Origin of the sequence: Rhabdobacter roseus, assembly GCF_014202275.1 — a bacterium.
Lineage (GTDB): Bacteria > Bacteroidota > Bacteroidia > Cytophagales > Spirosomataceae > Rhabdobacter > Rhabdobacter roseus.
On sequence record NZ_JACHGF010000002.1, the window covers coordinates 956,017 to 1,013,687 of the forward strand.

The 57,671-nt window shown below is 54.3% G+C and carries 50 protein-coding genes (1 of these 50 running past the window's edge); 24 read left to right on the forward strand and 26 right to left on the reverse strand.

Annotation, left to right across the window (positions count from 1 at the left end):
* Positions 1–51: 51 nt before the first annotated feature.
* From HNQ92_RS09145 to kduI, 7 genes are all read right to left on the reverse strand, one after another.
* The gene (locus HNQ92_RS09145) at positions 52–1,137 is read right to left on the reverse strand and encodes a Gfo/Idh/MocA family protein (protein ID WP_184173372.1); all 1,086 of its coding nucleotides are present in this window, start codon (positions 1,135–1,137) and stop codon (positions 52–54) included.
* Positions 1,138–1,375: 238 nt separating this feature from the next.
* Positions 1,376–1,561, reverse strand: coding sequence for a hypothetical protein (locus HNQ92_RS09150; protein ID WP_184173374.1), 186 nt, complete (start codon positions 1,559–1,561; stop codon positions 1,376–1,378).
* Positions 1,562–1,755: 194 nt separating this feature from the next.
* Positions 1,756–3,651, reverse strand: a complete 1,896-nt coding sequence (locus HNQ92_RS09155; protein ID WP_246439929.1) for a glycoside hydrolase family 88 protein — start codon at positions 3,649–3,651, stop codon at positions 1,756–1,758.
* Between the two features lie 107 nt (positions 3,652–3,758).
* Entirely contained in the window at positions 3,759–6,098 is a 2,340-nt protein-coding gene (locus tag HNQ92_RS09160) for a glycosyl hydrolase family 28 protein (RefSeq protein WP_184173376.1), read from the reverse strand.
* A 268-nt stretch (positions 6,099–6,366) separates the two neighbouring features.
* Entirely contained in the window at positions 6,367–8,016 is a 1,650-nt protein-coding gene (locus HNQ92_RS09165; RefSeq protein ID WP_184173378.1) for a RagB/SusD family nutrient uptake outer membrane protein, read from the reverse strand.
* Between the two features lie 19 nt (positions 8,017–8,035).
* Positions 8,036–11,056, reverse strand: coding sequence for a SusC/RagA family TonB-linked outer membrane protein (locus HNQ92_RS09170; RefSeq protein WP_184173380.1), 3,021 nt, complete (start codon positions 11,054–11,056; stop codon positions 8,036–8,038).
* Positions 11,057–11,111: 55 nt separating this feature from the next.
* A complete protein-coding gene (gene kduI / locus HNQ92_RS09175; protein WP_184173382.1) occupies positions 11,112–11,951 on the reverse strand; it encodes a 5-dehydro-4-deoxy-D-glucuronate isomerase in 840 nt (279 codons plus the stop codon).
* 323 nt (positions 11,952–12,274) lie between these two features.
* Here kduI and HNQ92_RS09180 point away from each other — a divergent pair, with 323 nt between their 5' ends.
* From HNQ92_RS09180 to nfi, 6 genes are all read left to right on the forward strand, one after another.
* Positions 12,275–13,318, forward strand: a complete 1,044-nt coding sequence (locus HNQ92_RS09180) for a LacI family DNA-binding transcriptional regulator (protein ID WP_184173384.1) — start codon at positions 12,275–12,277, stop codon at positions 13,316–13,318.
* A 116-nt stretch (positions 13,319–13,434) separates the two neighbouring features.
* On the forward strand, positions 13,435–14,277 hold the full coding sequence (locus HNQ92_RS09185) for a sugar phosphate isomerase/epimerase family protein (RefSeq protein ID WP_184173386.1): 843 nt from the start codon (positions 13,435–13,437) through the stop codon (positions 14,275–14,277).
* Between the two features lie 103 nt (positions 14,278–14,380).
* Entirely contained in the window at positions 14,381–14,629 is a 249-nt protein-coding gene (locus HNQ92_RS09190) for a hypothetical protein (protein WP_184173388.1), read from the forward strand.
* Positions 14,630–14,714: 85 nt separating this feature from the next.
* On the forward strand, positions 14,715–15,674 hold the full coding sequence (locus HNQ92_RS09195) for an MBL fold metallo-hydrolase (protein WP_184173390.1): 960 nt from the start codon (positions 14,715–14,717) through the stop codon (positions 15,672–15,674).
* Between the two features lie 67 nt (positions 15,675–15,741).
* Entirely contained in the window at positions 15,742–16,404 is a 663-nt protein-coding gene (locus HNQ92_RS09200; RefSeq protein ID WP_184173392.1) for an endonuclease III domain-containing protein, read from the forward strand.
* A gap of 27 nt (positions 16,405–16,431) precedes the next feature.
* Positions 16,432–17,121, forward strand: coding sequence for a deoxyribonuclease V (gene nfi / locus HNQ92_RS09205; protein WP_184173394.1), 690 nt, complete (start codon positions 16,432–16,434; stop codon positions 17,119–17,121).
* 220 nt (positions 17,122–17,341) lie between these two features.
* Here the strand turns inward: nfi and HNQ92_RS09210 are convergent, their stop codons facing one another.
* Positions 17,342–17,845 (reverse strand): DinB family protein, encoded by a 504-nt coding sequence (locus HNQ92_RS09210; protein ID WP_184173396.1) that lies wholly within the window; start codon positions 17,843–17,845, stop codon positions 17,342–17,344.
* A 190-nt stretch (positions 17,846–18,035) separates the two neighbouring features.
* Here HNQ92_RS09210 and HNQ92_RS09215 point away from each other — a divergent pair, with 190 nt between their 5' ends.
* Positions 18,036–18,260: a VF530 family protein gene (locus tag HNQ92_RS09215; RefSeq protein ID WP_184173398.1), complete on the forward strand. Its 225-nt coding sequence runs from the start codon at positions 18,036–18,038 to the stop codon at positions 18,258–18,260.
* 49 nt (positions 18,261–18,309) lie between these two features.
* Here the strand turns inward: HNQ92_RS09215 and HNQ92_RS09220 are convergent, their stop codons facing one another.
* The 9 genes from HNQ92_RS09220 to HNQ92_RS09260 form a co-directional block, all read right to left on the reverse strand.
* Complete coding sequence (locus HNQ92_RS09220) at positions 18,310–19,536, reverse strand: M20/M25/M40 family metallo-hydrolase (RefSeq protein ID WP_184173400.1); 1,227 nt, start codon at positions 19,534–19,536, stop codon at positions 18,310–18,312.
* A 187-nt stretch (positions 19,537–19,723) separates the two neighbouring features.
* Positions 19,724–20,092, reverse strand: coding sequence for a DUF1016 N-terminal domain-containing protein (locus HNQ92_RS09225; protein WP_246439830.1), 369 nt, complete (start codon positions 20,090–20,092; stop codon positions 19,724–19,726).
* Positions 20,093–20,166: 74 nt separating this feature from the next.
* Positions 20,167–20,340, reverse strand: coding sequence for a hypothetical protein (locus HNQ92_RS09230; protein WP_184173402.1), 174 nt, complete (start codon positions 20,338–20,340; stop codon positions 20,167–20,169).
* Between the two features lie 34 nt (positions 20,341–20,374).
* On the reverse strand, positions 20,375–20,788 hold the full coding sequence (locus HNQ92_RS09235; protein ID WP_184173404.1) for an SRPBCC family protein: 414 nt from the start codon (positions 20,786–20,788) through the stop codon (positions 20,375–20,377).
* Between the two features lie 32 nt (positions 20,789–20,820).
* Entirely contained in the window at positions 20,821–21,486 is a 666-nt protein-coding gene (locus HNQ92_RS09240) for a DUF3885 domain-containing protein (protein WP_184173406.1), read from the reverse strand.
* A gap of 167 nt (positions 21,487–21,653) precedes the next feature.
* Positions 21,654–22,448, reverse strand: coding sequence for an acetolactate decarboxylase (locus HNQ92_RS09245; RefSeq protein ID WP_221307409.1), 795 nt, complete (start codon positions 22,446–22,448; stop codon positions 21,654–21,656).
* A 214-nt stretch (positions 22,449–22,662) separates the two neighbouring features.
* Entirely contained in the window at positions 22,663–23,577 is a 915-nt protein-coding gene (locus tag HNQ92_RS09250; RefSeq protein ID WP_184173408.1) for a DUF4435 domain-containing protein, read from the reverse strand.
* Positions 23,574–24,968, reverse strand: coding sequence for an AAA family ATPase (locus HNQ92_RS09255; RefSeq protein ID WP_184173410.1), 1,395 nt, complete (start codon positions 24,966–24,968; stop codon positions 23,574–23,576). Before HNQ92_RS09255 ends, HNQ92_RS09250 begins: the two co-directional genes overlap by 4 nt.
* 295 nt (positions 24,969–25,263) lie before the next feature.
* A complete protein-coding gene (locus HNQ92_RS09260; protein ID WP_184173411.1) occupies positions 25,264–25,575 on the reverse strand; it encodes a MerR family transcriptional regulator in 312 nt (103 codons plus the stop codon).
* Positions 25,576–25,758: 183 nt separating this feature from the next.
* Here HNQ92_RS09260 and HNQ92_RS09265 point away from each other — a divergent pair, with 183 nt between their 5' ends.
* The 4 genes from HNQ92_RS09265 (at position 25,759) to HNQ92_RS09280 (ending at position 31,830) form a co-directional block, all read left to right on the forward strand.
* Complete coding sequence (locus HNQ92_RS09265) at positions 25,759–26,151, forward strand: MarR family transcriptional regulator (protein ID WP_221307410.1); 393 nt, start codon at positions 25,759–25,761, stop codon at positions 26,149–26,151.
* A gap of 95 nt (positions 26,152–26,246) precedes the next feature.
* Entirely contained in the window at positions 26,247–27,587 is a 1,341-nt protein-coding gene (locus tag HNQ92_RS09270) for a TolC family protein (RefSeq protein ID WP_184173415.1), read from the forward strand.
* A 31-nt stretch (positions 27,588–27,618) separates the two neighbouring features.
* A complete protein-coding gene (locus HNQ92_RS09275; RefSeq protein WP_184173418.1) occupies positions 27,619–28,671 on the forward strand; it encodes an efflux RND transporter periplasmic adaptor subunit in 1,053 nt (350 codons plus the stop codon).
* A gap of 30 nt (positions 28,672–28,701) precedes the next feature.
* Positions 28,702–31,830 (forward strand): efflux RND transporter permease subunit, encoded by a 3,129-nt coding sequence (locus tag HNQ92_RS09280; RefSeq protein ID WP_184173420.1) that lies wholly within the window; start codon positions 28,702–28,704, stop codon positions 31,828–31,830.
* 54 nt (positions 31,831–31,884) lie between these two features.
* On the opposite strand, the gene HNQ92_RS09285 is transcribed toward HNQ92_RS09280, so the two are convergent.
* On the reverse strand, positions 31,885–32,229 hold the full coding sequence (locus tag HNQ92_RS09285; RefSeq protein ID WP_184173422.1) for a DsrE family protein: 345 nt from the start codon (positions 32,227–32,229) through the stop codon (positions 31,885–31,887).
* Between the two features lie 172 nt (positions 32,230–32,401).
* Between HNQ92_RS09285 and HNQ92_RS09290 the strand changes: the two genes are divergently transcribed.
* The 5 genes from HNQ92_RS09290 (at position 32,402) to HNQ92_RS09310 (ending at position 40,618) form a co-directional block, all read left to right on the forward strand.
* Complete coding sequence (locus HNQ92_RS09290) at positions 32,402–33,004, forward strand: RNA polymerase sigma factor (protein ID WP_184173424.1); 603 nt, start codon at positions 32,402–32,404, stop codon at positions 33,002–33,004.
* 91 nt (positions 33,005–33,095) lie between these two features.
* A complete protein-coding gene (locus HNQ92_RS09295; protein ID WP_184173426.1) occupies positions 33,096–34,184 on the forward strand; it encodes a FecR family protein in 1,089 nt (362 codons plus the stop codon).
* Between the two features lie 248 nt (positions 34,185–34,432).
* Positions 34,433–37,801, forward strand: coding sequence for a TonB-dependent receptor (locus HNQ92_RS09300; RefSeq protein WP_184173428.1), 3,369 nt, complete (start codon positions 34,433–34,435; stop codon positions 37,799–37,801).
* Positions 37,802–37,843: 42 nt separating this feature from the next.
* Complete coding sequence (locus HNQ92_RS09305) at positions 37,844–39,226, forward strand: RagB/SusD family nutrient uptake outer membrane protein (RefSeq protein WP_184173430.1); 1,383 nt, start codon at positions 37,844–37,846, stop codon at positions 39,224–39,226.
* Positions 39,227–39,238: 12 nt separating this feature from the next.
* On the forward strand, positions 39,239–40,618 hold the full coding sequence (locus HNQ92_RS09310; RefSeq protein WP_184173432.1) for an FAD-dependent oxidoreductase: 1,380 nt from the start codon (positions 39,239–39,241) through the stop codon (positions 40,616–40,618).
* Positions 40,619–40,728: 110 nt separating this feature from the next.
* Here the strand turns inward: HNQ92_RS09310 and HNQ92_RS09315 are convergent, their stop codons facing one another.
* Entirely contained in the window at positions 40,729–41,661 is a 933-nt protein-coding gene (locus HNQ92_RS09315) for a diacylglycerol/lipid kinase family protein (protein WP_184173433.1), read from the reverse strand.
* Positions 41,662–41,705: 44 nt separating this feature from the next.
* Between HNQ92_RS09315 and HNQ92_RS09320 the strand changes: the two genes are divergently transcribed.
* The 3 genes from HNQ92_RS09320 (at position 41,706) to HNQ92_RS09330 (ending at position 45,285) form a co-directional block, all read left to right on the forward strand.
* A complete protein-coding gene (locus HNQ92_RS09320; protein ID WP_184173435.1) occupies positions 41,706–42,755 on the forward strand; it encodes an App1 family protein phosphatidate phosphatase in 1,050 nt (349 codons plus the stop codon).
* Between the two features lie 80 nt (positions 42,756–42,835).
* Positions 42,836–43,996, forward strand: a complete 1,161-nt coding sequence (locus tag HNQ92_RS09325) for a trans-sulfuration enzyme family protein (protein ID WP_184173438.1) — start codon at positions 42,836–42,838, stop codon at positions 43,994–43,996.
* Positions 43,997–44,079: 83 nt separating this feature from the next.
* On the forward strand, positions 44,080–45,285 hold the full coding sequence (locus HNQ92_RS09330) for an ATP-binding protein (protein WP_184173440.1): 1,206 nt from the start codon (positions 44,080–44,082) through the stop codon (positions 45,283–45,285).
* 42 nt (positions 45,286–45,327) lie between these two features.
* On the opposite strand, the gene HNQ92_RS09335 is transcribed toward HNQ92_RS09330, so the two are convergent.
* From HNQ92_RS09335 to HNQ92_RS09345, 3 genes are read right to left on the reverse strand one after another with little or no spacing between them, the layout of a single operon-like run.
* Positions 45,328–46,368 carry an NADP-dependent oxidoreductase gene (locus HNQ92_RS09335; RefSeq protein ID WP_246439833.1) on the reverse strand — a complete coding sequence of 347 codons (1,041 nt, stop codon included), beginning with the start codon at positions 46,366–46,368 and terminating at the stop codon, positions 45,328–45,330.
* Positions 46,369–46,417: 49 nt separating this feature from the next.
* On the reverse strand, positions 46,418–47,317 hold the full coding sequence (locus tag HNQ92_RS09340) for a sugar phosphate isomerase/epimerase family protein (protein ID WP_184173442.1): 900 nt from the start codon (positions 47,315–47,317) through the stop codon (positions 46,418–46,420).
* Positions 47,318–47,321: 4 nt separating this feature from the next.
* Complete coding sequence (locus HNQ92_RS09345) at positions 47,322–48,218, reverse strand: RpnC/YadD family protein (protein ID WP_184173445.1); 897 nt, start codon at positions 48,216–48,218, stop codon at positions 47,322–47,324.
* Positions 48,219–48,387: 169 nt separating this feature from the next.
* On the opposite strand from HNQ92_RS09345, the gene HNQ92_RS09350 reads away from it, so the two are divergent.
* Positions 48,388–49,449, forward strand: a complete 1,062-nt coding sequence (locus HNQ92_RS09350) for a CHC2 zinc finger domain-containing protein (RefSeq protein WP_184173447.1) — start codon at positions 48,388–48,390, stop codon at positions 49,447–49,449.
* A 30-nt stretch (positions 49,450–49,479) separates the two neighbouring features.
* On the opposite strand, the gene HNQ92_RS09355 is transcribed toward HNQ92_RS09350, so the two are convergent.
* The 3 genes from HNQ92_RS09355 to HNQ92_RS09365 form a co-directional block, all read right to left on the reverse strand.
* Complete coding sequence (locus HNQ92_RS09355) at positions 49,480–50,163, reverse strand: potassium channel family protein (RefSeq protein WP_184173449.1); 684 nt, start codon at positions 50,161–50,163, stop codon at positions 49,480–49,482.
* A gap of 7 nt (positions 50,164–50,170) precedes the next feature.
* Positions 50,171–51,970 (reverse strand): TrkH family potassium uptake protein, encoded by a 1,800-nt coding sequence (locus tag HNQ92_RS09360; protein ID WP_184173451.1) that lies wholly within the window; start codon positions 51,968–51,970, stop codon positions 50,171–50,173.
* A 64-nt stretch (positions 51,971–52,034) separates the two neighbouring features.
* On the reverse strand, positions 52,035–52,526 hold the full coding sequence (locus tag HNQ92_RS09365) for a GNAT family N-acetyltransferase (protein WP_184173453.1): 492 nt from the start codon (positions 52,524–52,526) through the stop codon (positions 52,035–52,037).
* Positions 52,527–52,731: 205 nt separating this feature from the next.
* On the opposite strand from HNQ92_RS09365, the gene HNQ92_RS09370 reads away from it, so the two are divergent.
* The 4 genes from HNQ92_RS09370 (at position 52,732) to HNQ92_RS09385 (ending at position 57,471) form a co-directional block, all read left to right on the forward strand.
* Positions 52,732–53,694 (forward strand): nucleoside hydrolase, encoded by a 963-nt coding sequence (locus HNQ92_RS09370; protein WP_184173455.1) that lies wholly within the window; start codon positions 52,732–52,734, stop codon positions 53,692–53,694.
* 418 nt (positions 53,695–54,112) lie between these two features.
* Positions 54,113–55,153 (forward strand): glycoside hydrolase family 43 protein, encoded by a 1,041-nt coding sequence (locus HNQ92_RS09375; protein ID WP_184173457.1) that lies wholly within the window; start codon positions 54,113–54,115, stop codon positions 55,151–55,153.
* Between the two features lie 106 nt (positions 55,154–55,259).
* Positions 55,260–56,402: a cellulase family glycosylhydrolase gene (locus HNQ92_RS09380; RefSeq protein ID WP_184173459.1), complete on the forward strand. Its 1,143-nt coding sequence runs from the start codon at positions 55,260–55,262 to the stop codon at positions 56,400–56,402.
* 148 nt (positions 56,403–56,550) lie between these two features.
* Entirely contained in the window at positions 56,551–57,471 is a 921-nt protein-coding gene (locus tag HNQ92_RS09385; RefSeq protein ID WP_184173461.1) for a TraB/GumN family protein, read from the forward strand.
* Positions 57,472–57,538: 67 nt separating this feature from the next.
* Here the strand turns inward: HNQ92_RS09385 and HNQ92_RS09390 are convergent, their stop codons facing one another.
* Positions 57,539–57,671, reverse strand: the end of a protein-coding gene (locus tag HNQ92_RS09390; protein ID WP_184173463.1) for an ATP-binding protein. It continues 1,043 nt past the right edge of the window; the window shows 133 of its 1,176 coding nt (coding positions 1,044–1,176); its start codon lies beyond the right edge, outside the window — the gene reads right to left on this strand; its stop codon occupies positions 57,539–57,541.

The window sequence follows — 57,671 nt, forward strand, 5'->3', positions numbered from 1 at the left end:
TTTCCCGACTCATGCTGAGTCGGGAAAGTAAAAGAGCACTTGAAAAAAGGATTAATCCAAAAGTACCACCTGGCCGGTACGTACGGATTCGTCGCAGGCGAAGGCAATTTGTAGACTGTTGACGGCGTCCTGGAGGTGGTCGGTGAGGTCGAGGTCTTCCTGAATGGCTTTGAGAAAGTACCTTTGCTCGCGGTTGCAGAGCTCCTGGTGGTCGGGCTCGTCGGTAAGGTTGATCCACTCGTCGGGCTTCTCAAACTGATCGTCCTTCGTGAGGTTGGCGTAATGTACCCGCAGCGACTCGGTTTTGGTGTGCGCATCCACGTTGTCGGACTTGCCGGTAGCACCCGCCTCCTTGGCCACGATCGACACGCAGCCCTTGGGACCGATCACGTCCTTCACAAAAAAGGCCGTTTCGCTCATCATGGGGCCCCAACCCGCCTCGTACCAACCCACCGAGCCGTCCTCAAACCGGATCTGCAGCTGGCCGTAGTTGTAGTTATCGGCGGGGATTTCGTCGGTGAGCCGGGCACCGATGGCGCTCACCTGCACGGGCTTGGAGCGGGTCATCTGGCACATGACGTCGATGTAGTGTACGCCGCAGTCGACGATCGGGCTCAGGCTTTTCATGAGGTTGCGGTGGACGGTCCACATGTAGCCGTGGCTCTGCTGGTTCAGGTTCATGCGCATCACCAGGGGTTTGCCCATTTCCTGCGCCAGCTCCACAAAGCGCTCCCACGACGGGTGGTGGCGCAGAATGTACCCCACCACGACTTTTTTACCGGCCCGGCGGGCGGCTTCGGCCACGCGCTTGGCACCTTCGACGGTGTCGGCCAGGGGTTTTTCAATAAATACGTGGCAGCCCTGTTCCAGCGCCATGAGGGCAAACGCCTCGTGGGTGTCGGGGTAGGTCGAGATACAAACGGCGTCGGGCTGGGTAGCGGCCAGGGCTTCGGCGTAGTTCGAAAATAACGGATAACCTCCGCCCAGGCGCTCGTTGAGCACTTCTTTACTCTTACCCGTAGACACGATGCCGCAGATTTCGAAGCCATCGAGCAGCTGGTAGGCCTGGGCGTGCGAAGCACCCATATTGCCACAACCCACCACCAACACGCGTACAGGATTTGGAGGAATTGACATACAGAAAGAATTTGCTAAGTGAATGATCTAATATACGAAGATAGGTACTTTCAGAATGAGCTCAGGTACTACTGCCGCTCGTCCGGATTCCAAAACTAGCGTATACCGCTTTGATCACCCAATTAATTTTAGGGATTCTTCGCCTTGGCTTCGCCAGCAAAAGAAAAGGTTGCCCTCCTGAACGGGGCAACCTTCGCGGGCCGATCTGGCCCAAGGTACTTTCGGGCTGGCAAGGTACCTACGCTTCGCCGTGTGCTTTGGGGTCTTCCTCGTCGTCGGCGCGCTGGAAGTTGCGGCCGGTGGTATCCTGCTGCTCGCCTTCGTCCGGAATTTCTTCGTCGAAATTATCAAACGAGCGATCCGTTTTGTCAAAACCCTGGATGGGTTTCTTTTCTGGCGATTCTTCTTCTTGCTGATTTTTCATGATGATCGCGTTGATGAAAGTGGATTTTTAAATGTCAAAAAAGCCTGTGCACCTTCACCGGGCGCGGCTTTGGTTTTTATTGTACCAAAAGTATTCCAGCGTTTTTTTACCAAAAGGTACTTGGCTGAGCAGGTCGGCGGGTCGTTTTTTTGTAAAAAGCCAATAAGGTACCTCCATACTTTCGCCAAGGTACTTTACCGCGCAGGTACCTGCGCCAGCAGCCAGGCCGACAGCTCCTGCGCCGCCCGGAAATTCTGAAAATGCGGCGGGATTTTCCGTCCGTCGACGTACTCGTTGTACAGCCAGGGGTCGCCTACAGCCAACACGGTACCTTTTCCGTATTTCGCACGGGCCAGGATGACATCGCCCTGGTCGGTCACGAGCGCCTCAGCCGGGGCCGCCAGCGCCAGCGGAGCCAGCTCCTTGATGTAGACGGCGCGCGTCTGCCCAAAAATGAGGGTACCCGCGGGGATGTCGATCCGGCCCTGCTCAAACTGGCTCCCCTGCACCCTATTCCGGTTTTTGTCGGTAAAGCGTATGCCAAAAAGTCCGGCGAGTTGGTTGAACCGCGGGATTTCGCAATTGGCGGTGTCATTGGCCATCAGCACCAGCACGCCGCCCCGCTCCACCCAGGTTCGGATCGCCGCCCGGTGCGTGGCTTCGAGGTAGTTGGGCTGGGCCGTTTCGCGGGGCGTGTCGGGGTCCACGATGATGTACACGTCGGCCCCGGCCAAGGTACCCGCCGTAGGTACCTCGGGCAAGGAGCGCGTTTGCGCACCCAGGTCGCGGAAGATCGTCCCCCACAGCCAGAAGCCCGAGTGCTGCTGGTCGTCCCAGGTATAGTGGTAGGGCTCGGGCTGGCCCGAGGTACCTGGGCGAAACTCGCGGTTGAAGTAGGTATCAAGCAGGACGCTTTTGCCCTCCCCCACTCGGCTCCCGGCGGCGATTTCCATTTCGAGACTGGCAAAAATAAACGCCCCCACGCCTTTGAGATCGTTGGTACGTAGCGGCTCGCTGAGGTAGTACTCGTAGCTACCGTCGCGGTAGGGGCTGCCGCCCAGCCCACCCACGCTGACCGTCTGGTGCAGGCTCAAAGTACCGTCGGTTTCTTCTTTGACAAAGCTCGACAAAACGCCCTCGTAGCCTTTGCGGGCGGCCGCCGCGTAGGTAGCGGGCAGGTACCCCAGGCGGGTACCTTTGGCCAGCGCGTACACAAACATGCAGGACGCCGAGGCCTCGGGGTAGTTGCCCTCGCGCCCGGCCTGATCGAGGATCTGGTACCAAAGCCCCGACGACGCGTCCTGGTACCGCAGCAGCACCGGCGCCAACCGCTGCAGGTACCCAATCAGCGTTTTGCGCTCCGGATGATCGGCCGGAAAGTAGTCCAGCACGTCGACGAGCGCCATGGCGTACCAGCCCACGGCTCGCCCCCAAAACTGCCCCGAGCGGCCCGTCTTCGGGTCGGCCCAGGGTTCCTTACGGCTGGCATCGAAGGCATGGTAAATCAGCCCCGTTTTTTCGTCAACGGCCCGCGCTTCGATCAACGCAAACTGCCGGGCGATGTCCTGAAAATGCTCCGGATGCCCAAACAGCGCGCTGTACTCCGCCGCAAAGGGCTCCGCCATGAAGAGGCCGTCCAGCCACATCTGGTGGGGGTACCTTTGCTTGTGCCAATAGCCGCCTTCGGGGGTGCGGGGTTGCTGCCCCAGCTGCGCCCAGAGCCGGTCGGCGGCTTGGCGGTAGCGTGTGCGGTCGGGCAGGCTTTTCTGGTAGAGCGTAAGCAACGTACGGCCCGAGGCAACGTGGTCCAGGTTGTAATCCGAGCGCTTGTAGGTACGTATATTTCCTTCTTTATCCAGGAAGCGGTCGGTATTTTGGCGAAGGTACTCAAAGTACCTACCGTGGCCGGTGCGCGTCCAGACGCGCTCGATCCCTTTCAGCACGAAGCCCTGCTCGTAGTTCCAGAGGGCCGTTTTTTTGCCGCCTACCACGATCGAGTCGGGGTGCCAGCGCATCACCGACTCCACCATGCGCTCCGACCAGGCCGACTGCGCCTGCACACCGACCGACAACCAGGTGCTTAGGGCCATGCCCAGCCACCAAGGGGGTACTTTACACAAGCTCATGTCTTTCAAAGGTTTAAGAATTGGGTGGAATAATTACAACTACCCCTTATAAAGATAGCTGTGGTTACTTTTTACTCCCTCCCCACGATACTTTGGTCACGCACGTTTTTACCCAACTCGATTCCCTGCTGCACCTGAGACGTATCGGTGCGCAGCAGCTGAATGCCCGCCGAATGCTCTCCGCTTACTTTCAGAAGCAACTTGCGCTGCGGCGCGTACTGAATCTGGTCCAAAACCACCCGGCGGCTATTTTCAAGCTGCATCACCGTGCCGTCCTGGGTGAGCAGGGTTACGTTTTTCAAGCGAATGTCTTCGCCTTCTATGCACACCAATCCTTTTTTGCTCTGAATCACGGCATCTTCGATGGTGATATTCCGGATGGCCATTTCGGGTAGGCCGCGGATCAGAATACCCGTTTCAGCGCCCTGTGCACGGACGTTCCGGATCGTGAAATTCCGAAACTGCGGGGTACCTTCGTCCACGGCCTTGGCCACGGCGGCGGGTGGGGCGTCGGCCTGCCCGTGCAGCGGCACGGGGTCGCGGGCCATGTAGTACATGTCGAACAGGATCGCCTCGCCGGGAATATTGGTCATGTTGATGTCCGATACGTAAATATTTTCAACAATACCGCCGCGCCCGCGGGTGGTTTTGAAGCGCAGGCCCACGTCCGTACCCAGAAAATTGCAGTGGGCTACGTACAGGTTTTTCACCCCGCCCGACATTTCACTACCAATGACAAACCCGCCGTGGCCGTGAAAAACCGTACAGTGCTGCACCACGATGTTTTCGGTAGGTACCCCACGGCGGCGTCCCTCTTCGTCGCGCCCGGACTTGATACAAATGCCGTCGTCGCCCACGTCAAAGGTACAGTGCTCCACCAGCCCGTACCGGCACGACTCGAGGTCCAGGCCGTCGCCGTTCTGGGCGTACCAGGGATTCTTCACCGTCAGGTTTCGGAGCGTAATGTGCTCGCAAAGCAGCGGGTGGAGGTTCCAGGCGGGTGAGTTTTGCAACGTAACCCCTTCCAGCAGCAGCCGTCGGCAACGCGTCAGCTGTACCATGTTGGGCCGCAAAAAGGCCTTGAAGGCTTCGGCTTTTTCGGCGGTATAGCCCGCGGCCACGTTGCCTACGCCCGCGGTGCTGGCCCCCTTCAGGGCCTGCTCGTTGGGGTACCATATCCGCCCGGCGGCATCAAGTACCCCGCCCGAAGCCACGAGCTTCCGCCACTGGGCGTCGGTCAGCTTTTCTTTTTTGACGGGCCGCCACGCCTGCCCGGCCCCGTCGATGATCCCCTCGCCCGTAATGGCCAGGTTCTCCGCGTCCGTAGCACTGATCGGCGGTTGCGCGCGGTAGGCCTCCTGGCCCTCCCAGCTGGTTTTTACGAGGGGAAAATGCTCAAACCGGTCGCTGAATTGAAGCAGCGCGCCCTTCGCTACGTGCAAGTTGACGTTACTCTTCAGCACCAGCGGCCCCGTGAGCCACAAGCCCGCGGGTACCAGCACCGTACCACCGCCTTTTTCGTGGCAAGCCTCGATGGCCCGGTTGATCGCCGCGGTATTGAGCGCCAGGCCGTCGCCGCGGGCACCGTAGGCCTCCACCCGAAAGGTGTCCCGCCGAAACGCCGGGAGCTGCGTAGTGGGTAGTTCGTGCAGGTACTTGCCGGTATGGCCAAAGGGTTTGAGGTACTTGGTCAGCTCCAGGCCTAGCGCTTGCACTTCACCCACCACCAGCTGGGCCATCCGGCTGGCCCCATAGGCCGAAAAATGCGTATCGTCGGTAGTACCTTGGGGGTACTTGGGGTAGTAGCCCCCCTCCAGGTGCAGAAAGAGCGCCTTGGATGCCTCCGCCCCTTCCTGCTCCAGCAGCGTGCGGCTGCGGGCGTGCAGGTCAATGAGGGGTACTTTAAGCTCGCTCGCCACGGCTTTCACCGCGGCTGGATAGTCGCCGTGGGTATCGAAGAATTTCCCCTGCTCGTCGAAGCGGCGGCGCATTACGGGCGTGAGCAGCACCGGGTTTCCGCCCCGCTCGCGTGTCTCGCGCACGAAGCGCGCCAGGTTGCGGGCGTAGTCGGTACGGGGCGCGGCGTAGCGGCTGGTGTCGGCGTCTTTGGCATCATTATGCCCAAACTGAATAAATACCCAGTCGCCGGGCCGGAGCTCGGCCAGTACCTTGGCCCAGCGGCCTTCGGTCAGGAAGCTTTTGGTGCTGCGGCCGTTGACGGCGTGGTTGCGTACTAGTACCTGCTGCTCGTCGAGGTAGTCCGGCAGCCTCATGCCCCAGCCCGTTTCGGGGGCGTCGGTAGGTAGTTTGGGAGCCAGCGTTGAATCGCCGATCAGGAAAATCTGCACTTTCGCGGGTGGTGGCCCAAAGGCCAGGCTCCACACCAGCAGCAGTAAAATGCGCTTTTTCATACAGTACCTTGAAATGAATAATTCTTCTCCTCCATTTTACCCATTGAAGGAAAAGAATCGTAGACAATTGGAAATAAAGCGAACCCCAAACGGGGCTCGCACACAATACCGGTTGATTAATTGAAAATAGCGAATTTTCATACATAAATTCTACGAAGTACCCTCTACCCTGCGCGGGTCACTCTCTGCTGATTAAAAGAAAAGTAACGTCTCCTTAAAAAGGAAGGTTAGCTTACAGGATCTACCCATATTGTAGACAAGGTATCTTTCAATACCCCGGATTTTGGGTAAACGATTCGTTCTGGTTCAGATCCAGGGCGTTTTGCGGAATAGGACGAAGAATTTTCAAAGTACCTCCCGTTCCCTCAAAAGGATTGATGCCGTTGTTGAAGTACTTTTCCCGAATCGGACGGTTGTGCAGCCGCGTGCGCTCCACGAGCTTCCCCGTGCGCTTGAGGTCAAACCAGCGGTGGTACTCACCGGCCAGTTCGCGGGCGCGCTCGTCCAGAATGTAGTCGATCGTCACGTCGGCGGCGGTAATCTGCATCGCCCCGGTACCTGATTTATCCGCTCGGCGTCGTACCACGTTGATCCGCTCGGCGGCGGTGGCGGGCTGGTTTAGCTTCAGGTACGCCTCGGCGGCCACGAGGTAGGTCTCGGCCAGCCGGGCCAGGAATACATCGCGCGAGCTACTTCCCCCGCTGGAAAACAGCGACGTGGGGTCGTCGAACTTCCGGATGGCGGGCGTAGCGTTGTCAAGGCCACCGGGCATGGCTTCCCATTTGGTCGAGTAAGGATGAATGATCGTAGCCGAGCGGCGGACCGGGTCTTGCGCGCGCCAGGCTTCGGGATCTACCCAGCGGGGTGCGTAGAAGTACTTCACGTTTAGGTTGGCGCGGTCGTTGCGCTTGTCGTAGTAGTCGTAGTAGCGCTCGTAGTAGGTCAGCATGAAAGTACCTTCGAATCGCGCATCCTGCTGGGTATATAGGTCAAAGAGGTACATGGTAGGGTTCAGGTTGTACGAGCGGTTGGGGTACCCGTACAGGTTTCCTTCGCCGCCCATGTAGGGCCCAAAGTAGTAGTTCTGGTTGCTGCCGTCGTTCTGAAGGTTATTCATCGAAACCCGGTCGTACTGGATCGAAAACAGGATCTCGTTGTTGCGCTCGTTGCCCGGCCAGAACACCTCCTCAAACGACAGCGTGAGCCCCTGCCCGTTGATGGCGGCGTCGGCCAGGGAGGCGGCCTGCGCAAAATCGTCGTTGGCCGCGAAGGTTTCGTAGCCCCGCGTGAGATGTACCTTGGCCAAGTAGTGCTGCACGGCCCGCTTGTTTACCCGCCCAAACGGCGTACCTGAGGCTTCGGGTACCAGGTTCAGGGCTTCGCGCATTTCGGCGATAACGAAGCTGTACACTTCTTCGGCACTATTCCGGCTAAACGAAAGTACCGGCGAGTCGATGAGCTCATCCACGATGCTAACGCCCCCAAACTGTTGCACCAGCAGGAAGTAGTAGTAGGCCCGCAGAAACTTCATCTCGCCCAGGCGGGCGGGCAGCGTGGCCGTAGACTCCGTGAGGCTGTTGTAATGGATGGCGGCGTTGCACCGCTGAATGGCCCGGTAGGTATCCGAGTAAAAGGTCGTGACGTTGCCGTCGTTGGCGGCCAGGTTGCGGTATTCGCTGATGCCCTCGGGTTGGGCACCCCGCCCCTCCACGTACATGTCGGTACCGGCCATAAATACCCAGGGCGCTTTGTAAATGCCCCGCAGGCTCGAGTAGGCGCTGTTCACCAGGTTCTCGTAGCCGGTGGCGGTGCGGTAGTATTCGTCGGCCAGAATCTCCGACTTATTTACCTCCGTGAGGTAGTCTTTGCAGTTGGTCAGGCTCAGCAGCAGTAGCCCGGCGATCAATATCTTTTTCATAAGTTCTAGTGGCGAATGGTTAGAATTTGACGTTAACCCCAAATTGATACGTCACAAAGCTGACGCCCCCGTTGGCATAGCTGGCGTCGGCCCATTCGGGATCAAAACCGGTGAATTTCGAAAAGACGAAGGGGTTCAGGACGTTGGAGTAGAGGCGCAAGCTGCTGATCCGGACTTTTTCCAACATACCCGTCGGAAAGGTGTAGCCCAGCGTGAGGTTTTTTATCTTCACGAAGCTGGCGTCCTGGTAGGAGCCTACCCCCTCGGTACCCCGCCAAAAATTCCCCATGTTGTTGGGCTGCGGGTACTGGTTGGAGTAGCGGGTCGGCGTCACGTTGTTTTCGGCCATGTACCACTCAACGTTCAGCTTGGCCCGGCCGCGGTCGCCCAGGTGCAGGAATTCTTCGTGGAAAGGACTAAATACCTGCACGCCCTGGCGGGCAAAAAGGGAGGCCGAAAAATCAAAATTCCAGAAAGTCAGGGTGGTGGAAAGCCCGCCGGTCCAGTCGGGGAACGGGTTGCCGATGATTTGCCGGTCGAGGGGCGTGATCTTCCCGTCGTTGTTGATGTCGCGCACCCGCACCTGGCCGGGTAGTTGCCCGAAGGTAGTAGCCAGTTCGCGCTGGTTTTCCTGCCAAATACCATCAAATACGTAGGTGTAGTTGACGCGTACCGGCTGGCCGATAAACCATTTGTTTCCTACGTCGTCGTTTTTATCCACTAAGGAAAGGATCTCGTTGCGGTTGCGGGAGAAGTTGAGCGACGTTTGCCAGGTAAAGTTGGGGGTACTTACGTTGAGGGTTGTCAGGGAAAATTCTACTCCGGCGTTGCGTACTTTACCAATGTTGTCGGCCAGAGAGCCCCAGCCCGTTTCGAGCGGCAGGTTGCGGTTGAGCAGAATGCCGTTCGTCACCTTGTCGTAGTAGTCGATGGTACCCGACACGCGCCCCTTGAAGAGGTCGTAGTCCAGGCCCGCGTTCACCTCGTTGGTTTTTTCCCAGGTCAGGCGGCGGTTCACTACGCCGCTCGGCGCGGTACCGCCCGCAATGGTACCTCCGAAGTCGTACAAGGTATTGGTGTTGGCCCGAATCTGCGTGTCATAGGGCCTCACGCCGGTGTTGTTGCCCGTGACCCCGTAGCTCAGACGCAGTTTGAGGGAATTGACGAAGCGCACGCCCGACATAAACTCCTCTTCGGAAATCCGCCAGGCCAGCGCCGCCGAGGGGAAGGTAGCCCACTTGTGGCCTTCGGCCAGCACGGAAGCGCCGTCCCAGCGGGTCGAGACCGTGAGCAGGTACTTGTCGCGCCAGCCGTAGTTGGCCCGCAGCGCGTACGACATGATGGTCGACTGCTGGAAGTAGCTCGTGGAGCGTTGCTTGTCGGGGGGCGCAGTACCCAGGTTATGGTAGCCGGAGTTGAACGGCAGGTCAATGGCCGACAGCCCGTTGGTTTCGTCGCGGAAGAGGTTCAGCGAGTACAGCCCCATCACGTTAAAGTTGTGCTCTTTGATGCTCTTGTTAAAAGTCACCTGGTTGTCCCAGACGTAGGAAAATGACTCCGTGTTGCTGATGCTGGCCGCCGGAAGGAGGTTGATCCGCCCCTCGGTGTTGGTACCTTGCATCTGTCCGTTTTTCTCGTACTTGAAGCGCGGCGCGAAGGTTGTTTTGAAGCTCAGGCCCTCCACGGGGGCGTACTGCAGAAACACATTTCCGATGGCGTAGTAGGTACGGGTGTCGTTCAGCGAATTTTCCATCTCAAAGAGCGGATTTACCGAGCTCGTCATGTCAATGTAGGGCAAGTCCTTGCCCGGTTGGATGATGAGCTCGCCCGTGGCCGTACCGGTGGGTTTGAGCAGCGGGGGCATCCGGAAGGCATTCAGCATGGCGTTGTTACTACCCATCTCCTGATCTACTACCGAGAGGTTGAAGGTGGTACCGGCGGTCCAGCGCTCGTTGAGGGCGTGGTTGATGCTGGCCTTGAAGTTATAGCGTTTGTACTCTTCGTGTACAATGTTCCCCTTTTCGTGCTGGTACCCCGCCCCAAAGGTGTAGCCCATTTTGTTGCTCATGCCCGAGGCCGTAATCCAGTGGTTGACCTGGGAGCCATTCTGGATAAACAGATCGGGCCAGAAGGTGTAGTCTTTTTCGGCCACGCGGCGGCGCAGCTCATCGCTGTTGGTGTTGTTCCCGATGTTCTGGTTGTACGATTGGTTTTGCAGGAGCGCGGGCGTAATGTAGGCATCCTGCCGGAAGTTCCACCAGGTGTCGCCGTCCATGAAGTCGGGCATCCGGGCGGCCTGGCGCACGCCCACGTAGCCATCGTACGACACCACGGCTTTCTGCTTCACCGAAGAGCCCTGCTTGGTGGTGACGAGCACTACCCCGTACGCCCCCCGCGACCCGTAAATGGCCGTCGATGAAGCGTCTTTCAAGATATCGATGCGCTCGATGTCCTGCGGATTCAGGAAGTCGATCCCGCCGGTGATTACGCCGTCTACTACGTAGAGCGGATTCCCTCCGCTGAGCGACTGCTGCCCGCGGATCTGGATGCGGAAACCCGCGCCGGCCCGGCCCGTGGAGTTAGAAATATCCACCCCGGCTACCTGGCCCTGCACGGCCTCCATGGGATTTAGCGCGCCCCGCTTGGTAATCTGGGCAGGGTCCAGCGTCGCGACCGAGCCCGTCAGGTCCGTTTTCTTCACGGTACCGTAGCCCACTACTACTACTTCTTCCAGGGCCTTGGTGTCGGCTTCCAGGCTTAGGTTCAGGGTACTTTGGGTACCTATTTCCAGCGTTTGGCTCACGTAGCCGACGTAACTCACCACCAGCGTGGTGGCTCCGGCGGGGAGGCTGAGGCTATACGCGCCGCTGGCGTCGGTGGAGGTACCCGTCTGGGTACCTTGTACAATCAGGGAAACTCCCGGCAATGCCTCGCCCGAGGCCGCATCGGTGATGGTTCCCCGCAGGGTTCGGGTTTGCTGCGCGTTTACGGAGGGCAGCATGATCCAGCCCAGTAACAGCATCAGGAAAAGTTTTTTCATAAGGTAAAAGGTCTATTGGGTAGAAAGTGGAATAAATACACAAAATCCTCCGGGCTTAGCGGAGGCTGCTGAGGTCAATCGGGTCTTGGTCGGTATAATCCTGGTTTTCGCCGGCCATGCCCCACACAAAGGAGTAGTGCGAAGTACCACAGCCCGTATGCACCGACCAGGGTGGCGAAATAACCGCCTGGTGGTTGGTAAGCCAGAGGTGGCGGGTTTCGTGGGGCTCGCCCATGAGGTGCAGCACGCGCTGGTGCTCCGGCAGGTCGAAGTAGCAGTACACCTCCATGCGGCGGTCGTGCACGTGGGTGGGCATGGTGTTCCAGACGCTCCCGGCCGACAGCACCGTAACGCCCATCACCAGCTGGCAACTTTGGACGCCCTCCGGGTGAATGTACTTGTAGATGGTGCGTTGGTTGGCAGTGAGCGGGTGCCCGATCGTCATCGGTCCGGCTTCGGCCTGCGTCAGACATACGGTAGGGTACGCCTGGTGGGCGGGGGCCGACAGCAGGTAAAAAAGCGCCGGGTCGCTGGCTGACTCGCTCCGAAACTGCACCCGCCGGGTACCCCGGCCCAGGTACATGCCGCCGAGCTTTTCCAGCCCAAAATCTTCCCCTTCTACCTCCACAATTCCTTTTCCGCCCAGGTTAACTACCCCCATTTCTCGTCTCTCAAGAAAGTAGGGCGTGCGAAGCACCGGTTGGGTTTCTAAATCCAGGGGCGCGGTACCGGGTGCCGCTCCGCCGATCATCATGCGGTCGTAGTGCGAATACACCCATTTAATCTGGTCTTGGGCAAACAGGTCTTCTACGAGAAAATTTTTTCGTAACTCTCCGTTGCTCATCCTGACTACCTCCGTGCGGCCACTCTCTACTCGAACTTGCGTAGTTTCCATGCATACTGTGCTTTTTATAAAGGATCGTGACCTACTCTGCGGCGACTGCCGGGTATTTATTTATCTTTTTCCCAGTTTACTTTACAAAAAGCACTTTGGGGTACCTGCTCACTCAGCTATTAAGTTTAAGAGCCATAATTAGAAATATCAACTATTTTCTTGTGTATTTTTATGCAATCGTTATCGGGAACGTTGCCAAAAAGGAATATTTAAAGACACAGAAGGAATAATTTTAGCAAGTACCTCATTTATTCAGAGAGCAGCTATCAATGAACGGGGAAGAAACACTTCTTACAAAATTGTACTTTAACAATAACATAGCCTTGAAAACCACGACCATCAAAGATATTGCCCGGGCCCTCAACATGTCGACTTCGACGGTTTCGCGGGCGCTGCGCGACAGCTACGAGATCAACCCGGCTACCAAGAAGCTCATTCTGGACTACGCCGAGAAGATGCACTACAGTCCCAACCCCATCGCGCTTAGCCTCAAAGAGAGCCGCAGCAAGTCCATCGGGGTGATCGTACCGGAAATTGCCAATAATTTTTTCTCCCAAACCATCAACGGCATCGAGGCCGTGGCGGCCGAGTACGGCTACCACGTGGTGATTTTCCAAAGCCACGAGTCGTACGAGAAGGAAGTCATTAATACCCAGCACCTGGTGTCGCGCCGGGTGGACGGCCTGCTGGTGTCGCTGTCCAGCCTGACTACCGACACCCGCCACTTCGAGGAGCTGGTCGAGCGTGGCCTACCCGTTGTGTTTTTTGACCGAATCCCCAAAAACATCCGCACCTTCAAAATTATCGCCGACAATTTTCTGGGTAGTTACCAGGCTACCGAGCATTTGCTGGAAATGGGCTGCCGCAAAATCGCCCACGTTACAAGCCCGTCCTGGCTCTCCATTACCAAGGAGCGGCTGGGCGGGTACCAGCAAGCCTTGGAAAAATTTGGGGTACCTTTTCAGGAAAACTATATCAAGTACTGCGAGCACGGTGGCATGGTGACCGACGAAATCGAAACGGCCGTGCAGCAGCTCCTGGACCTACCCGCCCCACCCGACGCCATCTTTACGGCCAGCGACCGCATCACGACCGGCTGCATGTCGTACCTGCGCCGCCAAAAGCTTCGGATTCCGGAGGACATCGCCCTGGTGGGCTTTACCAACATTGCCGTGGCCGACCTCCTGGACCCGCCCCTCACGGCCGTGACCCAGCCCGCCTTCGAGATGGGGCAACTCGCCACCGAGCTGCTGCTTTCGCTGATCCAAAACCCTGAGCAGGAGATCACAAACGAAATTCAGTGCCTCAAAACCACGCTGACGGTGCGGGCTTCGTCGGTGCAGCAGGCTACGTGGCGGCCGTCCTGAAAACGGTCGAGACCGTTTTTTTTCTTTCCTTTGCTCCCCCCAAACCGGCGGGTAGAAAAGCCCGCCCGGCTTCTTATTAGTACAATTTGTTCACTTAATTTTCTTTTGCCTACTCAATGAAAAAAGTACTTACTCCCCTGCTGTTTCTGGGCCTTGTTCTGAGCCAGCACTGGGCCACTGCCCAAAAGAACCCCGAAGAAAAACTGGGCTGGAAACTGGGCGCTCAGTCCTATACATTTCGGCTGTTTCCGTTTGACGAAGCGCTGCGCAAGATTGATAGCTGCGGCCTTAAGTACGTGGAAGCCTACCCCGGCCAGACCATCGGCGGGGGCGTTGAGGGGAAGATGGAGTTTACGATGGACGCCGCCAAACGCCAGGCCGTGAAGAAACTCCTGAAAGACCGCAAGCTGACACTCAGCGCCTTTGGGGTAGTGAGTCCCAAAACCCAGGCCGAATGGGAACAGCTCTTTGAGTTTGCCAAGGACATGGGCATCCCGAACATCAACTCTGAGCCGAGCCCGGAGCAGTTTGCGTACATCATTCCGCTGGCCGAGAAGTACAAGATCAACGTGGCCCTGCACAACCACCCCAAGCCCTCGCGCTACTGGAGCCCCGATACCGTGCTGAAGTACACCGCCAAGAGCAAGTACCTCGGTGCCTGCGCCGACATAGGCCACTGGGTACGTTCGGGTCTTGACCCGGTGGAGTGCCTGAAAAAATTAGAGGGACAGGTACTGGGTATGCACTTCAAAGATGTGAAAAAAGACACCCCCGAAGGCCGCCACCACGACGTGATCTGGGGCAACGGCGACAGCAAGGTAGACGAAGTAATCGCCGAGCTAAAGCGGCAGAAGTTCAAAGGCCCCATCTCGGCCGAGTACGAGTACCACTGGGAAAACAGCGCCCCGGAAGTAGCCGAAAGTGTGAAGTACTTTCGAAAATCGGTTGCGGGTAAATAGCCCCAAAGTACCCTATGGCCTTCGTGGCACCATTTTATAACTTGCTAAAAACAGCGCCTCCTCCACCAGGGCGCTGTTTTTTTACTTTAAAATAGAATACGCCATGAAAATAGGAGAAAAGCTGCTCAAACACCTGAGCAAAAAATACGCCCCTCTGGACCGGATTGCGTTTAGCTTTGAGCGGTACGACGGCGTCATGAAAACCGACGAGGACGGAAACCCAATCCTGCTTTTTCTGGGTCAGGCCACCGCAACGGGCGATATCCGGGGGCATCGCTTCACCCGGGTACTTCGTAAGTCAGCCGAGGGTGGCATTTTGAAGGATCACTGGGATTACAAAGGAAAAGTGTAAGGTACCTAGCATTTCTGCATGGCATACTTTTTTGCGGTTCAGGCAGGTATATTTCAATTTATTCACTTCATCAAAAGGGAAACTCATGGAGCAGACACTGGCATTGAAAAAAGAAGCCTACTTCCAGGTAGCAGAGGGCGTTTGGGGATTAAAAGACATTTTTGTCAACGTGTATATGATCCAAAATCAGCACGACAACCAATGGGTACTGGTGGATGCAGGCCTTAAAACGTCGGTTTCCAAGATAAAAAAAATGGCCCGAAAGCTCTTCGGAGAAGACAGCCGCCCGACGGCTATCGTCCTTACCCACGGGCACTTTGACCACGTAGGAGCGCTAAAAGAGCTGGCTGAGTTTTGGGACGTACCCGTATACGCTCACAAAATGGAAATGCCGTACCTGACGGGCAAGTCGGCCTACCCACCGGCCGACCCCACCGTAGGCGGCGGCATGATGGCCTGGATGGCGGATCTTTACCCCAACAAGCCCCTTAATCTCAAAGACCGGGTGCAGGAAATACCCCAAACCGGCAAAATACCGGGCTTGTCGGGCTGGAAGTGCATCCATACGCCCGGCCACGCACCAGGACACGTGAGCCTGTGGCGGCAAAACGATAAGGTACTTATTGCGGGCGATGCTTTGGTCACTACCAAACAAGAGTCGGCCATTGCCGTGATGTTTCAAACGGAATGCCTTACCGGCCCTCCTACCTACTTTACTTACGACTGGCAGGCGGCGGAGCAGTCGGTGCAAAAGCTGGCCGAACTCAAGCCCGAGATCGTAGCCACGGGCCACGGCCGCCCCATGAGTGGCGAGGCCATGCAGCAAAAGCTGGAAGAGCTTTCGACGCACTTCAAAGAGCTGGCCGTACCTAACCAGGGCCGCTACATCCACCGCCCGGCCATTGTGAATGGCAGCGGAGTGGTATCGGTACCGGCCAAGGAGAAAACGAGCAGTGGCGTACTACCCATGCGGTTGGCTGGCGTAGCGGGGGTAGTGGCCCTGGGGATTTTACTGTATGCGCAACGCAAACGGCTTTGGGCCTAATTCATACCGCTTTAGAGCCGGGAGCTTTTTTTGAAAGGCTCCCGGCTCTGCTTTCAAAGTACCCCTTATGAAACCCGACTTCGACCTCACCGAGGTACTTTCACGCGTCGAAAAAGCCATAAGCCCCTACCCCAAAGCGGCCATGTTTGAGCTGGCCGAGCGTGGCTATACGTCGCTTTTTGAGCAATTGATTTCCTGCATTGTATCCATTCGCACCCTCGACGAAACGACCATTCCGGTTTCGCTGCGGCTGTTTGGCGTAGCCCGTAGCCCGCAGGAGGTACTTCGGCTCTCGCCCGAGCAGCTCACCGAGCTGCTGGAGCCAAGTACCTACCCCGGCCAAAAAGCCTACACCATTTTAGGAATTGCCCAAGCGAGCGTCGAAGACTACGCCGGTACATTACCGCACGATTACGACAAACTCACCGCGCTGAAGGGCGTGGGGCCCAAATGCGCCAACCTGGCTCTGGGCGTGGCTACGGGCCTACCGGCCATCAGCGTGGATGTACACGTACACCGGGTCGTGAACCGCTGGGGCTACGTGCAAACGACCACGCCCGAAAAAACCCTGAAGCAATTGGAAGAGAAAGTACCCCAGGCGCAGTGGATCGAGATCAACCGCCTGCTGATGCCCTTTGGCAAGCATATTTGTACGGGTACTTTGCCGCGCTGCTCCACCTGCCCCGTGCTGGCCTGGTGCGAGCAGGTGGGCGTTACCCGGCACCGATAAAGTACCTCATTTAAAGTACCTCTACGCATGGCTACGCACCATACACTCCATCCCTGGGACATGTCGCCCGCCGAAGCCGTGGCGTTGCAGCAGGAACTGCGGGAGCTGATCCAGATTCAGCCGCTTACCCAACCCGCCACCACCATTGCGGGCTGCGATATTTCTTTTAATAAATTTGAAGAAACGGTTTACGCGGGCATCGTGGTACTGCGGCTGGATACCCTCGAAACCATCGAAGAAGTGGGCGTAGTAAGTACGGCTACTTTTCCGTACGTGCCGGGGCTACTGACGTTTCGGGAAGGCCCGGCCCTGCTGGCGGCTTGGGAGCAGCTCAAAATTGAACCCGACGTGGTGATGTTCGACGGCCACGGCATAGCGCACCCGCGCCGCATGGGTATTGCCGCGCACATGGGGCTGTGGCTCCACCGCCCCACCTTCGGCTGCGGCAAGTCAGTGCTGGCGGGCCGCTTCGAGGAGCCCGCCCCCACGAGGGGTAGTTGGGAGCCTATGATCCACCGTTCCGCAACGGTAGGGGCCGCGCTCCGTACCAAGGATAAAGTCAATCCGGTTTTTATTTCGCCCGGCTACCTCATCGACCTCCCCGGCGCCCTCGACCTCACGCTGCGCTGCCACGGCGGCTACCGTCTGCCCGAGCCCACGCGCCGCGCTCACTTACTCGTCAATGCCCTGCGGCGGGAGCATTTGGCTCCTTCGTAAAAGTGCCCCTATCCCCGGCCCTTTCCCCCGCGGAGAAAGGGAGCTTTGCAGGACATTAAGGTACTTTCAGGAAAAGTACCCTTAACCCACCGCCCCATACCCTCTACCACAAAGTACCCCTCTGCCCCTTTCCAAAGTATCCCTCTGCCCATTGCCCTATGCCCCTTTCCAAAGTACCCCTCTGCCCACTGCCCTATGCCAAAGTACCCCATGCCCTCTGCTATATCACCACCACCTGCACCGTCACCCACAGCTGGCCCACGTGCCGCTGGGAGTGCTCCGCCGCGTGGAATAACAGGCCGATCACCGTGGAGGGTAGTTTGGCCCGGCCCACCTCCCGCGCTTCGGTGAGCGTAGCGGGCGGGGTACTTTCGAGCTGGCGCAGGGCGGTATCTACCTGGGCGCTGAAGCGTTGCACCAGCTCCTCGGGACTTTCGCTACCGACTCCTTCTTCTTTCAAATAAGCCAGTTGGGCCTCGGAAAGTACCTCGCCCCGGGCGTAGGTGAAGATCCGGTCCAGTACCCCCGTGAGGTGCTTGAGGTGAAAACCCACCGACGCCACGCCCGCCGGGCGCTCCCACAGCCGGGCGGCGGGGAAGTGGGCCATGATACGTTCTACTTCCTCCCGCGATTGCAGCAGCGCGTGGGCGGCGGGTTGGAGCAGCGCCGGAATGTTCGGGATCGGCCCGCGCAGCCATACTTCGGGTAAGGTACTTTGAGACATACTTTGTAGGGTAGTTAATTTTTTAAAAAATACAGGTACTTAAGCCACTTACGCTCGTTACGTACTCAAACGCACGTGGAAGTAGGTGGTGGGGGCCTTCATCAAGAATTTGCCAGGTACCTTTACCGCCCGCAAGGTACTTTGTCGCATCTTTGCGTTTTGATAAAACAAACTACCCTTTGCCCCCGTCATGACCCAACCCAACAACCCCCTGCACGGTAAAACGCTGGAATCCATCCTGAACGAACTGCTGGACTACTACGGCTGGGAGCAAATGGGGTACTACGTCAATATCAAGTGCTTTCAGGAAGACCCCAGCGTCAAGTCCAGCCTGAAGTTTCTGCGCAAAACGCCCTGGGCCCGCCAGAAAGTGGAAGAGCTGTACCTGCGGATGCTCCGGCGGCGCGACGGCTAGGTACCTGGAAAGGTACTTTCAAAAGGTACTCTAAAGGTACCTGCCCACCTCAGAAGGTCACGTTCATTACTTTTTTCTCCGCGCCGCGAAGTACCTCCACGTCGGTCGTTTGGCCTTTCTCAAACTCGTTGAGGGCTTTCATGTAATCCTGAATGTCGTTGACGGGGTACTTGCCCATCCGGATCAGCACATCGGCGGCTTTGAGGCCTGCTTTATGCGCCGGACGACCCTCCGTGACGCCGTCGATGCGCAGCCCTTTGCCATTATAGCTGTAGTCGGGCATGACGCCCAGCGTGACTTTAAACGAGCTCTGGGTAGACTGCGCGTGCGGGTTGCCCGCCGTGGTGAAGTTGGGCTCGCCGGTTTCTTTCTGTACCTCGCTAAGTACCCCCAGCAGGAGCTTAAGTACCTTCACCTCGCCTTCGTAGTTCAGCTTGTCGGCGTCGTCGGAGGGTTTGTGGTAGTCGCTGTGGGCACCGGTGAACAGGAACAGCACCGGTACGCCTTTCATGTAAAACGAAGTGTGGTCCGACGGCCCCACGCCCGACGAATCCACGCCGTACTTGATCCCCTGCTGGCTGGCTACGCCGGGGATAATCCGCCCCCACCACGGGCTAGTACCCCAGCCACCGATGGTCAGGCCTTTTTCGTCACCCAGCCGCCCGATCATGTCCATGTTCACCATCAGGGCCACATCGTCCAGCGACACGGTGGGGTTTTCGACAAAGTACTTCGATCCCAGCAGCCCCAGCTCCTCGCCCGAAAAACCAATGAACAGGAAATTGTGCCGCTCCTTAACGCCGTTTTCGTGCAGGTACTTGGCCAGCTCAATGAGCGCCGCCGCGCCCGAAGCGTTGTCGTCGGCCCCGTTGTGGATCACGTTTTTGCTGTTGGGACTCAGCGAGCCCGACTGGTACCCCCGGCCCAGGTGGTCGTAGTGCGCCCCGATGACGATGGTCTTGGCCGCGCCGTTGTCCAGGTACCCCGCCACGTTGCGGGCCGTTACCTGGTGCGGTACGCCCTCAAACGGAATGGTGAGGCCAAAGGGCTGGAAGAAAGTACCCTTGTCGCCCCGGGGTTGCAGGCCCGCCAGCCTGAACTGCTCGGCCAGGTAGTTGGCCGCTTTGATTTCCCCCATCGTGGCCGTCCCGCGCCCTTCCAGCTCGTCGGAAGCCAGGTACTCCACGTGCTTGCGCAAACGAGCGGCGTCCAGTTGCTGCGCCTGGCTTAGGGGTATTGTGCTTGTTATTAGTAGTAAGAAAATTATTTTTTTCATGTCTAACGTATCTACGGATTGATTTTAATATAAAGTAAGAAATCACTGTCAGCAAGAGGATTTTCATTTCTCGACATTCTCATTATCAAACAGTTCGTTCAATTTCTGCTGTAAAATTTTCTTATCCGGAAGCTGCATTTTATACTCCGAGACCATTGTTGGAGAAAGGCTAGCACTAATTCATCAATCAAGTTCCCGCAAGATGCAACCCGTCTTCTTCTACCTTTTTACATCTTGAAAAAATAGCCAAATTGTGAGACCAGCTAATTTCTCTCAACAGGGTTGAGAGTTTTGGAAAATCCTTATACGTTTCAAAAAATTGTTTCATCCTCCAGATATTTTTATCGGAGAACCCTTTCATTCCCGGTTCAGCAGTTTGAATGTACTTAGCCAATTCTGTGACCACAGAGTCACCCCATTCCGATTGCTCTATTTTATTAGTGATATACTCGCCAATATTCCAATATAAGTTTATAAGTTCAGCATTAACGGTTCTGAATGCATTTATCCGAGATTGTCTAATGAGTTGAATTATTTCCGTAAAGCGCTTGTCCATTTTAATCTTTAAATGGTACTTTATAATCTCAACTCGTTTGCCAGACCTAATTTATTAGCTAGTATCTCTAACGGTTATGAGCTTTGGTTGGCCGCTTTGATTTCCCCCATCGTGGCCTTCCCGCGCCCTTCCAGCTCGTCGGAAGCCAGGTACTCCACGTGCTTGCGCAAACGAGCGGCGTCCAGTTGCTGTGCCTGGCTTACGAGTATTGTGCTTGTTATTAGTAGTAAGAGAATTATTTTTTTCATGTCTAATTTATCTACGGATTAATTTTAAGGTGATTTAAACTTGATAGCTCATTTGTTCCATATTTTTAAAGAGTTGGCTATGTTGCTTTTTAAAAACACGTTGCATCATAAATACAACGGGCAAAGGTGATCTGAACTGAATTTCTTCATCAATACGTGTATAATCGCCATCCGCTTTTAAAACAAACTTCATTTCGATGTTCGTTACCTTGAACACAGTGGCGCGAATAATAACCGTTTTATCAAACTGGCTTTTTTCAATTGTTACTAGATAAGTAAACGAAAATGGGATAAAGCCCAATTTCAAAGTCTCGTAAACCAGGTACTTACCATTTTGCACACGATCAATCCGGGAAATAACAGGGTGAACGGAAACGAATTTTTCCATATCCGTCAAATAATCAAATACAAGGTCAATATCGCTCTTTATTCTAAAAGATAAGTTCATTGTTAATATGTATACATTTCAGCATCAGGCTATTATCTAAAATATCCGTCAATTTCAGGCCTGTGGCATTCTACAATCCAATCGTTTCGCTTTACGTAAATATCACGGATATTATCAGCTTTATTGCTCCAAACAAAGCAACCCCGGTCGTCATACATTTGAAATGCTCTATCTGTTAGTGGGTCAAAAAAGAAAATCATCTGATCTACACCTGGGCAAAAACCCATTTCAAGGTTTGCAATTCCATTAAGAATATTTTTTGCGTTTATATTTTTAACAGGAAGCTGTCCTATAATAATTTTGACATTATCTTTCTTCACAACCTCATTCCCATTTTCATCCGTCTCAAAAAAACGAGTATTCACTATTTCAAATTGATTGTAGAATTTTTCAAAGGCTTCCGCCGGGAATTGTTTATACAAATACTCACTTGAAGCGTTGCTAAAAAAATTCTCAGCTGGATCATCATATATCAAAACAAAAATTTCATTGAATGGATCGTTGAAGGTATCATTGAAAATTGTCAATGCTCTTTCTGTTGACTGCTCTACTCGCTCAATAGTTCCATTGCTTTTACCTTCACCAAGCTCGAATCTGATATGGACTTGCCCACCAAGTGTATACTCTGTATTAATTTTAGAGTACGGATAAACTTTATCGAAATAGGACTGCAACTCATGCCTCAACATCTTACTCATCCTTTCAATTGTTTTAAATTGGTGGTGATATTTATAGTCTCGGTGTTAGATTATATTTAAGGTATGGAGTATGCATACATATATAACAAACTGCATAGAAACACAAAGCTTCCATTGACGCATCATCCCTTCTGACGCAGGGCCTAAGTTTTATCCTTGTTTTCTACTCACTCTGTCGGCAGATAAAGTTTCGTGCCTCCTTTCTTAAACCGTACCTCGTCCAGATGACCCATTTTTTGTCGGTCTTTGGTGATCAGGTGCATATGTACATAGGTGTCGTGGTGCGTAAAAATGGCTTTATGCTCCGTCGAGAAGAAGCCCACAATGTCTGCCTGTTCATTCGTGAGGCCGTAGTTTTGCTGGCCTTGATGGGCTTCGGCGGGTGAGCTCACTTTTGAGCCTTTGGGCAAATTTACAATATGAATGGTCGCTTCCTCGATGGTACCCGAAAGTTTGAATAGGTAGGGGTGCGGCGAATTATTAGTCTGCTGGTCCAGGTATTGATCAAGCTGCGGGATGGTCTGTACGTAGTCTGGCAACGCTTGCTTGCTCCATTGGGTGATGGTAGCGTAGCCAAAAAAGGGAGCTTTGAGGTCGTACGTTTTTTCAACGCGCATAGCCGTCTCCGAAACGACCGTCGACTTATACGATTGACCGTCAAGAATTAAAATCTCGCCCGTCAGGTACTCCACCGGCCCGAGTCCGTACAAATGGGTTTTGTTGGCGATCGTATCCAGGTGTATAGTCCCCTGAAGCTGCCCTTTCCACATGACGTCTTTCATCTGCCCCACGATTTTCACTTCGTGGGTTGTTTTGATTTCCCCCCTCGTGACCGTGTCACGCCCTTCCCGCTCGTCAGCAGCCTGGTACTTCACGTGCTTGCGAAGCTGGGAGGCGTCCAGTGGCTGGCTTACGGGGATTGTACCTAAACTGGCTATGAGTAGGAGAATTATTTTTTTCATGTCTAAATGCTTCAAAGACCATGATTACGTTTTTAAAACCCTTTTAAGGTACATTATGTACTTATTCATTCTTCAATAATGTTTCGGAGCTTAGCATTTGTGGCAGGCTTCGAAGCTCAAATATTCAACTTACCACTAAAGTTTTAAGCAATTCTTAGCTTCTAGTTTATTCGTAAATAACCTGGCACAAAACCCATATTAGCGACCATTATTCTCATTTTGTTGCCTTACTAATAAACTCTTTAACATCCTTAGGCTGTCTAATTCTTGGGGCTAATATTTGAATTGCATTACTAAGCGACAATTGAACACAACATCTGTATTTTTTTTCACCTTTCTTTTTGTCAATATTAATTATATCTGGTGATTTGTTAATACAACTTACTAGATATGCCAACTCGAATTTTCCTCTTGTATATTTTTTGGGATTTTTGATCTTCCTCAAGGACGCAATTATTTCTCTAATTTCTTTATATATTGACACTGTTGTTACACCTGTTTTTCTATCAAGTACAGAAAGCACTCTTGGTTTTTTAGTTACTATAAAAGTACTATTAATATCGAAAACATCTCCAATTGTTACATCTCGGAGATTCAATGCATTTTTTCTCTCTCTGTGGTAAATAATATATGCAGTTAATATCAAAGATGCTTCATAAAAAGTTCTTAATCCGATTTGAAATTGCTTCGTAATTGCATTATTAACCTTATCATTATCTAAACCTATCAGATCTCTCAGAGAACGGCTAAATAGATGTTTATCAACTAAGTAGTTTTCAATAGAATAATAATTTGTTACAAAAATGTTAGTGTCAACAGGATATGATCTTTCAAGTATGTCTGCAAAATCCTTATCTATAAAGAACAAAATACGCTTTTTGGAGTAGGAAGTCCAATTTATTTTTTGATAATTTTCATAAACTTTGTCTTTATTCTTAGCTTGGTAGTAGAATATCTTCTGTGTCTTTTTTACTTTGTTTTGAATCATATTTCCATAAAATGAAGGATCATCTTTTCCTTCATGGAAAACATGAATAGAATTGTCGTTTTTGCTATATTGCTGAAGGAAGGTGATGTAAACAGTCGTCTCTGATTTCGCTGCTTTTCTTAGATAATCCAGTAAATTCATTTCTCGAAGCTAAATTCTGTTAGACCATGGGCATATTTATCTAACTCATTTTCGTCAAAAATAAATGGCGAATGCGTAACTGATAGCAATCCTTTACAGTAAGGGTTCTTAATTACATCAACAATAAATTTCTTTTGCCATGGGACTGATAACGATAATTCAGGTTCATCAATTATTAAATAGAAGTTTTTTTGTTGCGATAAGAATAAGTGACTAAATAATGACACGATTTGCTTTTCTCCACTTGAGAGATCTTTCAACTCAATAGTTTCTTTGTTGATCACTTTACCATTTTTAATTGGCTTAATTGTAATATTGAAGTTAATATTGTCGTAAATAAATTTCTTGTTTCCTGAATATTCATTGCATATTTCTATAAAACTCTCTACATCCTTCTCTTCTTCTTTTAGCTCATTATAAATTGTAGAGAGCCTATAGATAAAATAGGCGATAATTTTTGTTTCATCTTTATCAATCGTTCCTTGTGTATTAATTTCATTTACAAATTGAATCAATCGTGATTTCTCATTTTTCGAAAGAACTGTTTCATCAATTCTGTCCAAAATTGACGAAAGGGCTTTCTCATTGAATGCCTGAATCTGGTTATAACTTATATTGAGATAAGTTCTATTTATAACATCCCTCAAATAACCGCCTGTCAGATTATTCTTAATTTTGTTTGACAAATTTTCCCTTAGTTGATTTAGTTTAAACCTAATCTTATCTTCAACATCTTCCATTCCAAATTCAACTAATTCAACATACCCTGAATCCTCATTTGATCTTATTCCTCTTTTACGTCTTTTATACTTATCAATATCTGATTCAAGATCGGGAAAAATTGCTTTTAAATCCTGCTCAATCCTTCTAAATGTTGGCAAATAAAGTATTTGACAATCTACTAAATTTGAAAATCCTTTCTCTTTTTCTGGTATTATTTGCTCGAAAAGAGTGAGTTGTTCACGATTTAATACATTCATCACTTCATAAACAATTGACATTGGCAAATTGACACGGTCTGCCCACAGCTCTAATTTCATTGGGTTTCTATAGAAATCTGTTATATCTCCTGATAAAATGAAATCATTTATTCGATTTACAACAGAAGCTGGATAACGCTTAAAAATCCTTTTAAATTTATCACTAGAAAGGATGTCGATTTCCTTTCGATTTAGAGTATATGGTTGCCCATCTATTTGGGCACTAATTTTTTCAAATCTATAACGTAATAATTTAGTCCATTGTCTGGATAAAAAATAGTATATAATATTTACTATAGTCGTTTTACCTGAGCCATTTTCCGCAACTAAAATTAGTCTGTTATCATCAATTTTAATGTTGTAGTTGAGCTCACCAAAGAGCCCTTCAATTTTAATTTGTTCTATTTTCATTTTTTTGATTTCTGTCTGTTTGAAATATCTACAACTTCTAAATATACGTAAGTTTTACTGACGCCTTGGCAATATTTTTTGTATTTATTTAAACTTTATAAGTAGTAGTTTGCACTTTTTATACAGTATTTATCTGTAGAGCCATATGCAAACTTCTTTCACACTAGTTAAAAGTGCGAGGTATTTCTTTGCTACTATCCGTATTATTTTACGCCCCATAATATTCCTGAAGCTCTCACCTCTTTTTTAATCCTTAGAAAAGCCATCCAGACCTCCCCTGCCCAGAAAGGTACTTCTACAAATGATCCCGAATCTCGACCAGAAACTCCCGGACGCGCGTCAGGCGGTGGATGAGGTTCTGGGCGGTTTCGCGGCGGTTGAGCTGCTGGCGGGCTCCTTTGATGGTGCGGCCCTGCTCTTCTTTTTGGTACAGGATCTTCCGGACCACCTCGATGTCGGCCTCGGTGTAGCGGCGGCGGTTGCGGGAGTCGCGCTTGGGGCACAGCTGCGGAAACTTCTTCTCCCAGAACCGCAGCGCCGAGGCTTCGCAGCCCAGCATCTCGGCTACTTCGTTGGTGTCGTAGTATAGTTTGGTGGACTTTTCCATGCTTGGGTGAGGGCTTTTTCACAAAGATACTTTTCCGTTGAAAAAAAGTAGAAATAATATTTGGTTGACATATCAACCTTTATGTACCTTTGTACCCGTAATCGTTACGCCAAGACCTCGATGAAACCAGAGATAACTTTAAGAGCAGAAGTCAAGAACTCAATTCCCTTTAAGATGGCAGCCGTGACGCGTCAAATTTTCAAGCAGGTGAACCTGGAGCTCACCAAAGTGGGCCTGCCCATCGTGGCCGAGCAGATGCCCATCCTGATGACGATCCACTTTATACAAGAGCCGCTGTCGCAGCAGGAGATCGCCAATTTACTCCAAAAGGACAAAGCGGGCGTGCAGCGCTCGATCCAGACGATGCGTAAAGGTGGTTTTTTACACATCGAAGACGACCCGCACGACAAGCGCCGTAACATCGTGTCGCTGACCACGAGCGGTCGCTTTGCCTGCGAAAAAGCCATTGAGTGTGTACAGGAATTTGACGCCCGCCTCAAAAGCCAGCTCACGGAGCAGGAGAGCGAGCTCATTTCCAAAGTACTCGACAAGCTGTTGACCATCGTCAACGATTAATTTTTATCCATATAGTTGATATATCATCGTTAATTAAAACAACTTAATATAAAACAAGTGCAAAATTTAGAAAGTACCCTTTTTGCTTAGCCCGTATGAAAAAAAGTATTTTGATTCTGGGAGCCGCGCTACTCACGCTCCCGTTTTCGGTCACCGCTCAAACGACCCCCTGGAGCCTCAAGGCCTGCATCGAGTTTGGCTTAAAGAACAACCTGAACGTCCGGATCGCGAAGAATCAGGAAGAAATAGCCCACCAGCAAGCCCGGGAGGCGCTGTCGGGGTACCTGCCTCAGGCCAACGGATCGGCCTCGGTAGACAACAACCTCAAGCTGCAATCCACGGTACTGCCGGCCGGTATTTTTGGCCCCGACCCTACCGTGGTGACGCTGGGTACCCAGTACCAGTCCAACGTATCGGCGCAGGTAGATCAGGTGGTGTACGACCAGGCGCTGCTGACGGGCCTGAAGGCCAACCGGCCCAACACGGAAAAATCGCTGCTGAATACCGTGAAAACGAAGGAAAGTATCATCTACGAGATTTCTTCCAACTACTACCAGGTACTTATTTCGGCGCAGCAGATCAGTCTGCTCCAGGATAATCTCGACCGTACGCAGCGCCTGCTCGACATCCTGAAGCTGCAATTTGACAACGGCGTCATTAAAAAAGTAGACGTGGATCGTACGCAGGTGAGCATCAACAACGCGCAGTCGCAGCTGACGCTGGCCGAGAGTAACCTCAACCTGGCCAAAAACCGGCTCAAGTACCAGATGGGCTACCCTATCGAGCGCGCCATTGAGGTATCCGACTCGCTGGTGCTGAAAAAGGAACTCGCCACGGCGGCCATGGGACAATTTGACTATAACAACCTGACCGACTACAAGATTCAACGTACAAACCTGGAGCTCTACGGCATTGAGCGGGACCGGATCAAGGCCGGGTACCTGCCCAAGCTGTCGGTGTACGGCCGGTACGGTGCTCTGGCCCTGGGCAACGAGCTGGGACAATCGTGGAAGAACTGGTTTGACTACGGTACGGTAGGTGTAAAACTCTCAATCCCGATCTTTGACGGCTTCCGCCGGGATGCGCAGTGGAAGCAGTCGGTGCTGAACCTCCGTACCCAGGAAGACCAGCTCAACCTGACGCTCCAGGGCTACGCTTTACAGAATAGCAACGCCGAAGTACAGTTGCAACGGGCGCTGGCCAACATCGGAAACGACGAACGCAACGTAGAGTTGGCGAAAGAGGTATTTGACGTGAATACGCTCCAGTACCGCGAAGGTACCTTGTCGCTGGCCGACCTGCTGAATGCCGAGAATTCGTACAAGGAAGCCCAGACCAACTACATCAATTCGTTGCTCAACTACTACCAGGCGCGCCTGGATCTGGAGCAGTCCAACGGTACCCTTACTGACTATTTCGCTCAACTTTCCAACTAACCCAGCTCGAAAAGCTACTTGCATTAATCTCATGAAAAAGAAAGTAATCACCATAGCGGCCCTGTTGCTCATTGTTTCCCTGATCGGGTTTCGGCTGGTGGCCAACAAAGAAAAAATTGACGAGAAAAACGTACTTCCTACCGAAACGAACCGGGCCATACCGGTGACGGTGGCCGCCGCTACCGAAGGTGAAGTAAACCAGCCGTTGGTACGCACCGGGAACCTGATCCCCTACCGCGAGGCCAACATCATGGCTACGACGCAGGGACAGGTCGACGCCGTTCACTTCGAGCTGGGTAGCTACGTGAAGCAGGGCGCGCGGCTCGTGCAGATCGACTCCAAGCTCAAAGAGCTTTCGCTGGAAGCGACGCAGCTCAACATCAGCAAGCTGAAAAAAGACGTGGATCGCTACTCGACGCTCTACGCCGGTAACGCCGCCACCGAGCTGCAACTTACCGACACGAAGTACAACTATGAGAATGCCATGAACCAGGCCGAGCAAATCAAAAAGCAAATCCAGGACGCCGCGGTACTTTCTCCCATCAGCGGGCGCATCGTGAAGAAAAGCATCGAAAACGGTGAGTACGTAAACCCCGGTACGGTACTGGGTACGGTGCTGGACGTATCGCGGCTGAAAGTGCAGGTGATCGTGAACGAAGCCGATGCCTACCAGCTCAAAGAAGGCCAGCACGTGCGGGTAAGTACCGACATTTTTCCGGATAAAAAGTTCGACGGCGTGATCAGCTACATTGCGCCCCGAGGCGACGAGCAGCACACCTACCCCGTCGAGATCACGATCCAGAACAGCAGCGGCCTGAAGGCAGGTACCTTCGTGACGGTGGCCTTTAACAACACTTCCAGCCAGCGGGCCTTGCTGGTACCCCGTAGCGCGCTGGTCGAAAGCCTTCAGAATCCGTACGTATACGTAGTGGAAGAGGGACTGGCAAAACAGCGCAAAATTCAGGTAGGCCGCACCATTGGGGAGTCGATCGAGGTACTTAGCGGCTTGAACGCCAACGAGCAAGTCGTTACCAGTGGCCAGATCAACCTGACCGACGGCGCGCGGGTACAGGCTGCCAACTAACTCATTATTCATCGAATAAATCAAGGAATCATGTCAATAACGGAAATAGCCATTAAAAGACCGCTGTTCATTCTGGTGGTGTTTACGGTGCTGATCCTGTTCGGTCTGATCGGCTATAATCAACTCTCGTATAACCTACTACCCAAGTTTGAAGCCAACGTAGTAAGTGTCATGACGAGCTACCGCGGGGCCTCGGCCGACGAAGTAGAAACCAACGTCACCAAGCGCATCGAAGACGCCGTTTCAGGCATCGAAGGCCTGGACAAAGTAACGTCTACCTCACAGGAAGGGGTGTCGTCGGTCATTATCCAGCTCAAGCAGGGAATTAAGGTAGATTTGGCCCAGCAAGATGCCCAACGGAAAATCGAACAGATCCTCTCGCTCCTGCCCGACGACGCCGATCGGCCCGTCATCAATAAATTCTCAACGGACGAAATCCCCGTTCTCCGGATGGGCGTTACGGCCAACCTCTCGCCCGTGGAACTGTACGATCTCCTCGACGACAAGCTCAAGCCTCAGCTCTCCAACGTAGCGGGTGTGGGTCAGGTAACGATCATCGGAGGCTCGGAGCGCGAGATTAAAGTAAACGTCAATCAGGAAAAACTCCGGGGCTACCACCTGTCCATCGGGCAGGTAGCGATGGCCATTAATAACGCCAGCAAGTCCTACCCCGCCGGGCAAATCAAAACCCAGGAAGACCAGCTTTCGATCCGGTTCGACGCCAACGTCAACTCCGTCGAGAACCTCCGGAATTTGATTGTGGCGCAGTCGGCCAACGGCGGGCAGATCCTGCTCAAAGACGTGGCCGAAGTGGTAGACGGCACGGCCGACGTGACGGCCATCAACCACATCAACGGGGTACCTTCGGTGGGTCTTCAGATCCAGAAGCAGTCGGACGCCAACGCCGTGGACGTGAGCAAGCTCACCCGCGAGCGCCTCACGGTCCTGGAAAAGCAGTACGCCGCTTCCGACCTGAAATTTAACATTGCCTCCGACCAGTCGATCTATACCCTGGCCTCCGCCGACGCGGTGGTATTTGACCTGGGCCTGGCCGTCATGATCGTGTCCGTGGTGATGCTGCTTTTTCTGCACAGCTTCCGGAGCTCACTGTTTGTATTGGTAGCGCTGCCCTCGTCCATGATCCCGACCTTCCTGCTCATGTACGTGGCGGGTTTCTCGCTCAACCTCATGACGCTCATGGCGCTCTCGCTGGTAGTCGGTATTCTGGTGGACGACTCCATCGTGGTCCTTGAGAACATCAACCGCCACCTGGAAATGGGCAAGAATCGGCGCGACGCCGCCCTGGAAGGACGGAACGAGATTGGCTTTACGGCCCTGGCCATTACCCTGGTAGACGTGGTGGTGTTCGTACCGCTGGCGCTTACCTCGGGGCTGATCGGAAACATTCTGCGGGAATTCTCCCTCGTGGTGGTATTCTCTACCCTGATGAGCTTGCTCGTGTCCTTTACGCTGACGCCGCTCCTGGCTTCGCGCTTTGGCAAAGTGGAAATCCTGAGTAAAAGTACCCTCTGGGGCCGGTTGAACCTCGGCTTTGAAAACTTCCTGGACGAGCTCAAAGAAGCCTACGGGCAGATTCTGCGCTGGATACTGGGCCACAAGCGGTACATTTTTATCGCTTCGTTCCTGCTCATTGTGGGGTCCATCGCGCTGGTACCGGCGGGCTTTATCGGTGCGGCCTTCATGCAGCAGAGCGACCGCGGTGAGCTCAACGTGCAGCTGGAACTCGCCCCCACGGCCTCGGTGTACCAAACCAACCGGGTGGCGCAGCAGGTAGAAAAACTACTATTAAACAAACCCGAAGTAACGAAGGTATTTTCCAACATCGGCTACAGCAGCACGGGGCTGGGTACTACCTCCAACAGCAACCTGGCCGACCTCACGGTGCAGTTAGTAGATAAAAAAGAGCGTTCGTTTTCGGCGGAAGAATTTGGGGTAGAAATTCAAAAAGAAATCCTGCAAATACCGGGCGTAAAAGTAACGGTGGCCCCTACGTCCATTACCGGTAACGCCAACCAGGCTCCCATCCAGATCGCCATCAAAGGTACCGACCTACCTACCATCCGGCAGGTAGCCGCGCAGGTAAAAGACCTGGTTGTGACGGTACCCGGTACCCAAAACGTAGAGTACTCCGTAGATGATCCCAAGCCGGAAGTAGCCGTGAACCTGGACCGCCAGAAAATGGCCGACCTGGGCATCAATGCCTCCGAAGTAGGAATAGCCCTACAAACCGCCTTCCGGGGCGACGACCGCACGAAGTTCAAGCAAAACGGCAACGAGTACGACATCATGATCAGCCTCGACCAGTTTGACCGCTCCAACGTCAACGACATCCGTCGGCTTACGTTTGTGAGTAATAAAGGTCAATCTTTCGAACTTTCGCAATTTGCTTCGGTGGCCGAAACCATGGGTGAGAGCGTGCTGCAACGCATCGACCGGCTTTCGTCCATCAGTGTCAACGCGCAGGTAGTGGGCCGTCCCACGGGCTCCGTCGGGAACGACATCAAGGCCAAGATGCAAAGCGTGCAACTACCCGAAGGCGTAAGCGTAGCCTACCTGGGGCAGCTCGAGCAGCAGTCCGACGCCTTCGGTAGCCTGGGCCAAGCCCTGGTGTTGGGGATCTTGCTGATCTACCTCATCATGGTGGCGCTCTACGAAAGTGTGGTCTACCCGTTCGTGGTCCTTTTCTCCATCCCCGTTGCCCTGGTGGGTGCGTTGCTGGCGCTGGCACTTACGATGGAAAGCCTCACCATTTTCTCTATTGTGGGGATGATCATGCTGCTGGGGCTCGTGGCCAAAAACGCCATCCTGATCGTGGACTTCACCAACCAGCTCAAGGAAGAAGGGCTGGCCCTCACCGAAGCGCTGGTAGAAGCCGGCAAGGAGCGCCTCCGGCCCATCCTGATGACGACCATCGCCATGGTGGCGGGGATGCTGCCCATCGCGCTGGCCTCGGGCGACGGCGCCGAGGTGAAAAACGGCATGGCCTGGGTCATCATCGGCGGCCTCACCAGTTCTCTGATCCTGACGCTACTGCTAGTACCCAGTGCCTACTACGTGGTCGATAAAATCAAGGATCGCCTGGCCGGTCGCAAAAAGCGCAAAGCCGAACCCGAAGTAGCCTACGAGCTGGAAGCATAGCCGAAAGGTACTTTATACTAAAAATCCCGCTGGGACTACCTCAGCGGGATTTTTTTATACCTTCAGGTAGCTCCAGCCTTCCTGCTGGTGCTGAATAAGGTACGCCACCGCCGACGGTACCACTTGCACAAAGGGAAGTACCTCCTCGTCGGTGATCTGCCGGGAGGCCAACGAATTTTGGCAAACCACGATCTTCACACCTTTATGGTATAATTCCAGTAGCTGGCTGGCAAAGGGCGTATCGTCCCGAAGTACCCAGGCCAGCCCTTCTCCGTGTACCACGAGCTGAATAAGTACCTCGGGTTGAAGCGCATCCAGGGCATTATTTATCTGCCGCAACGCGGTTTTCCCACTGGTCGGTGCGGCGGTATTGAGTTGAAAAAGGGCTTTGTATTTCATCGCTAGAAGGTCAATACTTGTCCTTCAAAACGAAAAATGGAGGGTAGTTTATTTCATGGTTTCGGGGGAGCCAGGTACTTTCTGCTCGTTATTGTACAGGGGAGCCAGGTAAATAATTTGCCGACCTGTCTTTTTTTAGTACCATTCTTTCAAAAATAGGTACCTTTCCGCCATGATTGCCTCCCAAACGGACGACCTCACCCTCTGGCGCCTTCTGTGCGAAGGCGACGAGGATGCCTTTGAGCAGATCATGGGCCGCTACTACCGGACGCTGTTTCGGTACGGAGTTCGGATCTGGGCCGACGAAGATCGGGTACGCGATAGCATTCAGGAGATCTTCCTGGATATTTGGGCGCGGCGGGCGTTACTCAAACAAGTCCGTTCCGTGCATTTTTACCTCATAAAGGCCCTCCGCAACCGCCTGCTCTACGAAAGAAGGCAACAAAAAACCGTAAACCTCTCCGCCGACTGGCCCGAAGGCGAAGCCTTTGTGAGCGAATTAACCATCGAGCACGATCTCATCAACACCGAAGAGGTACGTCTGCGAGCGCAGAAGCTCGAAACGCTTCTCAATAGCCTGCCTCCCCGCCAGCGGGAAATCATTCACCTGCGCTTTTTCCAGGACCTCACCCACGACGAGATTGCCGAGATCATGGCCCTCAATCGGCAGTCGGTCTATAATTTGCTGCACGAAACGCTCCGGAAATTACGCGGCCTATGGGGGGTACTTTTGCTGATTGGCAGCTACTTAACCCGCCGGGAGCTAGGTGCCTAGCTCCGTTCCCTTATCTTTTTTCACGTTTTTTTCATAACGAACCAGTAGATCCGGTTTCGCTCTGCAACTCTTAGACAAGCCAACCGCAGAGATGAAACGCTACCGAGACTACACCCCCGAGGAGCTCGCCCTGGACGAATCGTTCCAGCGCTGGGTCAAAGACCATACCGACGAGGATCAGCGCTTCTGGAGCGCCTGGGTGACGCAAAACCCCGACCGGGAAGTGCTGGTGCGGGAGGCGCGGCAACTTCTGTTGCTGCTGCGCGAAAAGCCCTTCCTGGATCTTTCGGAAGACGTAATCCGGGAAGACATCCAACGAACCCGCGAGCGCATCGGGGCGCACGAAGTACCCTTTCGGCCGAGCCGCCGGGTACTTTGGGGACGGGTGGCCGCCGCTTGGCTGTTGCTGGGCGGACTGGCCAGCTGGCTATTCTGGACTACCCGCGAAACAACGCTTCCCGAAAACAACACTCGCGCTACCGCCACCGAAAAGGAAACGCGACTCGTTAATTCCGGTTCAGCCGCCAGGCAGGTACTTTTACCCGACGGCAGCCGGGTGACGATGTCGGCCGGGAGTGAACTCAGCTACGCCGAGAACGGCCTGGACGAGCGCGTAGTACGCCTCAGCGGCGAAGCTTACTTTGAGGTAAAGCGGCAGCCCACGCGGCCTTTCATGGTCTATGCCAACGGCCTGGTCACGCGGGTGCTGGGCACGAGTTTCCGGATTAGTCCCTCGGCCAGTACGCCGTCGGTGCGGGTGGTGGTACTTACGGGCAAGGTTTCGGTATTTGCCCAACAAGATTTTGAAAAAAATACCCAGCACCAAAGTACCGTCATGCAGGGCCTCATCTTGACGCCCAACCAGCAGGTAGACTACTCGCCCAGCGAGGGGATTTTCCGCCGCTCGCTGGTCAAGCAGCCGCAGAAAGTAACCGCTTCGATCCGGGAAGAGGATTTTGAGTTCAGAAGTACCCCCGTCGTCGAGATCATCGGGCGGCTGGAGCAAGCCTACGGGGTGGAGTTTGTGTACGACGAAGAGCTCCTGCGCGACTGCGCCCTGACGGCTTCTTTGGCCGACGAGCCTCTATACGACAAGATAAAGCTGATTTGCCAGGGGATCAATGCCACCTACCAGGAGGTAGATGGGCGGATCGTTATTTCCTCCAAGGGTTGCCGTTGAGCGTTTTCTGACTATTCCTAAACCTATTTTTTAACCAAAAATAAATTCACTAAAACCCTTCAAACGCCTATGCTCTAATCTCCAAATCAACCCTTGCTTTCAACCAGGGCCATAAAAAAAGCTAACCGTGCTGGTACCACGGCTAGCTTCGTAAGCTCCCAACGGAGCTTATGGCAAACTACCCCCGCAGCGGGGATAGATGGTCTTTGGGCTTTGCGTTCAACAAATTCACAAAAACAATCAAAGGTATGAAAAAAAAATTACCCATACTCTTCGCCATCATGAGGGTATCGTTATTCCAATTTTGCCTGGCCTGGCTGTGTGCCACCGTCGCGTGGTCGTCGGACGTACGGGGGCAGGAGCTCCTCAACCAGAAAGTGAGCGTCGAGTTTACGGACTGGCCCGTGGAGCGGGCGCTGGATCAACTGCGCAAGCACACGGGTTTTAAGTTTTTATACAATTCGTACACCTTTGAACCCAGCACAAAACTATCGGTCACGGCCAAAGACGAGCCCCTCCATGCCGTTCTGGACCGGGTACTTAAGCCCTTGCAGGTAACTTATGCCGTCAACGGCAAGCAGATTATCCTTTCGCGCCTGCCGCAGCGGTCTTCGTACGTACTTCCCGAGCCACGCCCGGTACTTTTAGCCCTTCCGGATCGGGTTCTGACGGGCCAGGTACGCTCGGCCGACGACAACCAGCCTTTGCCAGGCGTGAGTATTCTGATCAAAGGTACCACCCAGGGTACCGCCTCCGACGCCGAAGGCAGGTACCGACTCAGCATTCCCGACCAAGGTACTTTGCTCGTGTTCAGCTACGTAGGCTACGAGAGCCAGGAGGTTGCCGTAAGTACCCAAAGTACCCTGGACGTGGTGTTGCAAAGCGATACCAAGGCGCTTTCGGAGGTAGTGGTGGTGGGCTACGGTACCGTCAAGAAAAGTGACCTAACGGGCGCGGTATCTTCCATTTCGGCGGACGAGCTCCGCAAGATGCCCATGACGACCCTCGACCAGGGTTTACAGGGCCGGGCGGCCGGCGTACAGGTCACCCAAACCGACGCCGCGCCGGGCGGTACGGTTTCGATCCGGATTCGGGGAGGTACCTCCATCAACAACAGCAACGAGCCCCTGTATGTGGTGGATGGCTTCCCGGTAACGGCCATTAAGTCACTCAACCCCAACGACATCGAGTCGATGGAAGTTTTGAAGGATGCTTCGGCAACGGCCATTTACGGGTCGCGCGGGGCGAATGGCGTGGTGATCATCACTACCAAACAAGCCAAAACGGGGCAGTCGCAGTTTAACGTAGAGTACTATACGGGTATTCAGCACTTGATCTACAAGATTCCGGTCCTGAACACGGCGCAGTTTGTGGAGCTGGCCAATGAAGCCTTTAGTTTTCGGAACCTGGCCAAGCCCTTTCCCAACCCCGAGGCCGTAACCACCGATACCGACTGGCAGGATGCCATTTTTCGGCCCGCCCCCATCTCCAACTACCAGGTGTCTTTCCTAAAAGGGAACGAGAGTACCAAATTCACGATCACCGGCAACTACTTCAATCAGGACGGGATCATTACGAATTCCAACTTCAAGCGCTTCTCGACCCGGTTTAACCTGGAAAGTAAGATCAACCGGCGGCTCACCATTGGCAATAACCTCCAGATCAGCTACATCCGCAACAACGCCGTGCTGGTCAACAGCCCCGGCACGGGTAGCCAGGGGGTAGTGCACACGGCCCTGACGGCGGGCCCCTACATACCCATTTACGACCAGGATGGCAACTACTTCGTCGATTGGCAACAGATCGGGCCCGGCCTCCGGCGCGACAACGCCCTTTCCCTGGCCCGCGAAACCACCAATACCATCAATACCGGACGTATGCTGGGCAACTTTTATGCCCGCTACGAATTGCTACCCGGCCTCTCGGCCCGGGTATCCCTCGGCACCGACCTGCAATACAGCAAGCACAACCTGTACGTACCCCGCACGACCTACCGGGGGTACTTCCCCAACGGCATCGCCGACATCAATACCAGTGCCTCGATCAACTGGCTGAACGAAAATACGTTAAGCTACGTCAAAAAGGTAGGCCGGCATGATTTCAACGCCGTGGCGGGCTATACCATGCAGCAGGAAACGGCGGAAAGCGTACAGGCTCGAGGTCAGGGCTTTGTCAATGACATCCTGGGCCACAACGACCTGGCCGCCGCCTCTGTCCTGCAACCCGCTGCGTCGGGGGCATATACATGGTCGTTGCAGTCATACCTGGCCCGGCTCAACTACATCTTCAACAACAAGTACCTGTTTACGGTATCGGTTCGGGCCGACGGCTCCTCGCGTTTCGGAGCCAACAACAAGTGGGGCGTCTTCCCGTCGGGGGCGGTGGCCTGGCGCTTGGCCGAGGAGCGTTTTATCCAGGAACTGGGGGTATTTGATGATCTGAAACTCCGCGCCAGCTACGGCATAACCGGCTACCAGGAAATTCCGCTCTACCGCTCGCAGGCTTCGCTTTCAAGTACTTCGACCATCCTGGGCGACAACCTGGCCATTGGCTTTGCGCCTAACCGCATTCCTAACCCGGATCTGAAATGGGAGCGCACGGGGCAATTTGACATCGGGACGGACATGGCCTTTTTCAAAGGACGGCTCCGCCTCACGGCCGACTACTACCACAAGAAAACCAACGATCTGCTCTTTGAGGTACAAATTCCCTGGAGCACCGGCTTCAGTACTTCCTACCAAAACATCGGCAGCACCGAAAACCGGGGCTACGAGCTCGCGCTGGGAGGGGATATTTTTACGGGAGAATTTAAGTGGACTGTTGACCTGAACTATTCCCAAAATCGCAACAAGGTACTTGACCTGGGCGACGTAGACGAAATCCTGGGGCCTCCGGCGGGTTCTAGTTTCTACTCGCCCGGTAGCGGGATCATCATCCGGCGGGGCCATCCGGTCAACTCCTTTTTTGGCTACATCAGCGACGGCCTGTTCCGTACCCAAAGCGACCTGGACAACGCCCCCCGGCACCGCTACATGCAACTGGGCGATATTCGCTTCCGGGACGTCAACCAGGACGGAGCCATCACCCCCGACGACCGGACCATCATCGGGAACGCCCAGCCTAAGTTTATCTACGGCTTCAACAATAATTTTTCCTACAAAAACTTTGACCTGAACGTCTTCATTCAGGGGGTGTACGGCAACGACGTGCTGAACCTCTACCGGGTCTACGAGCTCGAATCCATGCGGGGTACCCACAACAACCACATCCGCGCCCTCGATCGTTGGAGCCCCAGCAACCCCGACGCCTACATGCCCAAAGCCGACCAGCGCGGTCAGGAGCAATTTATAAGTACCCGGGCCATTGAAGACGGCTCCTTCCTGCGGCTGCGTAACGTAGTACTGGGCTACAACCTCCCTTCCGAGAAGCTGAACCTACCTTGGCTACGTAGTCTGCGCGTGTACCTGAGCGGACAAAACCTCTTCACCCTGACCAGCTACACCGGCTACGACCCGGAGGTAAATACCCACGGCCAAAACTCCATCAACCAGGGGATCGACTACGGAGCCTACCCACGCGCCAAAACCTTTATGGTGGGCGTTAATCTGGGCCTATGAAGCTCCCATACAAAACTCTAGTACCTTCTAAACAGATACGATATGAAAATGCGATTAGCCTACCTCAGCTTGCTCATGTGGCTGGTCAGCTCCTGCGACTTTTTGCAGGAAGACCCGCAGGACTTTCTCTCGCCGCTCAATTTTTACCGTACCGAAGCCGACGCCGTAGCGGCCGTCAATGCGATCTATAGTTCATTGAGTCCTACCTGGAACCTGGGGGATTTGGCTTCGGACCTACTCAACGAAGGAGCCGCACCCCGTACCGAAAACTTGGAGCTGCAAACGTTTACCTTCAGCAGTGCCAACCCCCATTTTGCCACGCTTTGGCAAACTCGGTACGTGGCCATCAACCGGGCCAATACGGCTATTGAGCGCATCCCGATGATCGACATGAACGCCGAACGGCGCAGTCGGTTGGTGGGCGAGGCCAAATTTTTACGCGCCCTCAACTACTTCGACCTGGTGAAGGCCTTCGGCGATGTACCCCTGATTTTACAGGAAACCAAGGGGCTGGACCAGCAAAATGCGACGCGCAGTCCGGCGCTGGAGGTTTATCGCCAAATCATTCAGGATTTGGAGGAAGCGCATCCGCAACTACCCCTTACCTACGCCAGCGTCGAAACCGGCCGGGCCACCCGGGGCGCCGCGCTGGCGCTCTTGGCTCGCGCGTATTTATTTAGCCAAAACTACCCCAAAGCCGCCGAAACCGCCCGAACGGTCACCACGCTCAACTACAGCCTGGTCCCTAACTACGCCGACATCTGGCCTTCGGAACGCGAAAATGGACCCGAACATATTTTCTCCATCCAGTACAAAGCGGGCGTGCGAGGTAGTGGCTTTAACGAAACCTTTGGCGTAAGGGGCGGGCGTGCGCCCATTACGGGCGGTAGCGGGGCTTTTGTCAAAAGGTCGTTTTATAATTCCTTTGAGCCCGGAGATGTCCGCCGTGACATCAGTATAAAAACTTCGTTCACCTTCAGCGACGGAAGTACCCAAACCTTCGAGCCGCACGTTTGGAAATTCTTCAATCTCAACTTTATTACGCCCAGCAATACGGATACCAACTGGCCGCTGATCCGCTACTCGGAGGTACTTCTGATCCTGGCCGAAGCGCTGAACGAGGTCCATAACGGCCCCACGCCCGAAGCCCTCGAAGCCATCAACCAGGTACGTCGCCGGGCCAAGGTACCTGAGCTAGCGGCTACGCTGTCGCAGCAGCAGTTTCGCGAGGCTATTTTGCGGGAGCGCGGCTGGGAGCTGGCGTTTGAGGGGCATCGCCGCTACGACCTCATCCGGCTGAACAAGCTCCAGGAAGTAATGGCTCCCCTGGGTGTAACGGTGCAAGTACCTACCCATAACCTGTACCCCCTGCCCCAGCGCGAACTGGACGTCAATAAAAATTTGCAACAAAACCCCGGCTACTAACCATCATTACGTATGAAACGCAGACATTTTCTTCAAAAATCGGGCGGGCTCGGGCTTTTGCTTTCCGCTCCCTGGGTACCTCCTACGCACCCAGGTACCCTAAAAGTAGATCAAGTGCGGGAGGCCGCCCGCGATATTCCCGTGGCAGGTACCTACGACGTCATCGTGGCGGGAGCCGGGCCCGCGGGGATAGCGGCGGCCATTGAAGCCGGTCGGAGCGGTGCGCGCACGCTGCTCATCGAAACCCACGGCTGCCTGGGCGGCGTCTGGACGGCCGGGTACCTGACCTGGATTTTGGATAATAAAAATAAGCCGGGCCTGATGCAGGAAATCATGCAGGAGCTGCAAAAGAAACCCACCGCCGCCACGGTACCCTCGGGAAGTACCTTTGCCTTCGACGCCGAAGACATGAAGCTGCTCCTGGAAGAGCTTTGCGCCAAAGCCAAGGTGGATATCCTGTACTTTACGCGGGTTGTGGCAGCCATGAAGGAGCAACGAAAGCTCAGCTACGTAGTTACGGAATCGAAATCGGGCCGCGAAGCCTGGAAGGGCAACGTGTTTATCGACTGCACCGGCGACGGCGACCTGGCCGCGCGCGCGGGCTGCCAGTACGACTACGGCGACAGCTCCGGCCAGGGCCAGCCCATGAGCCTGCTGTGCCTGGTGACGGGCGTACAGTACAAAGAGATTCAGGAGTTTGTACGCGACGAAACCGACAGCAAAACGGGCTCACCTTCCAAGAAACGCCTGGAAAGTGAGATTGTGCGCGGCGGCGTATCCCCCTCCTACACGCGTCCGGGCCTCTACCCCATTCGCGACGACTTGTTCATGCTCATGACCCACCACGCCTACGGCTTCAAAGGTACCGACGCCCGGCAGGTTACCGAGGCTACCCTCAACGGCCGCATGGAGCTGCACAAAATTGTGAACGCGCTGCGCTCGCTGGGCGGGGCCTGGAAAGACCTGAAAATAGTAGCGACCGGCGAGCAGATCGGGGTGCGGGAAAGCCGCCGGATCAAGGGCCTGTATACCGTCACGATGGCCGACATCCAGAAGGGTATCCGGCACGAAGACGCCGTTTGCCGCGTCACGTTTGGGATCGATGTGCATTCGGTAAAAAAAGAGGACGAGACCAAGCAAAGCTACAACCGGGGCGTCAAAATGCAGCCCTACGACATCCCGATCCGGGCACTCATTGCTAAGGACGTCGACGGGCTCATGATGGCCGGGCGCTGCATCAGCGGTGATTTTATCGCGCACTCCAGCTACCGGGTTACGGGCAATGCCGTCGCCATGGGCCAGGCCGCGGGCCGGGTAGCGGCCCTGGCTTCCAAATCGAACGCCCTGCCACAGCAGGTACCCTGGAAAGAGGTAGCCTGGCACGTTGAATAAAAGTACCCCTTTTAGCCTAAGTACCTTAAGCCCGCCAAGTACCCGAAAATGCAGGTACTTGGCGGGTTTATTTGCGCTAAATCCTACCGGCTAGTCCTACCCGAAAGTACCTAAGCCAGGTTAGGGTACTTGGGCGTAAAGGCGGGGAGTTGGTTGGTTTGGTAGTAGTTTTCGGGTACGGCTACCTGAAGTACCCCCGGCACGATGTCTGCCCGGATGCGCGGTACTTCGCCCAGGTACTCGCCGTCGATCTGGAAGCCGATGGTGCCACTCAGGATTTCAATGTCCGCCTCCACCACCGAGAGCATCGTCACTACGTCCGGGTCGAAGTCGAAGTTGCCAGTGAGTAGCTTGGCGAGCTCAATGACGTCGATGCGCTTGGCGATGACCAGCTCAAAACGCCCGTCGCAGATATTGCCGAGCGGATTAACGTTCACGCCGGTACCGTACTTTTGGGCGTTGGCGATGATCACGATCACGGCCTCCGTCTCCAGCGTTTGCTCGGGTGTCGTGATCCGCACCCGGAATATTTCGTGCTCCGACAAGGTCTTCACGACCTCTTTCGCGTAGCCGAGCTTTCCGCGCATTTCTCCTTCTTCGTAGTTCTTGACCAGCAGCGCATTCAGGCCCAGGTCGCTCAGGTGCAGGCTTATCTTCCCGTTGATCCGTACCCCGTCGATGCAGCCCACGTGCGGGCCCAGGGCCACGTCCAGGGTTTCGTCCAGCCCGGCGGGTAGCTCGAAGCTCGTCGCCAGGCCGTTGGCCGAGCCCGCAGGTATGATACCCAGTATGATGTCCTGGTTCTGAAGCAGTTCGGCTACCAGGGTGATGGTACCGTCTCCTCCCACCACCAGCACGCGCGCAGGATTCAGCGCCTCCAGGCGCTGGCGTATGGCCTCCTGATCCTTCTCTCCGGTAGTGAGGTAAAGGCTCATCTCCATACCAAGTACCTGGGTCTTCTGGGCTACTTTTTCAATAATTTCATCTTTGTTCGTGGTGCCCGATATGGGGTTGACAACCAGAAGTACCTGCTGCAATGGCATGTATTTTGTTTAGTTTAGTGATCTTAAATGATTACACCTTGTTTATGAATCATTCTGTGGAATTAAAACTATACCGAAGTTACGCCAATAATCAGGAATTAGTGGTCCAGGGCCATGCTTTTCGCAAGTACCCCTCGGCCGATGATCTCTACGAGCGCCGGGGGTACCGGCACATTCGTTCCATCCTTCGGTTGTTTACGATCAAAACCATCTCCAACGCCCGCATCGTTTTTCGGTTCGGGGACCTGGAAGTAGCCACCCGCACCCTGTCAGACGGGTACTTCCGGATCACCCTGGCCCTAAGTACCCCCCTTAAGAGCGGTTGGCATACCTACACCGTCACCCTGGACGACGAAGCGCTGGGCTACCCGCCGCTCACGCGCCAGGGCGAGCTGCTGGTACCTTACGAGGGCGCCTATTCCATTATTTCTGATATTGACGATACGTTTTTGATTTCGTACAGCCGTCATCTGTTGAAAAAACTCTACGTTTTGCTGGCCAAAAATGTAGAAGCCCGGGAGCCGTTCGACGATGTGGTGAAGCACTACCAGCTGCTCAGCCTGGCGGGCCGCACCGACCGCCCCGCTACCAACGAGTCTCCGGCCAATACGTTCTTTTTCGTGTCCAGCAGCGAGTGGAATCTCTACGATTACATCCTGCGCTTTACCAAGGCCAACGGCCTGCCCAAAGCGGTACTTAAACTCAAAAAGATCAAAAATAGCCTGGGCGATTTCCTGATGACGGGCGGCGGCACGCACGAACACAAGGAGCGCAACATCCAGCATATCATTGAGTTTTACCCGCAGCTGCAGTTTATCCTGCTGGGCGACGACTCGCAGCGCGACCCTTACATCTACGAAAATATCTGCAAGTACTTCCCCCGCAACATCCGGGCCGTGTACATTCGCCAAACCCCCAAGCAGAAAAAATCAGCCGTCGAGTCCGTACTGGCCAACATCGCCGCGATGGGCGTAGAAACCTGCTACTTCAAACACAGCCGCGAAGCCATTGTGCACTCCGTCAGGGCGGGTATTATTTCGGAAGAAGATCTACAAAATTTTGGTAAAGAGAAGGCGCTGGAAATACCCGAGTAGGTACTCTTTCATTATTCCAAATTTCCTTGGTAGCTTACCGCCGCCCACCGGGCTGTTTTTAGTATCAACTACCTACTTCTATGGATATTTCTTACATTCTGAACGAGCTGGGCGAAGACCGCAGCCAGTACTTCAACGCCGTAGTGCCGCCCATCATCCAAACCAGCAACTTCGCCTTCAACTCTTTTGCCGACCTGCGCTCGGCCTACCGCGACGAGATGTCCACCTACGTGTATAGCCGCGGCATCAACCCTACGGTAGATATACTTCGCCGAAAACTCGCCGCCCTCGACGGGGCCGAAGACGCGCTGGTGTTCAACAGCGGCGCGTCGGCCATCTACTGTGCGGTCATGGCCAACGTCCGCTCCGGCGACCACATCGTATCGGTGCAGCGGCCCTACATCTGGGCGGCCCGGCTCTTCGACAACGTGCTGCCGCGCTTCGGGGTACTTACCACCTACGTGGATGGTACTTTGGTAGAAAACATTGAAAAAGCCCTGCGGCCCGAAACACGCATCATCTACCTCGAATCGCCCAACACGCTCACCTACGAGCTACAAGATCTGGCGGCGGTGGCGGAGTTGGCCCGGGCGCGGGGCATCCTCACCATCATCGACAACAGCTACTGCACGCCGCTCTACCAAAAGCCCCACGCGCTGGGCATTGACCTCAGCCTGCAGTCGGCCACAAAGTACATCGGCGGCCACTCCGACACCCTGGCGGGGGTACTTACGGGACCCAAGGCCCTGCTCAAAAAAATCTTCGACGAGCAACTGCTCAATACCGGCTCCCATATCCCGCCCTTCGACGCCTGGCTGCTGCTGCGCGGCCTGCGCACGCTCCCCATGCGCCTCGAGCGCGTTTCGCAAACCACCCGGCAGGTCGTCAAGTACCTCAAGCAGCATCCCAAAATCGAAAGGGTACTTTACCCGTTCGACGAAGACTTCCCGCAGCGCGAACTGGCCCGTCAGCAAATGAACGGCGCGGGCGGCTTATTGACGATTTTGTTAAAAGCCGACAGCCACGCTCAGATCGAGCGGTTTACCTTCGCGTTGCACTGTTTTCTGGTGGCGGTGTCGTGGGGTGGGCACGAGTCGCTGATCCTGCCGCAGGCGGGCGGTATGGACCCGGCCGACTTCGATCCCGCCGTGGAACGCCACCGCCTGGCGCGGCTCTACATCGGCCTCGAAGACGCCGACTACCTCATTCGCGACCTGGAGCAAGCGCTGGAGGTACTTTAGGGGTACTTGGGGTAGGGTACTTTCAAAAAAACCTTCCAATATGTTGGAAGGTTTTTCTATTTTTGCTAAAATCTTCAAGTACGATGGAAGAAAAAATCATCAAAAGACCCCAATACCTGGATAAAATCAGGCCCTTCATGAACAAGGCGGTGATCAAAATCCTGACCGGGCAGCGGCGCGTGGGCAAAAGTTATATGCTGAAGTTGCTCATGAAGGAGATAACTACCCTTGATCCGGAGGCGCATATTATTTATATTGATAAAGAACTGGAAGATTTTACGTTCCTAACGGACCATCAGCAACTGCATGAGTACGTTATTCAAAACCTGGCTCCGACTAAACAAAACTACCTATTCATAGACGAGGTGCAGGAAATCAACGCCTTTGAGCGTTGCCTGCGGAGCTTGCTCAATCAACGCAAGTGCGATATCTACTGTACCGGCAGCAATGCCACGATGCTTTCAGGTGAGCTAGCCACGCTCCTGGCCGGGCGCTACATGGAATTTTCCATACACGGCTTAAGCTATACTGAATTCCTGGAATTCAATCAAGTAGAGAACAACAACGAGAGCCTACGGCTCTACCTGACCCTGGGCGGAATGCCCTACCAGCATCATATTGGGCTGGAACCGACCATCGTTTTTGAGTACCTGAAAAATGTCTACGCCTCCATTTTACTGAAAGACGTCGTAAGCCGGGAGGGCATCCGAAACGTGGCGCTGCTAGAAAACCTGGTCATGTACCTGGCCGATAACACGGGGAGCCTATTTTCCGCCCAAAATATTAGCAAGTACCTCAAGTCGCAACGCATCGATATACCTACCCAATCGGTCATCAACTACCTGAAAGCCCTCACCAATGCGTTTTTTATTCATAAGGTTTCGCGGGCGGATATTCAGGGTATGAAAATCTTTGAAAGCGGGGAAAAATACTATTTCGAAGACCTGGGCCTGCGAAACTGCATCCGCAGCTTCAACTACCGGGCTGACATCGGCAAGCTCATGGAAAACACCGTGTACTTGCACTTACTCAGGAAAGGGTACCGGGTATTTGTGGGGAGATCGGGGAATCAGGAAATTGATTTTATGGCCGAAAAAAACGGAGAACGGGTATACATCCAGGTCGCTTATATTTTAGCGGATGAAAGTACCATTCAACGCGAATTCGGCAACCTGGCCGCCATTCCCGATCACTACCCTAAATACGTCGTCACGATGGATGAATTTTCTGCGGGAAGTACCTTCAAAGGAATTCAACAGATTCATCTGCGCGATTTTTTACGAAGCTAACTCATTTTTATACCTGTCTCAGGATCATTCAGGCAACCTCCTCTACGCCTTCACCAGCATTTTTCCCTGATTCTTGCCCGAGAAAAGCCCCAGGAAAGCATGGGGTAGTTGGTCAAAGCCTTCCACGATGGTTTCCTTAAAGTGCAATTTTCCTTCTTTTACCCAGGTAGTTAGTTCTTGAATGGCGCGCGGGTTTTCGTCCTCAAAATCCCGCACGATGAAGCCTTTGATGAGCGAACTGGTCGTCAGGATTTTGGGCAAAAAGCGCGGACCCTGGGTCGGTTGCGTATCGTTATAGAGAGAAATCTGCCCGCAGATGACGAGCCGGGCTTGGTGATTGATGAGCGTAATGACAGCATCGGTGATTTCGCCACCTACGTTGTCGAAGTACACATCTACACCGTCCGGACAGGCTTTCTTGAGGTCCGCGCGCAGGTTCTGGGTCGTTTTGTAATTGATCACCTCGTCGTAGCCCAGCTCCTCGGTAAGTACCTTGGCCTTCTCATCCGACCCGGCCAGGCCCACGACCCGGCAGCCTTTCAGCTTCGCGATTTGCCCCACCACCATGCCCACGGCGCCCGCCGCTCCGGACACCACTACCGTCTCGCCCGCCTGCGGCTGACCGATGTCCAGCAGGCCAAAGTAGGCCGTCAGGCCGGGCATACCCAAAATGCCCAGGTAGTAGCTGGCGGGGGCAGCGTCGGTATCGATTTTCTGTAGGGTACTCGCCTTCGCCACGGCTTTTTGGGCCCAGGGCAGCATACCCAGCACGGGGGTACCTACAGGGTACTTTTCGCTTTTAGATTCCATAACTTTCGCCACTACCCCACCCACGATGGGCGCATCCACCTTGAAGGGCGGCGTGTAGGACTTGGCGTCATTCATGCGCCCGCGCATGTAAGGATCTACCGACCAGTAAAGCGGCTCTACAAGTACCTCGCCGTCGCTCAGTGGAGGTAGTTCCATTTCTTCAAAACGAAAGGTATCGGAAGTAGGCAGGCCCTGGGGGCGGCTCGCCAGTACAATTTGCTGGGTTGTCATGGGGGTACTTTTAGAGTAGTTTTTATAGTTCGTTTCTTTCATTCAACCTACCCCAAGGTACTTATGTTTTCATTGCCGCGAAGTACCGGGCTCAGGTACCCAGGGCGGCTTGCACTTCGGCCAGGAAACGAGGTACTTGCACGCGCGGGTCGCCGCGCAGGGTTTCGATGGGCAAGTACCCCCGGTAGCCCGCTTCGCGCGCAATTTGGATGATTTTAGCCACGTCGGTTTTTTCTTCGACGCCCTGGCGGTACACGTTTTCTTTGAGCTGCCAGGTGTAGGCGTAGGGGGCCAGGCGGGCTATTTCGGCGTAGGGATCGCCCTGGCGTAAGCTCCCGATGTCGAGGTTGAGCCCCAGCCAGTCGGAGTCGACGCGCTGGAGGATGTGAAGTACCTCGTCGGTGGTTTTAAGAAACTCGTTGTGGTTTTGCAGCACAATCATGACGCCCTGCTGCTGGCCGTAGGCCGCGCAAAGACGAAGCGCTTCCACCACGAAATCGTTGGCCTGCGCGCGCGACCGCCCTTCAGCCAGCTCTTTGCCCGCAAAAACCCGCAGCACCGGTGCGCCCAGTTTGGCGGCTACGGCTACCCACTTTTTCACCAGGGCTACGTCCGCGCTACGCTGGGCGGCATCGGCCAGGGTAAAATCATTCCGGACGCCCGTACCGCTAATATCCAGCCCCAGCAGGTGCGCCTTTTTCTTGAATTCAAACAGGTACTTGTCGGGGGGTACTTCGGGGTAGCCGGGAAAGTAGTAGCCCGTGGGGTCCACGGCGTCAAAGCCCAGCTCCGAGCACAGCTCAAGTACCTGGTCCAGGCTCATTTCGCCCTTCCGAAGTGGATCATTGAAGGAGTAGAGGTTGCAGCTCAGCTTGATACGGCCCGCGCGGCGCGGCCGTAAAGTACCCTGTGCGAAAGTACCTCCCGAAGCGAGAGAAGGCAAGAGGGCGGCTCCCGCCAGGAAGTGCCGCCGCGTAAGGGTACTTTTCATAGGGCTACTTTTGCTTTAACTCTTTCTCCACTTTTTTTACAAAGGGAACGGAAACACTGGCGAAGTTGGCTATTTCGGCAACCGTAAATTTTTGGGCTAAAAGTAGATTCCTGACCACCTCGTAGCTTTTTTGCTCCATGCCTTCCTCCCGCTCGGCTTTTTTTATGGCTTCGATGATTCCCATGGCGTTTTTGATTCCGGTTAGTCGTTCTATCTCTTTTTCAAATTTACTGTTTACTTCGGGATTTTTTACGTGTACAAATGCCCCCAGAAACGAAATAAAATGGCTGATTTGTTCTTTGTCGTAGCGCTTACTAGCCGGCAGCGCCCGCACGATGGTTAGCCGCTGCTCGCTGAGCTCTTCGTCGGGTACTTTGCCCATGAGTTGGGCTTTTTGCGCCGCCAGCACTACCAACGCAAACGGATTATTCATGGCCAGCAGTTCTTGTTCGGTATGGTCAAAAATGTGGTAGGCATTGTACCGATAGCTAACGCTGGTGCCCAGAAAATCGGTGTGGTAGTGGGCGGGGCGCTGTTGGCTTTTGGCTCCCGTAAATACCGCAATGGCCGCTACTTCCACCTCAAAGCGGTCCAAGAGGCGGTAGTAGTACCTGAACATCCTTTTGGGAAAAGTCGGCGTATCGCCGCCCTCAATTTCGACGTGTACCAATATCCATTCGGCTTGTCCGTTGCGGAGCCAGGTCTTTACCAGTAGGTCCACAAAGCGGGTGCCGCCCCGCTTTTCCAGCTCGGGGAATAGCTCGCGCAGCTCTTTATCCATGAATTCAAAGCCTCGCTCCAGATCAAAAAGCGCATCGGCTTCTTTGAAAAAGAAACGGAGCAAGTCGGGGAAGGTTTGTTCAAACGCCCCTTTGAGCAGTATGTCGTTTTTTCTACGCATCCATACAAGTACCCTCAAAGTACCTACTTTTGAAGTACAAAAGTGCTGACTGCAGCAGGTACTTTGGGTAAAATTTGTTGTTTTTTAATAAAGTGCCCGGCAGCGATTTTCTAATCGTTCAAGTACCTTTGTGTCCCGTAAAGTACCCTTTACCAAGCCCCTGGCTTTCATGAATATTCTCGAAGAAGTCCGGAAAGTCGATATTGTGCGGGTGGTGCGTGACCTGGGTCTGGCGCTGCATATTCACCGGAAGATCAGTTGTCCGTTTCACGAAGAAAAAACGGCTTCGCTGGTACTTTATCCCCAAACCAACACCTACTACTGCTTCGGCTGCGGACGCCGTGGCGACGTGATTCATTTTTACGCAGGCTTCACAAACCAGGAGTACAAGCAGGCCATGCATGAGCTAGCCTACCACTACGTACCTGGCTACGTGCGGCGCACGCCCCCGCCGGTACGCAATCCGGCTCCCCGTACCGAAATCCCGGCTGACACCCTGCCCGACACCAAGGAGTACGCCTACCAGCCGCTGCATTCTGAAATCTACGAGGCCTTCAAGGCCCACTGCGAAGCCCAGCCCGACAACGAGCTGTCGGCGCGCGCCCTGGGGTACCTGCACCAGCGCGGCTTCTCGGACGCAACCTTACGGCAGTTTGGGATTTTTGTGATAAAAGATTATCACCTGGCCAACACCTACCTGCGCTCGCGCTACGCGCTCTCCGACCTGCGCGAATGCGGCCTTTACAACGACAAGGAAAACCTGATTTTTTACAAGCACTGCCTCATCATTCCCTACTACGAAAACGGGAAGCTCGCGTACCTGCAGGGCCGGATCATCGGTGCTCCCGAGGCCGACGCCAAGATCAAATCGGCCCGGTACCAGTTTCTGAGTGGGGTACCGATCACGCTTTTCAACGTCGACATGCTGGCGCGGGTACGCACGGGCCGCGTGGTGTACCTCACCGAAGGGGCTTTCGACTGCATGACGCTGGTCCAGCAGGGCCTGCCTGCGGTGAGCCTGGGGAGCGTCACGATGTTCAAGAAAGAGTGGGCCAAGCGTTTTCGGCGCTTCGAGGTGTGCTTCTGGTTCGACAACGACGCCGCCGGTCGATCGGCCAGCACGGTTTTTCTGGAGCTCTTCGAGCAGGCGGGCATCAGTGCGCACGAGCGCAGGCTTAAGGATGGATTTAAAGACATCAACGAGTACTTCAGCCAGCGCGACCAGGACTAACCGGCAGGTACCTTTATGGCCCCAAAGTACCTACTTGGCAATGATACGCTGTAGTTCTTTCACGTTGCCGATCAGGATGAGGTGGTCGCCGGGCTGAAGTTCTTTGTCGGGCGCTACGTTCAGTTCCAGCTTCTTTACCTTGCGCGAGTAGCCCAGCAAATTCTTTTTGTCATCCACGTGCACGTAGGCCACCACTTTCAGCGAGGCCGAGCGCGTCAGGCCGGTTTCGGACAGCCGTTGGTAGTAAAACTGCTGCGGAATGCGGAGCTCCATCATGGCCGACTGGTCGCAGATTTCGTAGGAATTGACCAGTTGCGGAATAGTAAGCCGCTTGGCTACTTTCTCGGCCGAGTCTTGCTCGGGCAGCAGTAGCTCGTCCACGCCCAGGGCCTCGATTACGGTGCGGTGCAGGTCGTCGAAGGCGCGGCCCAGGAGCTTTTTTACCTTCATTTGCTTCATAAGGGCCGTTACCAGCACCGACGCGGCAAAATCTTCGCCGATGGCCACCACCACCACGTCCATTTCCCGCAGGGGAATGGTATTGAGGTTGTTGATGTCCGTACAGTCCATGCAAACCGTATGCGTGATCCGGTCTTTGAGGGCTTCAATTTTATTCATATTGATGTCGGCCCCAATGACCTCATGGCCCATGCCCGTCAGCTGCACCGACAGCGTAGCGCCAAAATTGCCCAGACCTACCACGAAAAATTTCATATCGAAATCAGTTTATAAAAATATTCTCTTTGGGGTACTTGTAATTGGTGGCCCGGACGCGCCGGATGAAGGCCACGAAGAGCGTGAAAGTACCCACCCGGCCAATAAACATGATGAACACCAGCACGATTTTGGCGGCATCCGAAAGCTGCGGCGTAATACCCAGCGAAAGCCCCGTGGTACTAAACGCCGAAAAGCACTCGAACGCTACGTGGATTAGCTTGGCACCGGGCTCAAGTACGGTGATGATCAGGATGGCGGGGCCAATGACCAGCAGCGACAGGATCATGGTCGAAAAAGCCCGCCGGATGGATTCGGCCGGGATCTGCCGCCGCCGAAACTCCACCCGGTCCTGACCCTGCGCCAGGCTGATGATGTTGAGCATGGCTACCGCAAAGGTGGTGGTTTTGATACCCCCGCCCGTAGAGCCCGGCGAGGCACCAATCCACATAAAGAGCAGGTACACCAGCACCGTGGCGGGCTGCATCAGGGACAGGTCGAAGGTGTTGAAACCCGCCGTTCGGGGTGTCATGGAGGCAAAGAAAGCGGTGGTCAACTTGCCGTCCCAGGTTTCGTGATCGTACAGCACACCGTAGTACTCGGTAATAAAAAAGACGACCATGCCGCTGGCCAGCAGGATGCCCGTCATGGTCAGCACCAGCGAGGTATTGATGCTGACCGTCCGCGACAAGAAGCGGATGGGTTTTCCAAAACGCAGCCTTTGGTAGAGCTCGGCCCCGTAGTGCTTGAGCGAATGGGAAAAATCGGCAATGATGGGAAACCCAATGCCCCCCACAATGGCCAGAACACAGATTACCAGCTGGAAGTCGTAGTCGTGGGTGAGGTGCGAGTTGAAAAGCCCGTCGGGCATGGTGGAAAAACCGGCGTTACAAAAAGCCGATACGGCGTGAAATACCGAGAAACGAAAACGCTGACCGGCATTGGCAAAAGTACCCAAATCCACCGTGTAGTAGATAAAGATCGCGCCCAGGAGCTCAACGCCCAGCGTGATCAGGATGATTTGCATGAGCGACTTGAAGGTATCGCTGACGCGCTCGGCCGTTACGAAATCTTTCAGGAAAAGCTGGTTTTCGAGGGAAAGCCCGCCTTTGTATAAGTACCCAAAAAAACTCGTGAAGGAAAGTACCCCCAGCCCTCCCAGCTGAATGAGCAGCATGATAAAAAACTTGCCCAGCCGGGTAAACTCCGAGGCCGTATCCAGCGTAGCCAGGCCCGTCACGCAAACGGCGCTTACGGAGGTGAAGAGCGCGTCGGTGAAGGAAATGCCGTTGATGGTGGAGCGTGGCAGCAGCAGCAGCCCGCAGCCCACCAAAGCCAGCAACATAAAACTAAGCACAAAAGCCAGGGCCGGGTTGAACTGCCGGGTGTAGACCGTCAGGATTTTGCGCGACGAATCCAGGACGATCAGCACGAAGCACAGAAATAAACTACCGTAGTAGCTCACGGAGTTGAAGTCCGGGCTGTACCGCATCACGCTGTATTTGTAGTAGCAAAAAACCGCCAGCAGCGTGATCAAAAACCACTGAAAAAGCCTTTGATTTCGCTCAGGGGGCGGAAACCGAACGGTGCGGAGCGTTACGGTGATGGTGAAACTAACCAGGTAAAAAAGGTAGCAGCTAGCAAAGAAAAGGTACTTGATAATGTGGGGAAAGCCCAAATCGTACATGACGATCAGGAACACGAAAAGGCCGGTATAGAAAGTTAAGCCCTCAAAAAAAGTATGGAAATTCCTGACGAGCCGGTTCTTGACATTCTGGAAGTTCCAATAAATACGCCTTGAATTCATAGGTACTTTACGTGCGTGACGAGGTACTTGCTACGCCCCAAAGGTAGGCTTTTTTGCTCATTTGCTACGTTTGGGGCCCTGGTTCCAGCTCTTTTTCAAAGTAAAGTACCCCCTCGTACGGATTGTAGTTGTAGGGGGCCGTTTCCCGGAACCCCATCGCTTGGTACAGCCCCACGGCCGAGGGCATTTTGTAGCCGATGGTGTCCAGCTTGATGGTTTTGTAGCCCATCTGGCGGGCTACCTCCAGCGTTTTGGTCAGCAGGGCTTTTCCTATCCCCAGGCCGCGGTGGTCCGGGCGTAGGTACATGCGCTTGATTTCGCAGGTATATTCGTTCTCGATGCGGCGTAGCCCCACGCAGCCCACGTAGGTATCTTCCAGCGCCACCAGGTACAAGCGGCCGGTGGGCGGGCCGTACATCGTCGGTAAGATTTCCAGCTCGTCATCAAAATTCTGGAAGTCCAAACCAAAGTCCAGCGAGGCCGCGTATTCTTTAAATAGCTCCACCGCCGCCCGGTAGTGGTCAGGGGTGGTGGCTTGCTGCAAAGTCCAGGTCATGATTTTTGTCAGATTAACGTTTTTTATGCATCCATGCGGACGTAAAGATAGCAGCAGATGGCTTCCAAAGTACCACTTTTTCGCTCCCCCCGCGGAGCCGTCGGCGCGTTTTGGGCAAAATAAAGTACCTTTCATTTTTTCCGGGAAATATGTCGGGTATCCTAAAAGGAAGCCATTACTTTGTACCAAACTTTTCCTGAACTCCATGAAGCTTTACCTCGCCGCCTTTTTCTTCTGCTTGCTTACCTCCGCGCCCAGCCAGGCTCAGTACCGCGTAATCCTGGACACCGACATCGACTCTGACGTGGACGACGTGGAAGCGCTGGCCATGCTCCACACCCTGGCCGACCGGCAAAAAATCCAGCTCCTGGGCGTGATCGTGACCAGCGACGACCCCTACGCCGCCACCTGCGTGGACGTAATCAACACGCATTTGGGCCGCCCCGAACTCCCCGTTGGCTTTCTGAAAAACCAGCCTGTCCTCAAAAACCACTCGCGCTACACCCGCCAGCTCACCGAAGAATTTCCGCATACCCTAGCCACGCACGAAGCCGCCCCGGACGCCACCGGGCTGTACCGGAAGCTCCTCAGCGAAAGCCCGGATGCGTCGGTGGTGATCGTGACGGTGGGTCACCTCACCAGCCTGCAAAACCTGCTGCAATCAAAGGGCGATGGGTACTCGCCGCTCAACGGCCAGGAACTGGTCCGTAAAAAAGTAGCCCGCTGGCTGTGCATGGGCGGGTACTTTCCCGAAGGAAAAGAGGCCAACTTCTACCGGCCCGATCCGCTCTCGACGGTGTACTGCCTGCAAGTATGGGAAAAACCCGTGGTGTTTGCGGGCTGGGAGGTAGGTCAGCCAATCGTGACGGGCGGCGAGCACCTCAAAAAACGGCTGTCGCCCGCCAGCCCCGTGTACCGGGCCTACGAGCTGTACAACAACTTTGCGGGCCGAGCCAGCTGGGACCAGGTGGCGGTTTTATTGCTGATGGAGGAATCAGAAAGGTACTTTGCTACCGAGACTCAGGGGTACTGCCACGTCAATGACGACGGCAGCAACCGCTGGGTACCTGGCCCCCAAGCCAACAAGCAACACGCGTACGTGAAGTTCCGGCCCGGCGCATCCTCCGAAGAAATAGCGCGGCTCATGGACGATATGGTTAAGAAATGACCAACCCAAGGTACCTGCCAAGCCGCCGGAACTGGGCGCAGGTACCTTGGGTGGGTAAAGTACCTTGACGACTACACGTCTTTATCTGCTTTATTCTTTCCTCGCAAGTAGAGGTACAAAACAATGCCCCCACCACCAACACAAAAACAATCCATAGTAAGCCCATCGCGTGATACATATTACTATTTTAGAGCAGCAAAAGCGGTAAAAAACCATGTCTTTTGGATCTCTCTGTATTCCTTGTTAATTCAATCATTAAAAAAAGAATTGCTGAGTAAGGGTTGTAAATGGCTCTGATGCGCTTTTAGAGAAATAGGTACTTGCAATGCCTTTGGTCTGGACGCAAAAGTGGTCTACCGGAGTAAGGTACTTTTTAGAAAAAATATCGTGTAGAAAAACAAGCATCGCCTTTTATTTGATGATAAACCAACTATTCTCACACAGGTACCTGAAGGTACTTGTGCTGCTGGCCGGGTACCTGGTCAGTAGTTCCGCGGCCCAAAGCCAGACCTTTACCAACCCACTGCTACCCAGCGGGGCCGACCCCTGGATGATCTACCACGACGGCTGGTACTACTACACCCACACCACCGGCCGCGACCTGCGCCTCTGGAAAACCCGCCAGCCCGTGGAGCTGGCCTCGGCCGAGCACCGGGTGGTCTGGACGCCGCCGGATACGGGTGCGTACGCCAAGGAAATCTGGGCCCCGGAGCTGCATTTTCTCCAAAACAAATGGTACATCTACGTAGCCGCCGACGACGGCCGCAACGAAAACCACCGGATCTGGGTACTGGAGAACCCCTCGCCCGACCCGCTACAAGGTACCTGGACCGTGAAGGGAAAACTCGCCGACCCCGGCGACCACTGGGCCATTGACCTCTCGGTGTTTGAGCACAACCAGCAGCTGTACGCCGTCTGGTCGGGCTGGGAAGGGTACCAAAACGTGAGCCAGGATATTTACATCGCGCGCCTGGAAAACCCCTGGACCATGCAGGGCGACCGCGTCCGGATCGCCACGCCTACCCACGACTGGGAAAAACGCGGCTCCGGCAACGGCCTGCCCGTCGTCAACGAGGGTCCGCAGCTTTTGCGGCAGTCGCCCACGAGTCAGAAGCTGTTCATTGTCTTCTCGGCCAGTGGCTGCTGGACCGACCACTACGCGCTGGGGTACCTGCAGGCCGACGCCACCGCCAACCTGCTCGATCCCGGCTCCTGGCGCAAGCACCCCGAGCCGGTGTTCAGGCAGGTACCTGAGCTGGGCATTTACGGGCCGGGCCACAACTCCTTTTTCCGGACGCCCTCGGGCCAGGACTGGATCCTGTACCATGCCAACCCGAGCGCGGGCGACGGCTGTGGCCGCAAGCGCGCCCCGCACGCCCAGCCGTTTGGCTGGCGCACCGACGGCACGCCCGATTTCGGCTCGCCTTTGTCCCGAAAACCCCTGCCAGTACCTCGCTAGAGCTCTTTTCTTCATATCGAGATGTATTTGAAAATTGAAAATACCGTGGAGTAAACCGCTTTCAAGTACCTTTGCTTCGTTCCTGATTTATCTTTTACCAAACCACATGAAAAAACTCCTTTTCTCTCTGCTATTCCTCACAAGTACCTTGTACGCGCTGGCCCAGCCCAAAACGCCCGAGCGCTGGACGCAGGCCAAAGCCGACGCCTGGTACCAGAAACAACCCTGGCTCTTCGGGCCCAACTACAACCCGGCCAGCGCCATCAACCAGCTGGAAATGTTCCAGGCCGATAGCTTCGACCCCGCCGCCATCGACAAAGAGCTGGGCTGGGCCGAGGCGCTGGGCATCAATACCGCCCGCGTGTACCTCCACGACCTGCTCTGGGAAGACCCCGAGGGCTTCAAGAAGCGGCTGGATCAGTTTCTGGGGATTTGTGCCAAACACAAAATCCGCCCCATGCTGGTCCTTTTCGACTCCTGCTGGGACCCCTTCCCCAAGCCAGGTACCCAGCGCGCGCCGCAGCCGGGCATTCATAACTCGGGCTGGCTGCAAAGTCCCGGTGCCGAGGCGCTGACGGACGTGTCGCAGTATCCGCGCCTGGAAGCCTACGTAAAAGGCGTGGTGGGAGCCTTTAAAAACGACCCGCGCATCCTGCTGTGGGACGTCTGGAACGAACCCGACAACACCAACGACAACAGCTACGGCCGCAACCACCTGAAGCAGGAGCCCGAGCGCAAAAAGGATATCGTGACCCGCCTGCTGCCCGAGGTATTCCGCTGGGCGCGGTCGGTCAACCCTACGCAGCCGCTTACGTCGGGCGTTTGGATTTTTAGTAAAGACCGCAACATGAGTAATCCTAAGAACTGGAGCGCCATGGAGAAAATACAGTTTGAGCACTCTGACATCCTGACTTTCCACCACTACTCCGACGTGGAGTCGTTTGAGCGGGTAATCAAGGAATTAAAAACCCAAAACCGGCCGATGATCTGCACCGAATTCATGGCGCGGGGTGCCAACAGCAAGTTCCAGACGCACCTGCCCGTGGCCAAGAAGTATAACGTGGGCATGATCAACTGGGGCTTCGTGGCCGGCAAATCCCAAACTTACCTCCCCTGGGACAGCTGGCAGAACCCGTACGTCAACGGCCGAGAGCCGTCGGTGTGGTTTCACGAAATCCTGAAAGCCGACGGTAGCCCCATCGACCCCGCCGAAACCGCCGCCATCAAAAGCGCCACCGGCAAGAAGTAGTGCTTACCAGGCACCTCAAAGTACCTTTTAAACCAAAGCCCAAGTACCCTACCTGCTCCGCCAAAAAAGCGCGAAACGGAGGGTACTTTGGTTTTAATCTCCCTTTCGACAACAAGTAGTTTGGGTAGTGGTAGGTACTTTTAAAGCCATGACGAAGTACCTCCTGCTCCTGCTGTTTAGTTTCCCCCTGGGTGTGTACGCCCAGTCCGCGACTAACGCCGACGACATGCCCCGGACCGTGTTGTGGGAAGTGACGGGCCCAGGTACCTCCAAACCCTCGTACCTGCTGGGTACGTACCATTTGCTGGAAGGAGCGTGGCTTTACCGTTTTTCCGAAATCAGGGAGGTACTTGACCGCACCGAATTCATGCTCAGTGAAGGGTTCAGCACGAGCTCCGCACCAAGTACCCCGGCAAGCCCACCGCTGAAAGCGCTGGCTATCCTGACGCCGCGCCAATTCAGTACCATCGACTCCTTTTTTATCGCTCAGGTTGGGGAAGGGATTGTTAACAACCCCGATGCCGCCGCCATGACCGTGGGCGAGCTCAACAGCGCCATTTTGTTCACGGCGGTGCAAAGTACCCCCGGAGCAAACGGCATCACCAAGTACATGGATCTGGACCTGTTCACGCTTTTTACGGCCACGGGAAAACCCGCCGACGCCCTGGAGGAGCCCCAGGCGGCACCGGGGCGCATCCACGAATTTGTTGACGTGGAGGCCGCTCGCCAGTCCGTCGATCAGACCTTAGCCCGCATTAAAAACAGCCACTTGCCCGGCTGGAATATCTACAACACGCCTCCGGAAGAACAGCAGCAGGACGCCGAACGCTACCAGCAGCTTGCCATCGACTACAAACTCAACCAGCCCGACTCTGTCGATGCCATGCACCCCTCGCTCAAGGTGCGCAACAAAGCCTGGATGCCCAAAATTGAAAGTACCCTGTCGGAGAAAAGTTGTTTGATCATGGTAGGTTGCGCGCACCTCTGGTACCAAACGGGCCTCATTTCTCTGCTGCGTAAAAAGGGCTATACCGTGCGGCCCCTTCCGCTCACGCCCGTGACGCGGTAGGTATCTTTGAGATTCAAAATTTAAAAAGTCCTCTTTGATACTTTCGAGGTGCTTAAGTATCCTTTATTCAGATCAGTCGATAAGTAATTAGATAATCAAAAAGCCGCTCGAAACTTGTGATTCTTACTAAAGTATTATAATCGTAATCTTCGGACACAGAATGAGTTACCACTAAGATCGGGATATGGCCCAAATCCTGC

What these genes read in the sequence shown, in the direction of transcription:
- HNQ92_RS09170 (WP_184173380.1), bottom strand. Translation starts at nt 11,056, where the DNA reads ATGAAAAAACTTTTCCTGATGCTGTTACTGGGCTGGATCATGCTGCCC.
- nfi (WP_184173394.1), top strand. Translation starts at nt 16,432, where the DNA reads ATGGCTACGCACCATACACTCCATCCCTGGGACATGTCGCCCGCCGAA.
- HNQ92_RS09150 (WP_184173374.1), bottom strand. Translation starts at nt 1,561, where the DNA reads ATGAAAAATCAGCAAGAAGAAGAATCGCCAGAAAAGAAACCCATCCAG.
- HNQ92_RS09240 (WP_184173406.1), bottom strand. Translation starts at nt 21,486, where the DNA reads ATGAGTAAGATGTTGAGGCATGAGTTGCAGTCCTATTTCGATAAAGTT.
- HNQ92_RS09350 (WP_184173447.1), top strand. Translation starts at nt 48,388, where the DNA reads ATGAATATTCTCGAAGAAGTCCGGAAAGTCGATATTGTGCGGGTGGTG.
- HNQ92_RS09230 (WP_184173402.1), bottom strand. Translation starts at nt 20,340, where the DNA reads ATGAAAAAAATAATTCTCTTACTACTAATAACAAGCACAATACTCGTA.
- HNQ92_RS09235 (WP_184173404.1), bottom strand. Translation starts at nt 20,788, where the DNA reads ATGAACTTATCTTTTAGAATAAAGAGCGATATTGACCTTGTATTTGAT.
- HNQ92_RS09300 (WP_184173428.1), top strand. Translation starts at nt 34,433, where the DNA reads ATGAAAAAAAAATTACCCATACTCTTCGCCATCATGAGGGTATCGTTA.
- HNQ92_RS09320 (WP_184173435.1), top strand. Translation starts at nt 41,706, where the DNA reads ATGAATCATTCTGTGGAATTAAAACTATACCGAAGTTACGCCAATAAT.
- HNQ92_RS09330 (WP_184173440.1), top strand. Translation starts at nt 44,080, where the DNA reads ATGGAAGAAAAAATCATCAAAAGACCCCAATACCTGGATAAAATCAGG.
- HNQ92_RS09215 (WP_184173398.1), top strand. Translation starts at nt 18,036, where the DNA reads ATGACCCAACCCAACAACCCCCTGCACGGTAAAACGCTGGAATCCATC.
- HNQ92_RS09255 (WP_184173410.1), bottom strand. Translation starts at nt 24,968, where the DNA reads ATGAAAATAGAACAAATTAAAATTGAAGGGCTCTTTGGTGAGCTCAAC.
- HNQ92_RS09340 (WP_184173442.1), bottom strand. Translation starts at nt 47,317, where the DNA reads ATGAAAAGTACCCTTACGCGGCGGCACTTCCTGGCGGGAGCCGCCCTC.
- HNQ92_RS09200 (WP_184173392.1), top strand. Translation starts at nt 15,742, where the DNA reads ATGAAACCCGACTTCGACCTCACCGAGGTACTTTCACGCGTCGAAAAA.
- HNQ92_RS09325 (WP_184173438.1), top strand. Translation starts at nt 42,836, where the DNA reads ATGGATATTTCTTACATTCTGAACGAGCTGGGCGAAGACCGCAGCCAG.
- HNQ92_RS09280 (WP_184173420.1), top strand. Translation starts at nt 28,702, where the DNA reads ATGTCAATAACGGAAATAGCCATTAAAAGACCGCTGTTCATTCTGGTG.
- HNQ92_RS09155 (WP_246439929.1), bottom strand. Translation starts at nt 3,651, where the DNA reads ATGGCCCTAAGCACCTGGTTGTCGGTCGGTGTGCAGGCGCAGTCGGCC.
- HNQ92_RS09335 (WP_246439833.1), bottom strand. Translation starts at nt 46,368, where the DNA reads ATGAAAGAAACGAACTATAAAAACTACTCTAAAAGTACCCCCATGACA.
- HNQ92_RS09190 (WP_184173388.1), top strand. Translation starts at nt 14,381, where the DNA reads ATGAAAATAGGAGAAAAGCTGCTCAAACACCTGAGCAAAAAATACGCC.
- HNQ92_RS09290 (WP_184173424.1), top strand. Translation starts at nt 32,402, where the DNA reads ATGATTGCCTCCCAAACGGACGACCTCACCCTCTGGCGCCTTCTGTGC.
- HNQ92_RS09370 (WP_184173455.1), top strand. Translation starts at nt 52,732, where the DNA reads ATGAAGCTTTACCTCGCCGCCTTTTTCTTCTGCTTGCTTACCTCCGCG.
- kduI (WP_184173382.1), bottom strand. Translation starts at nt 11,951, where the DNA reads ATGGAAACTACGCAAGTTCGAGTAGAGAGTGGCCGCACGGAGGTAGTC.
- HNQ92_RS09365 (WP_184173453.1), bottom strand. Translation starts at nt 52,526, where the DNA reads ATGACCTGGACTTTGCAGCAAGCCACCACCCCTGACCACTACCGGGCG.
- HNQ92_RS09345 (WP_184173445.1), bottom strand. Translation starts at nt 48,218, where the DNA reads ATGCGTAGAAAAAACGACATACTGCTCAAAGGGGCGTTTGAACAAACC.
- HNQ92_RS09245 (WP_221307409.1), bottom strand. Translation starts at nt 22,448, where the DNA reads ATGAAAAAAATAATTCTCCTACTCATAGCCAGTTTAGGTACAATCCCC.
- HNQ92_RS09270 (WP_184173415.1), top strand. Translation starts at nt 26,247, where the DNA reads ATGAAAAAAAGTATTTTGATTCTGGGAGCCGCGCTACTCACGCTCCCG.
- HNQ92_RS09225 (WP_246439830.1), bottom strand. Translation starts at nt 20,092, where the DNA reads ATGGACAAGCGCTTTACGGAAATAATTCAACTCATTAGACAATCTCGG.
- HNQ92_RS09385 (WP_184173461.1), top strand. Translation starts at nt 56,551, where the DNA reads ATGACGAAGTACCTCCTGCTCCTGCTGTTTAGTTTCCCCCTGGGTGTG.
- HNQ92_RS09275 (WP_184173418.1), top strand. Translation starts at nt 27,619, where the DNA reads ATGAAAAAGAAAGTAATCACCATAGCGGCCCTGTTGCTCATTGTTTCC.
- HNQ92_RS09195 (WP_184173390.1), top strand. Translation starts at nt 14,715, where the DNA reads ATGGAGCAGACACTGGCATTGAAAAAAGAAGCCTACTTCCAGGTAGCA.
- HNQ92_RS09295 (WP_184173426.1), top strand. Translation starts at nt 33,096, where the DNA reads ATGAAACGCTACCGAGACTACACCCCCGAGGAGCTCGCCCTGGACGAA.
- HNQ92_RS09260 (WP_184173411.1), bottom strand. Translation starts at nt 25,575, where the DNA reads ATGGAAAAGTCCACCAAACTATACTACGACACCAACGAAGTAGCCGAG.
- HNQ92_RS09145 (WP_184173372.1), bottom strand. Translation starts at nt 1,137, where the DNA reads ATGTCAATTCCTCCAAATCCTGTACGCGTGTTGGTGGTGGGTTGTGGC.
- HNQ92_RS09315 (WP_184173433.1), bottom strand. Translation starts at nt 41,661, where the DNA reads ATGCCATTGCAGCAGGTACTTCTGGTTGTCAACCCCATATCGGGCACC.
- HNQ92_RS09220 (WP_184173400.1), bottom strand. Translation starts at nt 19,536, where the DNA reads ATGAAAAAAATAATTTTCTTACTACTAATAACAAGCACAATACCCCTA.
- HNQ92_RS09375 (WP_184173457.1), top strand. Translation starts at nt 54,113, where the DNA reads ATGATAAACCAACTATTCTCACACAGGTACCTGAAGGTACTTGTGCTG.
- HNQ92_RS09160 (WP_184173376.1), bottom strand. Translation starts at nt 6,098, where the DNA reads ATGAAAAAGCGCATTTTACTGCTGCTGGTGTGGAGCCTGGCCTTTGGG.
- HNQ92_RS09355 (WP_184173449.1), bottom strand. Translation starts at nt 50,163, where the DNA reads ATGAAATTTTTCGTGGTAGGTCTGGGCAATTTTGGCGCTACGCTGTCG.
- HNQ92_RS09250 (WP_184173408.1), bottom strand. Translation starts at nt 23,577, where the DNA reads ATGAATTTACTGGATTATCTAAGAAAAGCAGCGAAATCAGAGACGACT.
- HNQ92_RS09360 (WP_184173451.1), bottom strand. Translation starts at nt 51,970, where the DNA reads ATGAATTCAAGGCGTATTTATTGGAACTTCCAGAATGTCAAGAACCGG.
- HNQ92_RS09210 (WP_184173396.1), bottom strand. Translation starts at nt 17,845, where the DNA reads ATGTCTCAAAGTACCTTACCCGAAGTATGGCTGCGCGGGCCGATCCCG.
- HNQ92_RS09165 (WP_184173378.1), bottom strand. Translation starts at nt 8,016, where the DNA reads ATGAAAAAGATATTGATCGCCGGGCTACTGCTGCTGAGCCTGACCAAC.
- HNQ92_RS09380 (WP_184173459.1), top strand. Translation starts at nt 55,260, where the DNA reads ATGAAAAAACTCCTTTTCTCTCTGCTATTCCTCACAAGTACCTTGTAC.
- HNQ92_RS09185 (WP_184173386.1), top strand. Translation starts at nt 13,435, where the DNA reads ATGAAAAAAGTACTTACTCCCCTGCTGTTTCTGGGCCTTGTTCTGAGC.
- HNQ92_RS09305 (WP_184173430.1), top strand. Translation starts at nt 37,844, where the DNA reads ATGAAAATGCGATTAGCCTACCTCAGCTTGCTCATGTGGCTGGTCAGC.
- HNQ92_RS09310 (WP_184173432.1), top strand. Translation starts at nt 39,239, where the DNA reads ATGAAACGCAGACATTTTCTTCAAAAATCGGGCGGGCTCGGGCTTTTG.
- HNQ92_RS09285 (WP_184173422.1), bottom strand. Translation starts at nt 32,229, where the DNA reads ATGAAATACAAAGCCCTTTTTCAACTCAATACCGCCGCACCGACCAGT.